A 57671-nucleotide genomic window follows, 5' to 3' on the forward strand; every position below is an offset into this window, starting at 1 on the left:
CAAAAGAAAGAAAGAAGCATTTTAGTTGCTGGAGGCGAAGATAAGATCAAAGCCATCCAGGCAGCATTAGTGGGAAAATATGCCAATACACTCATTACAGATCAATTCACGGCTAAAGCTCTATTAGAGTGTTAAAAGAAAGAATATATGGTTGGCGCCTAAAAAGCGCTGGCCTTATTTTTTTATGTCTATAAACATTTAGTTGAATAGGTTGTAAAAATATTTGAACAAAATTTCAAAATAAAATTTACATATGTTCCACACCGTGGTATTATTTGGTTGTGAAAGCGCTTTTCTTATTGAAAAATCAAAAAATATAAAAAATTAGAGTGAAAAATAATAGGATAAGGGGCCGTTAAAAATGAATAAGGCTAAATTAATTGACCATACACTACTGAAAGCTGATGCAACTGAAAAGGAGATTGTTAGATTAGCAGAAGAAGCCAAGGAATACGGTTTTGCTTCCGTTTGCGTGAATCCGCAATGGGTGTCACTTGCAGCGAAAGAATTAGAGGGAAGTGACGTAAAAGTTTGTACAGTCATTGGATTTCCTTTAGGCGCGTCTACTACAGCAGTAAAAGTATTCGAAACGCAAGACGCTATTTCAAACGGCGCAGAAGAAGTAGATATGGTAATCAACATTGGCCTCTTGAAAGCTGGCAATGATGATGCAGTTGAAGCTGATATGAAAGCGGTTGCTAATGCTGCACATGGAAAAGCTCTTCTGAAAGTGATTATTGAAACATGCTTATTGACAGAAGAGGAAAAGGTCCGTGCATGTCAACTGGTCGTTAATGCTGGAGCTGATTATGTTAAAACATCCACCGGATTTTCTACGGGAGGTGCCACTGTCGAAGATGTAATGTTAATGAGAAAGGTCGTTGGACCGAATTTAGGTGTAAAGGCATCTGGAGGAATTCGGGATAAAAACGATTTAGAAAAGATGGCTAAGGCGGGAGCTACTCGTATTGGCGCGAGCTCAGGTGTCAAAATCATGCAGGGGGAAGCCGTTAATGGAGGCTATTAATTTAGATAGCTAGTCCCTCGTTTGAAAACCGAATGCAATTGGACTCATTAGTGGGTAAATATCAGTAGGGGTTCTTACTTGAATAAGGAGATTACAAAAATGGCAAAGACAAAAATAATTCAACTGTCGGATGGATACCTTAATCGGACTCCTATTCTACAATTCATTCTCTTATCCACATTATTTTCCATGTGGGCAGTGGCAGCTAGTTTGAATGATATATTAATTACTCAGTTCAAAAGTGTGTTCGAATTAAGTGATTTCGCTAGTGCTTTAGTACAGAGTGCTTTTTATGGAGGCTATTTCTTGGTAGCCATTCCAGCTTCGATGGTTATTAAGAAGACGAACTATAAGTTTGCCATCATAACAGGATTATGCTTCTATATCATTGGATGTTCTTTATTCTTCCCAGCGTCACACTTGGCGACATATACTATGTTCTTGTTTGCACTTTTTGCTATTGCAATCGGTTTAGGTTTCCTCGAAACGGCAGCCAATACCTATAGTTCCATGATAGGTCCCAAGCAATATGCGACGCTCCGCCTGAATATTAGCCAAACGTTTTATCCCGTTGGATCTATTTTAGGGATTTTGCTAGGAAAATATCTAGTTTTCCAGGAAGGCGAAAGTCTTCATGTTCAAATGTCCAAAATGTCTCCTGCAGAAGCACAAGCTTTTGGAATCGAGATGTTACAGCATACACTAGAACCATATAAATATATGATTTTCATACTAATCGGAGTGCTGGTGATATTCCTCTTCACTAAATTTCCAACATGCAAACCGGAAAAAGTCGAACAAAATGGCACTAAACCGGCTCCAAATATCCTAAAAGCGTTGAAACACCTGGCTGGAAATAAACGATTCCGAAATGGAATCATCGCAGAATTTTTATATGTGGGAATGCAAACCACGGTTTGGGCTTTCACGATCAGGTTAGCCTTACATCTAAATCCACATATCAATGAAAGAACCGCTTCAAACTTTATGATTTATAGTTTTATAGGATTTTTCATTGGGAAATTCATTGCAAACTTTTTGATCGCTAGATTTTCGTCTTCTAAAATCTTGGTCATTTATGCAGTTTTCGGATCAGCTTTATTGGCTTACGTGGCAGTCGTGCCGAATATGACTGCTGTATATGCGGCAATCGTTGTTAGTATGCTTTTTGGACCATGTTGGGCCACGATTTATGCAGAAACTCTAGCTGTAGTTGATAAGCAATATACTGAAGTGGCGGGTGCCATCTTAGTAATGTCCATTGTGGGGGGAGCCGTTATACCGGCTGTTCAAGGGTTAGTGTCAGACACTTTGGGATCAATGCAATATGCGTTTGTCGTATCCATGCTATGTTTTGTATATATAGGCATTTACTTTTATCGAGAAATGAAAAGGTCTGCAAACATGAAAAAGGATGCAGAACAAACAAGCGAATTAATTTCTTAAATTTTGGGTTCGAGCTTTGCTTATGTCCTCAATTATATCGGCAATCATTTTTGACAAAACCAGTAAGCATAATAAGAAAAAAGGCAGGGGGCCCTGAAATGAACTCTGGATGTAACAGGGTTTCCTAAGGGGACCCTGTTAGCTGTTATTCGAAGGAAGGAAGGATAAGTATGGTAGGAACGATTGAACTACAAAGAGGATTCTTCAAAGAAAACCCTACAGTATTTTTTAAAAGTACCGAGTTTACTGTTACTTTATTTCGTTATCCATCTGGAGTTGAAGCGATAGAAGTGACAAATTCCCGTGGGAAAATGGTGGTTCTTCCTTATTTAGGTCAAATTGTTTGGGACTTAGTTTTTGATGGAATTGAACTGAAGATGAAAAATATGTTCACTCAACCGAAACAAGTAGATGAAATTGTCGATACATATGGATGTTTTGCTTTTCATTCCGGTTTGATTAGCAATGGCTGTCCAGGACCTGAGGATGATCATGTCTTACATGGTGAGATGGCCTGCGCGAATATGGACCATGCCTGGCTGGAGGTTACGGAAAATAGTGTGAAAATTGGTGGATTGACAGAATACATAAAAGGGTTTGGCCATCATTATATCGCTAAGCCAAGCGTCAAGATGATTGCTGGGGAAGCCAACATCGAAATGGGCATGTACGTGAAAAACTTATCTGGCATAGACATGCCTCTACAATACATGTGCCATACCAACTACGCCTACCTGGATCATGCAGTAATGAAGCAAAACATTCCTAATAGTGCGTTTGAGTTACGTGCCTCCATCCCTGACCATGTGAAACCTACTGAAAAGTGGTTGGACTTTAATAAAGAAATCCGTGAAGGCAAGGAACCTATATCGATTTTGGACCGTCCAGATATGTATGACCCGGAAATTGTTTTCTTTATGGATGGATTGAGTAAGCATCAGAAAGAAGCAAGTTTTGAAATGACTTCGCCGGAAGGAACTACTTTTTTCACCACGTTCTCTACGGATGAATTTAATTATGCGACAAGATGGTTACTGTTTAATGAGGACCAGCAGGTTGGAGCATTTGTATTGCCCGCTACATGCCGGCCTGAAGGGTTTTTGGCAGCCCAAGATTCAGGAAGCTTAATTAAGTTGGCCTCAGGTGAGGAAAGATCATTTACAATTGTAACTGGAAAGAAATAAGGAGGAAATAGAATATGGATATAGCAGTTATCGGATCCAATATGGTGGATTTAATTTCATACATTGACCAAATGCCAAAAGAAGGGGAAACCCTCGAGGCACCAAGTTTCGAAATTGGGTGTGGTGGAAAAGGAGCCAACCAGGCAGTGGCCGCAGCCAAAATGGGCTCTAAGGTCATGATGCTTACTAAAGTCGGAGATGATCTATTTGCAGATAATACGATTAGCAATCTAGAACGTTATGGAATAGATACTGAATTTACAAGTAAGATCCCGGGAACATCAAGTGGTGTGGCACCGATATTTGTGGACCCACAATCGAGGAACCGGATATTAATCATCAAAGGAGCAAATGAATATCTTGTACCCGAGGATATCGACAACGCGGGGGAAAAGCTGAAAAAGTGTTCCTTAATCATTCTTCAATTGGAGATCCCCTTACCAGCTGTTTATCGTGCCATTGACTTCGGTAAGGAGAATAATATACCGGTTATATTAAATCCTGCTCCTGCCTCAAAAGAGTTGAATTTTGATTACGTTTGCAAGTGCGATTTCTTCATTCCTAATGAAACGGAACTGGAAATTTTAACCCAGATGCCAGTAGAAACGGATCAACAAGTGCAGGAGGCAGCTTTAACCCTTATCGAGCAAGGGGTGAAAAATGTTATAGTGACACTTGGAAGCCGTGGGGTGATGTGGGTTACAAAAGAAAAAGTGGAACGGATCGATGCATATGAAGTCGCCGCCATTGACACTACTGGAGCCGGAGATTCATTCATTGGATGCTTCGCCCACTATTTTGTCAAAAATGGAGATATCCTTCACGCCATCAAGATGGCCACTGGATTTTCTGCCTTGAGCGTAACAAAACGCGGAACGCAATCCTCTTATCCAGATCAAGACCAGTTAAAGGGATTTTTTGAGAAACAGGTTTGAATATCATAGTATTAGGGGTGCTTCCACAATTGTTGGAACATCCCTTTTTACGTTCGTGTGGAACGAGATGGGTAGAGATAAGATAAGTATAAATGAATAGGTAGAGAAGGAGATTAATGTTCAATTATCGAAATTGTAGATATGTAAGTAAAAAGTACATAACTATCAATCTGTAAGTAGGAGGGCTATTTGTGAAACCTAAAGTGTATATAACGAGAAAAATGCCAGACCAAATCGTGAATGGCCTAAGTGAAAAGTTTGAGGTAACGATGTGGCAAGATGAAACGACTCCGGTTCCTAGGGAGGTCCTGGAAAAAGAGATAGTGGAGGTTGACGGTCTATTTTGCTTGTTGACGGAACAAATCGATGAATCCTTGATGGAGAAGGCGACCAACCTAAAAATCATTGCGAACATGGCTGTGGGGTATAACAATATTGATTTACAAAGCGCGACAGATAAAGGAATCATGGTGACGAATACACCGGGGGTTCTGACGGAAACGACAGCGGACTTAACTTTTGCCTTGCTGCTTGCAACGGCCAGAAGATTGGTAGAGGCGACAGGTTATCTCAAAAGTGGTCAATGGAAAACATGGTCCCCGATGCAGTTGACTGGACAGGATGTACATGGCGCAACGATAGGAATCATCGGATTGGGAAGGATCGGTAAAGCCCTGGCGAAAAGGGCAAAAGGATTTGATATGAATCTTGTATACTATAATCGTAGCCGTAAACTTGAAGAAGAAAAAGAGTTGGGAATCGAGTTTGTATCACTTGAAGAGCTCCTTAAGATTTCGGATTTTGTCTGTGTCTTGGTGCCACTCACTTCCCAAACTAGCTATATGATCGGTGCTGAACAATTAGCCTTAATGAAAAAGACGGCCGTACTCATCAACACGGCAAGGGGCGATATCGTCGATGAAAGGGCATTGTACCAGGCTTTGGTAAACCAAGAAATTTGGGCTGCTGGATTGGATGTATTTGAAGAAGAACCGGTTCCTTTAGATCACCCTCTCTTGACCCTACCTAATGTGGTGACACTCCCACATATCGGCAGCGCCAGCATCGCCACGAGAATGAAAATGGCAAGCCTGGCTGCAGAAAACTTGATGGCAGGCCTGACGGGCGCCCTTCCTGGCAATCTAGTGAATCCAGAACTAACAAGTGTGCAAAAAGGGAGAGGACATTCATAATGGAATTGAAAGAAACCATATATACTAGCAATAAAATGCCGACAACAAAAAAACTATGGATGGCACTTATGCTCGGTTCTTTTGCGGCAATTGGGCCTCTGTCACTTGATATGTATTTGCCTGGTCTACCAACACTTGCAGATGATCTGCAAAGCAGTACGTCTTTGGCTCAGCTCAGTTTGACCGCTTGTTTACTAGGATTGGCATTAGGACAAATATATTTAGGCCCCCTGAGTGATGCGAAGGGGAGACGGACCCCGTTAATCATCTCTTTGTCGATTTATAGTGTGTCTTCTCTGCTATGTGCCTTTGCTCCCTCCATTGAAATGCTTTTATTATTACGGTTCATCCAGGGAGCTGCAGGTGCTGGGGGAATTGTCATTTCCCGGGCCATTGTCCGCGATCTTTTTTCTGGTACGGATTTGACCAAATTCTTTTCCATGTTAATGCTTGTGAATGGGGCGGCACCGATTTTGGCACCGGTTTTAGGAGGGCAACTGCTACAATTTACATCTTGGCGGGGAGTTTTCATCGTCATTTTTGCTCTAAGTGTTATTATGGTTGCCGCTGCTTTTTGGGGGATAGAGGAAACGCTCTCATCAGACCTACGAAGTACAGGGGGCATAACCAATACAATACGTACATTCGGTGATTTACTGAAAAACCGTGTGTTTATGGGATATGCACTTTCTCAAGGGTTTGTAACGGCGGCTATGTTTGCTTATATCTCAGGTTCACCTTTTGTAATTCAAAATATCTATGGTATTTCTCCGCAAACATTCAGCCTGATCTTTGCGATGAATGGGATAGGGATCATTGTTGCATCCCAAACAACTGGCAGACTGGCTGGGAAGATAAAAGAAGAAAAACTCCTACAAATAGGGTTGGGTCTTGCGTTATTTGGCGGGATCATTCTGCTCATGTCCATCATTCTGGGAGTTGGAGTTGCGGGGATTTTAATTGCTTTATTTCTATCTGTCTCGAGTGTCGGGATCGTGGGAACGACAAGTTTCGCATTAGCTATGCAGGACCAGGGGAAAACGGCAGGGAGTGCCTCGGCTTTAATCGGTCTTCTGCCTTTCGTACTAGGTTCGCTCATGGCCCCTTTAGTAGGGATTGGTGGAGGTGATTCACCTCTGCCGATGGGAATCGTGATGGTAAGTTGTCATGTTATTGCCCTGTCCTCTTATCTATTTATCGCCCGAGGCGGTTTGAGAAAAGCTGTTGCATAAGGAAAGTGGCCAACCCATTATAGGAAAAGTTCAAAGTAAGAGGGGTGGCTCTTTAAGAAAACATGAAAAGCAATCCCACTCTCTTATGTATAATTTCTATTGGTAGGGAACAAAAAAGTTCAACTAAAAACTTTGCCCAATCTTTTTTAATTTAGTAAGAAGAGGCAGAAGTGTGGTCACATCATACACTTCTGCCTCTTCTCAAGTCTTTCGATTCTTATAAGAGCGATTCAGCTCCGTCAATATACACTTCAGTCCCGGTAACGTGGGAGGACATGTCCGATGCAAGGAACAAAACAAGGTCTCCTGCTTGTTCAATCGTTCCGGCTTTCTTTGCAAGTGGTTGAGAACCTTCGGGATACTCAATCGGTATTTTGATTTTTTCCAAGTTTTCATCTTCAGGATAGGTATTGTCGTCGATGTTGGTGTCGATGGAGCCTGGGCAGATGATATTCACGCGTATTTTGTACTTGGCCAATTCAAGTGCAGCCATCTTGCCGAAAGCGACCTGACCGGCTTTTGATGAGCTGTATGCGGAAAAACCAAAGTTCTTGAAAAAACGGTTTCCGTTAATGGAACTGTTAATGGTGATGCTGCCGCCTGTTTCCTTCATATAGGGAATGGCGTATTTTATGGTTAGGAAGGTTCCTTTCAAGTTGATGTTGAGTGTTTGGTCCCAATCTTCCGGCTTAATATCTTCAATGGGGGCAATTACCCCGTTAATACCAGCATTGGCAAACACAAAATCAATTTTTCCAAAATGCTCGAAGGCGGCCTGGAAAGCCTTCTCAACCTGTTCGGGTTGGGAAACATCCGTTTTGATGATTAAAGCTTCTCGTCCGAGGTTTTCGACTTCTTCCTTGACCTTTTCGGCATTTTCAACTGTGCGGTCAAAAAAAACGATGTTTGCACCGTTTTCCGCAAGTTTAATGGCGGCACCCCGGCCAATTCCGGATCCTCCGCCGGTAATGATGGCGACTTTATTCTTCATCAATTCTGTCATTGATTTCACACGCTCCTTTTTAATGTACTTCCCATGAGGGAGTATGTAGAAACATCAAGTCAGTAGTAATAGGAAAAGTATAAAGGAAAATAGATTGAAAAATCCAATATAAACCAAAATTTTTTTTGGCATTTTTCTTTATTTTTTTGCAAAGTCTGGTTATATTGAGGACAAAGTCTGTTTATTAAAAGGAGAATCTAGCGAATGATACGTTATGGGATTATCGGTACAAATTGGATTACAGAGCGTTTTTTGAATGCGGCAAAACACGTGGAAGGCTTTTCATTAAATGCGGTCTATTCGCGCACAGAAGAAAAGGCCAGGGATTTTGCAGATAAGTATGGAGTTAAACATACATTTACGGACTTGGAGGAGATGGCGAGCAGTTCCGAGATTGATGCGGTCTATATAGCCAGTCCCAATTCTCACCATAGTCGCCAGGCAGTCATGTTTTTACAGCAAAAGAAACATGTCTTATGTGAAAAACCATTGGCTTCGAACGCCGATGAAGTGAGGGAAGTGATACAGGCCGCACAGCAAAACGAAGTGCTGCTCATGGAAGCGATGAAATCAACGGTCATGCCAAGTTTTGAAAGCCTAAAGGAAAACATCCATAAAATTGGTGAGGTTCGCCGTTATCAAGGAAGCTACTGTCAATATTCTTCCCGGTATGATTCGTATAAATCAGGTACCATACTGAATGCATTCAACCCTGAGTTTTCAAGCGGCTCTTTAATGGATTTGGGTATCTATGCCGTTTATCCGCTTGTCGTTTTATTCGGTAAACCGAATAGGATCCAGGCATCTGGAACATTACTAGAGTCAGGAGTTGACGGTCAGGGTACCATCCTCCTTTCATACAACGACATGGAAGCCATCGTGATGTTTTCCAAGATCACTGAATCTACTCAACCTTCAGAAATACAGGGAGAAGCAGGTACCATCCTCATCGACAAAATTTCCAGTCCGAACGAAGTGGATATTTGCTACCGTGATGGAACAAGGGAGAGTCTCTCGGTTAAACAGGAGTTCCCTCCGATGTATTATGAAGCGAAGGAGTTTGTAGAATTGATCCAGCAGGGGAAAACGGAATCGGATAAGAATACATTTGCCCATTCGTTATGGTCGATGGAAATCATGGATGAAGCTAGAAAACAGATAGGTGTCATTTTTCCCTCAGACCGAAGATAAGCATTTTATTAGACATGATTCGGCAAAAAGCGTATAAATGGATGTTACAGAATGCCTATTTTTGGGTAGATTTTTAGTACATAGAAATTTCAGATGTTGGAGGAATTAATATGAAATGCAAGATTAATCGAAATGCAGCAAAGGTCTTACAAAAGATGTTGAGTAGCGAAGAAGCGGAAGGGAAAATGATTCGGGTGTATATCACGCATATGCACGGCGATCATGCCCACTATGAGATGAAGCTTGATGTTCCGACGGAGCATGATGAAATTGTCAAGACGGATAAGGATATCGATATACTGCTGGATTCACGTGAAAAATTCTTGGACGGAGTATGGATTAAATATTTTTATGTGCCAGAAGAAGGTTTCGAAATAACCAATCCTTCGAAAGAACCTCATGGCCATCACCATCATTAAAAATTAGGGGGAATTAGGCATGACAGAATTATACGAAAAGCTTTTTCAACCATATAAATTCTCTTCTGGGGTCGAAGTGAAAAACCGTATCATGCTGGCACCGATGACGCATTATTCTTCAGATGACCAAGGATACGTGACGGAAGAGGAATTAGCTTATTATGCAGAGCGTTCGGCAGGAGTGGGTACGGTAATCACAGCGTGTGCCTATGTAATTGCAGGTGGAAAAGGATTCCCTGGCCAATTCAGTGCTGATGATGATGCATTCATTCCATCACTCCGAAAAGTGGCAGAAACCATTCAAGGCAAAGGGGCCAAAGCCATTTTGCAAATTTATCATGGAGGTCGCCAAAGTCCGCCGGATTTATTACCAGATAATCAACCTGTTTCTGCAAGCAGCGTTGCTTCAAGCGAGGGTGCACCTGTTCCTCGTGAAATGACGGAAGATGAAATTCAAGAAGTGATTAAAGCGTTTGGAGAGGCAACGAGAAGAGCCATCGAAGCAGGATTTGATGGTGTCGAGATTCATGGGGCGAATACATATTTACTTCAGCAGTTCTTCTCTCCTCATTCCAACCGTCGCACAGATAAATGGGGGGGAACGCTTGGAAAACGTATGATTTTCCCACTTTCCATTGTTAATGAAGTAGAAAAGACTGTGGAAGAGCATGCGAAAAATCCGTTTGTCATCGGCTACCGCATTTCTCCGGAAGAGGGTAGCGAGCCTGGCATCACTTTGGATGATACGCTTCAATTCGTAGACCGGCTTGCGAATCAAAACCTGGACTACATCCATGTATCGGTAGGCCATTTCTGGAATGGCTCATTCCGTGAGAGTGATAGAACGGAATCGAGAATCGTTAAAATATATGAAAAAGTGGGCAATCGGATTCCAGTAATCGGAGTAGGGGCCCTTCATACACCTGAAGAAGTGGCAGAGGCCATGGAAACGGGCGTTCCTTTTATTGCACTTGGCAGGGAGCTGCTTATGGAACCGTACTGGATTGAAAAAATCAAGGCCGGTAAAGAAAAGGAAATACGCACGACACTTTCGAAGAAGGATCAAGATGAATTGGTCATTCCAGATCCCCTTTGGGAAAAATTAATCAATGTAAAAGGCTGGCTTCCAGTCGTGGATTGAGTATGAATAATAAATGAGCCCGTCCTTTGTTAAGGACGGGTATTTTTTTGGATGAAATTTATCTATCGATTGTAACCGATGAATGAGAATGAGAGCTTATCTTCTTTTTTCTAAACATAAGCAAACCAATGATATAAATGATGAGAAAAGCTATTAAAATAATATCCGTCATTCGTATCGTGGCAACATCTGATACAATTCGACCGGTATATTGCAAAAGGTTATGGAGGAAGTGAAAGATGATCGGAATGATGATCGATTGAGTTTGAATAACGAGTAAAGCTAAGACGAGACCTATTAGTAATGCATAGAACACTTGTATGAAAATAGAAAAGGATGGATTTTGAAATGCCTGGGCAAAGTGCCCAATCCCGAAGAATAAACTTGAAATGATGATGGCCTTGATCTCTCCCTTTGGTAGGAGGATCTTCAGCATCAAGCCACGAAATACGGATTCCTCGACAAAGGCATTTGTCATAATCCCCAAACTTAATAAGACTAGATAAGAAAAGGATTGAATGGACACTCCTTCGTTGAAGATGACAAGAAGGATTAAAAAGAAGAGCAAGGGCGTATATAAAACCCATTCCCGGACGGATAGCTTCCGGAGTGAATGAAAATAAAAGGTGCCCCATCGATTCTTTATAGTAAAATAAAAAATCAAGAGGAGTGCTAGCGGAATGAAGCCCATAAAAGGCGCAATGGGGTTACTCATCTTTGTTATTTCAGTGATGGCAGCCCCTGTTGAAACGAAAAGCAAAGTGATGATTTCAAGTCCGATAAGAGTTAAATAAGGTCGTTTGAACGTCATTTCATTTTTCATTATATAAGTCATCATCTCCCCTGGTTTGTGTTAAATATTCGTTGCTCGATTGGATTAATCCTGCTACCTTTCAGGCTGAAGATTAACATACAAGGCGCCGAAAGAAATCAGCTTATTTCTTTTGCGCCTCTTTTATTCGCATCTCTACCATCGTTACTCAATACGAAGACGACAAGCCCTTTCATTTGTCCAGTTTTTGTTTCAGGTATATGGACTCGCATTCTATCTTCCTAAAACTCATTAATAGGTCGGGCACCTAATTTACTAGTGTAGAGGGATGGTCCTATTTTGTAATCAAAACGTAATGAATTGTAAAGAATTGTTTACAATGTAAGTAATGTACAGTTTTACGTTTTACTATATAATATGGGAACATGGTTCGAAACCATGAATAAACCCGACAAAGGAGATTACATATGAGAGTTACTTCTTACAATCTATCAAATCCTCAAAGGGTTACCGTGAAAAGAAAACTCCCCTTACACTTTTTCTTTTTCTAAGATGTAAGGCGACTACGTCGCTACCCCAAAATATGTACACCTACTTTTTTTCAATAACCGTTTTCAATAGAGTGGACTAAAAAAATGAAGGATGTGAGGGTGAATTTATGATGAAGGATAGTAGATTCCAAGGATACAACATGAAAGGATTTCAAAAAGACCTGACGGCAGGCCTGGTAGTGGGAGTGGTAGCCATTCCCCTTGGACTAGCTTTTTCCATTGCATCCGGAGTGGAACCCATATATGGCTTGTATACGACGATCATTGCAGGAATTCTCATTTCGCTTTTGGGTGGGTCTAAGTACCAAATTGGTGGGCCGACTGGAGCCTTTGTTCCATTACTATTTGGAATCGTCATGCAATACGGTTACGAAAGTCTTCTCATTGCCGGGTTTTTAGCCGGGATTATGTTGGTGGTGATGGGACTGCTTAAATTAGGGAATATGATGAAATTCATTCCCCGCCCCGTTATCATTGGTTTTACGACAGGCATTGCGATCATCATCTTTTCCGGCCAAATTGCTAACTTCTTAGGCATGAAGGTGGAAAAGCATGAAACGTTTTTAGCTAATATGAAAGAATTGGTGGTTAAAGCAGATACGATAAATGTCTATAGCATAGGTGTGGCACTAATATGCTTTATTGTGATCCTGTTAGCACCGAAAGTACTTCCACGAGTACCAGGACCTCTTCTTGGATTACTTGTTTCCACAGTGGTAGCCTTCTATTTCTTCCCTAGTAAGGTGGCTACGATTGGATCTACATATGGAGCGATTCCAAGAGGTTTCCCTGAATTTAAAGTGCCAGAGCTTTCGGTGGAAATCATTATCAACCTTCTCCCAGTGGCGATTACAATCGCATTATTAGGTGGAATTGAATCATTGTTATCGGCAACCGTGGCAGATAACATGGGTGGATCAAAACACGATAGCAATAAGGAATTAGTCGGTCAAGGCATAGCCAACATCGCTACACCATTCTTTGGCGGAATCCCGGCTACAGGTGCTATTGCCAGAACGGCCACGAATATTAAGACTGGGGCCGTTTCACCAATGTCAGGGATTATCCATGGAATCGTGGTCTTGATGGTCCTGCTCGTCTTATCTCCTTATGCCACACATATTCCTTTAGCCAGCATGGCGCCAATCCTCATGTTTGTCGCTTGGAACATGAGTGAACGGAAGGAATTTGCCCATGTCTTAAAAACAAGGTCGGCTGATTCTGTTGTACTGTTTGTGACATTTCTTGTCACTGTTTTAACGGATTTAATCATGGGTGTCGGTATCGGTTTATTGATTGCCTTCATCACCTTTATCATTAAGATGAGCCACTCATTAAAGATCAGGGAAAGAAGTCACGAAGTTTATCCGGAAATTATTCCAACGACTGCAAGCTCGGATTCAAGAATCGATGTTTACAATTTGGAAGGTCCCTTATTCTTTGGATCCATTGATGTACTGGAATCTAATATTTTGGAAAATTTGGATAATAAGACGGGCGTTTTAGTATTGAGCATGCGAAGGGTATCCTATATGGATACGTCAGCCGAGGCCGCTCTGCTGGCCATTGTCAATCGAATAAGGAAATATAAAGGGAAATTAGTCATCTCCGGAATTCAGCAACAACCTAAGGAGTTGCTAATAAGTACCGGGTTATATCATAAAATAGAAAAACAGCATTTCTTTAAATCCAAGGAAGAAGCTTTATATTTTGCCAAGCAATATGTAAATGTCAAATCAGATCAAGTAGTCTTATAGATGTAACCCTAAAGTCATCCTTTCGGCTTTTTATGGTATAGTTACCGTAATGAGAGATTATAAAAGAAGGTGACTGTCTGGATGGATTTATATCGGATTGGCCAGCTTGCTGAACTAGCTAATGTATCAAGGAGAACCATAGACTATTATACACAATTGGGATTGCTCACCTATGAGAAGACTGGATCGAGGTATCGATATTATACGAAGGATGCGCTCAATCGACTTAGTATGATCGATCGATATAAAGAGCAAAACATGCCGTTGACCGAAATCAAGGAGCGGCTGCAGATCTGGTCTGACAAACCTGTGGATTCGGGAGAGGTACTAGCAAAAGTCGATAAGATTTCTTTAAACCTGAAAGAACTGGAGCGGGAAGTTCTTGAATTAAAGCCACTCTTGGAACAGCTGGATGAACAGCAACTGAAGTTTGCTGTTCATCAGCTCTCCCTAAGAGGCGGATCTTTGATTAGTATCATGAACGCGCTTACATGAACAAGAGTTTTTCCTCATTCAAAAAAGACCACTTTGGTCTTTTTTTATTTTTTCCGTAGCTTGTAAGAGTAATAAAAACTTTTTTTCGGCAAAGGGGAAGGAGATAGGGGAATGGGAAAAGAAGAACTATAATATATAGATTCAGAAAGGGTGAGTGGATGATTGGTTCAATTGTAACGACGGCAAAAGGGCATCTTCAAGGAACCGTAGAAAATGGTGTAGGCGTTTGGAAAGGCGTCAGGTATGCGAGAGCTCCAATCGACGAATTGCGTTTTCGCTCCCCGGAGCCTGTTGAAAGATGGAACGGTGTCCTGGATGCAGTCAATTTCGGCGCTGTGCCACCACAACCTTTGGAAAGGGCAGCCAGGATGGGGATGACAGGCAGTGAAGAAATGGATGAGGATTGTTTATTCCTGAATATCTGGTCTCCTAATGCTGATGATCGGAAGCGCCCGGTCATGGTTTGGATTCCAGGTGGAGCATATATTACGGGATCGGGTTCGATTGATATGTACAACGGTCATGTGTTAGCCAAAACAGGAGATGTAGTGGTTGTAAGCATCAATTATCGGTTAGGTGCTTTAGGATATTTGGATTTTACGGAGTGGAATCATGAGGAGGAACTCTTTGATTCCAACCTAGGTTTACGTGACCAAGTCGCTGCGTTGAAATGGATAAAAGAGAATATTGTAGCATTTGGAGGAGACCCGGAGAATGTTACGGTATTTGGTGAATCAGCTGGTGGAAATGCCGTTACGACTTTACTCACAGTACCTTCTGCAAGAGGGCTTTTTAAACAGGCCATTGCCCAAAGTCCTGCTCCTACTTCAGTTTACGGAAAAGGTTTTGCACGACAGTTCAGTAAGAAATTTCTCGATATTCTCGGGATTGAAGAGAATGAAGTCGATGTGTTAAAAACACTTCCCGTCCAGAAAATCGTTACAGCTTCATATGAATTATTACAGCAAAACTCTCAAGATCTCCCTGGTTCGCTTTCTTTTGGTCCAGTCGTTGATGGTGACTTTTTACCTGACTATCCATTGGAAGCCATTCGTTCAGGAGCCACTGCTGGAATTCCCCTTCTTATTGGTACAAATAAAGATGAAGCGACTTTATTTGACCAAATGGATCCCCCGTTAATTCCGACAACCGAAGAAATGATTCATAAGATGTTCGAAAATACAGATCCTGAAGCGGAGGAGCGAATCACCAACGCTTACCTAACCTTCCCTAATAAAGAGGCTACCCTAGGCTTGGGGCGTGATGCGACTTTTCATATGCCTTCGGTTTGGTATGCAGAGGCATACAGCCGTCAGGAGAAAACATGGATGTACCGCTTCGATTACCAAACCCCCTCTTTAAAGTTTAGCAAACTAGGGGCGACGCATGGGATGGAGATTTTATATGTTTTCCAGACTTTCGATTCTATAGTTGGAAAACGGATTACTGCCTTTGGCGCTAAGCGTGCTGCCTTGAAATTATCTCGACGGATGCAAGGTCACTGGATTAACTTTGCGAAATATGGGAATCCCAATCCGCCGGAAGGAGAAGTCTGGCCGAAGTATGACGAAACGAATCACTATACGATGATTTTTGATAAAAGGGATTATATAGAAAAGGATCCCAATAGGGTTCACCGGTTGGTTTGGGAGGGTGTAAGAATATATAAATGAAAGAAAAACAGCATGGAAGAAACGGAGGAAAATAAACATGGATACATATCATTTTCAGCCAACGAAAGAGTTTGCAGGAAAATTGGACCAATGTGATGCCTTAGCCATTTATCGGAAGGAATTTTACTTGACTCCCGGGACCATCTATATGGACGGAAATTCATTGGGACTATTATCGAAGCGGGCGGAAAAAAGTCTTTTGAATTCATTGGAAGACTGGAAGAGATATGGAATCGAGGGATGGACGGAAGGTGATAACCCTTGGTTTTATTTCTCTGAGAGATTGGGAGAGTTGAGTGCCCCTTTGGTGGGGGCGTCAGGTGATGAAGTAATTATGAGTGGCTCGACGACAGGGAACCTTCATCAGCTGGTGGCAACTTTCTTTGAACCGAAGGAAGGACGGAACAAGATATTGGCCGATGAGCTGACGTTTCCGAGTGATATTTATGCGCTTCAAAGCCAGCTTTTGCTACACGGGCTTGATCCGGAAACACATTTAGTGCAGGTGAAAAGCCGTGATGGTAAACTTCTTATGGAAGACGATATCATTGCCGCGATGTCAGAGGAAGTAGCCTTGGTCGTGTTGCCAACGGTTTTGTACCGCAGCGGACAGATTCTGGATATGAAACGATTAACAAAGGAAGCGCACACTAGAGGAATCATCATTGGGTTTGATGGGTGTCATTCAGTGGGTGCTGTTCCACACCAATTTGACGAGTGGGAGGTCGACTTTGCATTTTGGTGTAATTATAAACATTTGAATGGAGGACCGGGAAGTGTTGCAGGCTTATATGTCAATCGAAAACATTTCGATAAAAGGCCAGGGTTGACTGGATGGTTCGGGTCAAAAAAGGATGAACAGTTCGACATGAAACACTCATTCTCCAAGGCTGATTCAGCAGGGGCCTTTCAGATCGGAACGCCACATATATTAAGTATGGCTCCACTAGTCGGTTCGCTTGAAATGTTTGCCGAAGTGGGTATCGAACAGATTCGTACAAAATCTTTGCTTTTGACACAATATTTTATGGACTTGATTGACTCTGAACTTATGGAGTATGGGTTTTCATTCGGGAACCCTCGAGATGATTTTCGAAGGGGGGCTCATATTATCCTTGAGCACCCAGAAGCAGCACGGATATGTAAAGCGTTGAAGAATGAGGGCGTCATTCCGGATTACCGCGAACCGGATATGATCCGGCTTGCACCTGTCTCCCTCTATACCTCCTATCAGGAAGTATGGGAAACGGTCCAGGCACTAAAAAAAATCATGCAAGGGAAGTTATATGAGAGTTATGAAAATATACGGGGAATCATTGCCTAGTTTGGAAAATAAACATGGAAAATAATAAATTGAAAAGAGAGTTATCAACCAATCAAATCACGATGATCGCAATGGGATGTGCGATTGGGACCGGCTTGTTTTTAGGGAGCGGTCTAGCGATATCGATAGCCGGTCCAAGCGTATTGATTAGCTATGCTGTCGGTGCGTTCGTTGTTTTGTTATTAATGGGATGCTTGGCGGAAATAACGGTCGCTTATCCAACTTCCGGATCCTTTGGGACGATTGCCGAGAAGTACATCAGTCCACTTGCAGGCTTTCTTGTCCGATATTCCTACTGGATAGCCAATGTCCTTGCCATTGGGGTCGAAGTCAGTGCAATCGCTGTTTATATGAAATACTGGTTTCCTGATGTACCAGGGAGTGTGTGGATTTTTCTTTTTGCCGCCTTACTCATCTATGTAAATGCAACCAGTGTCAATACTTTCGGGAATTTTGAATATGTATTTTCCTTGATTAAAGTCAGCGCCATCGTCATTTTCATCTTACTGGGAGCTTATGTTTTGATTGGTGCCGAACCAGCCTCGGGAATGGGGATGGAGAACTATGTGAATGCAGGGGGGTTCATGCCTTTTGGTTTTTGGGGATTATGGGTGGCTGTTTTCATTTCTCTCTTCAGCTTTTTAGGGACAGAAATGATTGCAGTGACTGCAGGAGAAGCCAAAGATCCTGATATCGCTGTACCACGAGCCTTGAAGGCAACCGTTTTCAGGCTGTCGACTTTTTACGTACTGACAATCGGCATCATGTTGATGATCGTTCCATGGCAGGAAGCGGGCGTTGAAGTGAGCCCATTCGTGAAGGTCATGGAAATATTAAATATCCCGGGAGCCTCCGGAATCATGAATTTTATCATTTTGACGGCAGCTTTATCAGCAATGAATAGTCAGCTGTATGCTTCCACAAGAATGATCTTTTCACTATCCGAACAAAGGCAGGCACCGCCTTTCTTTAAGAAAGTGAGTCGAAAAGGAGTACCGGTCCGCGCCTTGCTCATCTCCACATTGGGTATTTTTCTGGCTGCGGGGATAAAGGTCATTCTTCCCGATACATCTTATGCATTCATGATGGGGATATCGATGTTCGGGGCCATTTTCACTTGGTTCATGGTGTTCATCTCCCATCTGTTTTTCAGGCGAAACTGGGAAAGAACAGGGGGGCGGAAATTACCTGTCAAAATGTACGGTTATCCTTATTTAACGATACTTGGAGCGGTTTTTCTATTGGCCTTAACGGTAACAACCTGGTTTACCGAACCCTTTAAAATCGTTTTGCAGTTCGGTATTCCTTGGTTGATCTTTCTATGGCTCACATACATGTTGATGATGAGAGTAAAAAGAAGATAAAGGGAGTGACGCATGCATGGATAAGGAATCAATCGAAGAAAGTCGCTTGGAAGAAGGAATGGTAACGAATTTTGAAAAAGAGATGTCCTACGGTGACTATCTGAATTTGGACCAAGTATTATCGAGTCAGAGGTTGCTTTCCGGTCATCATGACGAAATGCTATTTATCGTTATCCATCAAACCAGCGAGTTATGGATGAAATTGATTCTTCATGAATTGACTGCGGCTACGGAGCATATCACGGAAGGAAGATTGGAACCTTCCTTCAAGATGCTATCACGGATTTCGAGAATTCAACAGCAGCTCGTTCAGTCATGGAATGTGCTCTCGACCTTGACCCCATCCGACTATATGGAGTTCCGGGATAAACTCGGAAACTCATCGGGCTTCCAATCCTTTCAAAACCGAATGATTGAAAGTGCAATGGGACAAAAAAACAAGCCAATCTTGGCCGTGTTTCGTCATCAGCCTGACCTTTATGAATCCCTGGTGTCCGAGTTGAATAAGCCCAGTATTTACGATGCGGCAATTGGAGCCTTGGCCGCGAGGGGGTTTTCTATTGAAGAATCGATGTTGAACAGAGATTGGTCAGAACCTTATGTGGAAAACGAGAGTGTCGAGAAAGCCTGGCTCGCGGTGTACAGGGATGTACATCAATATTGGGATCTATATGAATTGGCTGAAAAACTGGTGGATATCGGCAGTCAACAGCAGTTCTGGAGATTCAATCATATGAGCACGGTGGAGCGGATTATAGGACAGAGAATGGGAACTGGAGGTTCTACTGGCGTGAACTATTTAAAGAAGGTAGTGAATCAGCCATTTTTCCCCGAACTCTGGACACTTCGGACAAAATTGTGAACGGAATGATTGGAGAGGTAACGATGCATAAATGGAAAGATATTTCTCAGCCGCTTAATGAAAATACGCCATATTGGCCAGGAGATACACCATATTCCTATCGCTTGAATGCTGAGATAGCCAAGGGATCTTCCGTAAATGTTGGCGAAATTCGCATGAGCACACATTTAGGTACACATATTGACGCACCTTTTCATTTTGATGAAGAAGGAAAGAAAATCCTGGAGCTGGACTTGGATTTATATATCGGGGAAGCACTTGTCGTCCAGGTCGATGTCGATAGAAGTATTGGGATAGAAGCTTTAGTTGACATCGAATTGAATGGGATCGAGAGATTATTGCTGGCAACGGGGAAGTGGAAGGACCTCAGCCAATTCCCTGATGCAATTCCGGCAATCGAACCGGGCTTAGCCTCCTTCTTAGCTGAAAAAGGGGTGAAATTGCTCGGATTGGATTTGCCTTCCGTCGATTATCTCGACAGTAAAGAATTACCTGCTCACCATGCCCTGGCAAGTTGCGGGATTCACATTCTTGAAGGCCTTGTTCTTCAAGGCGTAGAACCGGGTCTGTATGATTTGGCCGCACTGCCACTCGCTTTGGAGAAGGGGGATGGCAGTCCGGTCAGAGCGGTGTTGAAACGAAAGGATTAGGTGAGGAGAGATAAGGATGAGCAAAATCGGTATTTATGGATCTTCCTTCGATCCTATTACGAATGTACACTTATGGACGGCATCGACCATTGCGCATCGAGCCAAGCTTGATAAAGTCATTTTTTTACCATGTGCCAATAATCGGATTGATAAACAGATGAAAACAAGCAATGAGCACCGCTGTAATATGCTAAGTCTTGCCATCAAGGATAATCCGTTGTTTGAAGTGAGTGATTATGAGATATATGAACGAGCAGGAATCAGCAAACAGTATACATGGTATACGATGGAGTACTTTAAAGCGCAGTATCCGAAGGATGAGGTATATTTCATCATGGGGGCCGATTTGCTTCAAGATATGGATAATCAGGAATTACCGGTGCATCTTCGCTGGAAATTCAGAGAAAAATTGATTGCGAATCATAAATTCATTATCATGGCCCGAGAAGGAATAGATATGCTCAAGGTCATCTCCAAAAGCCCTTTACTGAGAAATTATGATAATGGCAATACATTTCACCTAATTGATAAAGGTCTTTCCATGGAGATCAGTTCAACATATATAAGAGACGAGTTCAGCATGGGCGGAGAGCCAAGATATTTACTGCCAGATGTTTGTTATCAGTATATTGTAGATCATGGACTCTATAAAACAACTCAAAATGTTTAAGGAAGGGGCCCAATCACTTAGGTGATGTGGGCTCTTTCCTTTTTTATTTAACTCGTGTGATTTAGATTGAAAATGAAATTTAATCACAATATTATAAAAAGTTGAAGCGGTGCTAAACGTAATAGTATAGGGCTTTTGGAAGGGAGCATTCTTAACGGGAATGCTTAAAACGGTCTGGAAGACAAATAACACAGTTGACAACTTGGGATACTTTGCTTTAAGGTAGGGATACGTAAAAAAGAAAACAGAATATTTGCTGATCAGAAAACTGAAGGCATACTATTTCCTAACTTTAAATGAGGAAGTAGTATGCCTATTTTGTTTAAAGAAAGTTAAAAACAGGGGGAAAGATTATGAAAAGGTTATTGGCGTTTTCAAGTTTGGTTTTAGCATTTGGGGTGCTAGCCGGTTGTAGTTCCGAAAAGACTGAAGGAAAAGAAGGAAAGCCTAAATCCGTAGAATTACTGAACGTGTCCTATGACCCGACCCGTGAGTTGTACCAAGAATATAATAAAGCATTCGCGAAACATTGGAAGGAAGAATCAGGTCAAGATGTTACGATTCAGCAATCGCACGGAGGCTCTGGTAAGCAAGGAAGAGCGGTCATTGACGGATTGGAAGCGGATGTCGTGACGCTTGCATTGGCTTATGACATCGATGCCATCAATGAAGCCAGTAAACTTTTGGAAAAAGATTGGCAAACGCGCCTGCCGGAAAATTCAACACCTTACACGTCAACCATTGTATTTCTAGTAAAAAAGGATAATCCGAAAGGCATCAAAGATTGGGATGACTTAATCAAAAAGGATGTTTCCGTCATTACTCCAAACCCAAAAACAAGCGGGGGGGCAAGGTGGAATTATTTGGCTGCATGGGCATTTGCCGAGAAGAAGTTCAATGATGATGAAGCGAAAGTAAAAGAGTTCATGAAAAAACTTTATCAAAATGTGGAAGTGTTGGACTCCGGTGCTAGGGGTGCCACGACTACATTTGTGGAAAGAGAAATCGGTGACGTACTAATTGCTTGGGAAAACGAAGCGTATTTAACGCTTGAGGAATTCGGCGATGATAAATATGAAATCGTCAATCCTTCCATAAGTATTTTAGCCGAACCTCCAGTGGCGGTAGTCGACAAAGTGGTTGAGAAAAAGGGAACGAAGGAAGTGGCGGAAGCATATCTAGAGTATTTGTATACGGATGAGGGGCAAGAAATTGCGGCTAAGAACTTCTATCGACCAAGGGATGAAAAGGTTCTGGCAGACCATAAAGAACAGTTTGCCGACATTGACATGGTAACGGTTGATGAGAAGTTCGGCGGCTGGAATGAAGCCCAGAAGACCCATTTCAATGATGGTGGTACATTCGACGAAATATATCAACCAAAATAAGTGTAGAGGGGAAGAGGGATGTTTGATTCTTCTTCTCCTTCACTAATTAAGTAGAAAGAGCTGGGGAGATACCATGAATATTGTGACTGAAGTCAAGCGGAAGAGAAAAAGGACGATACCTGGTTTTGGGTTGGCGATGGGATTGACATTACTGTATTTATCCATCATCGTCTTGATTCCCCTATCCATGGTTTTTTTAAATACATTTTCAATGGGAATGAAGGATTTTTGGGAGACCATCACTGAACCAAGAGTTGTTGCCTCCTATAGATTAAGTTTTCTGACGGCTTTAACTGCGGCATTTGTGAACGCAGTTTTTGGCGTTTTAATTGCCTGGGTTCTGACACGTTATGAGTTTCCAGGGAAACGGATCATCGATGGCCTGGTCGACTTGCCTTTTGCCCTTCCAACGGCAGTTGCCGGCATTACGTTAACCACTTTATACTCACCGAACGGGTGGATTGGACAGTTTTTTGGATTCAAGATTGCCTTTACCCCTATCGGGATTATCATTGCCCTCATTTTTATTGGTCTTCCCTTCGTTGTACGAATGGTTCAACCCGTGCTTGAAAATATAGAAAAGGGGATGGAAGAAGCATCTGCTTCACTAGGGGCAAACCGAATGCAGACATTTATTAAAATTATTTTTCCTGAATTGATTCCCGCAATCTTGACGGGGTTTGCCCTATCATTTGCGAGGGCACTTGGCGAATACGGATCTGTCGTGTTCATTGCCGGCAATATGCCTTTTAAGACAGAAATTTCCCCTCTTATCATCATGACGAAGCTTGAACAGTATGATTACCAAGGGGCAACCGCCGTGGCGACGGTTATGCTTGTCATTACATTTCTGATTTTGCTCACCATTAATATCTTGCAATGGTGGACTAGTAGAAGATATTCCGCAAAATAGGAGGGGACCGTGTTGGCCAATCATCATCCTGTGGCTACAGAGCCAAATAAACCAGTCATCTTAACAAGAAACGCTACGAAGGAGCCAAAACTTATCCAATGGACCCTTATTTCCATTGTATTGCTATTCTTGACGCTTTTTTTGGTCGTTCCGTTGATTGCTATCTTTGTAAAAGCCTTTGAAAAGGGAGCGGAAGCGTATGTTGCGGCGATTGCTCACCCAGATTCTTTGGCTGCCATTAAATTAACGTTGATCGTTGTCCTGATCACTTTACCTTTGAATGCCATATTCGGGGTAGTGGCGGCATGGACGATTACAAAATATGAATTTAAAGGGAAGAACTTTTTAGTTACGTTGATCGATCTTCCATTTTCCGTGTCACCGGTCATTGCCGGTTTGATATTCGTCCTATTATTTGGTCTGAATGGAGCGCTTGGTCCATTTTTGCAGGCGTACGATATAAAAGTGATATTTTCCATACCGGGCATTGTCATTGCTTCCCTATTCATTACCTTCCCTTTTATAGCACGGGAATTGATTCCACTTATGCAAAGCCAGGGAACCTCTGAAGAAGAAGCCTCCCTTACCCTTGGTGCTGGCGGGTTCAAGACTTTTTGGTATGTAACGTTGCCCAATATTAAATGGGGCTTATTATACGGAATCATTTTGTGCAATGCGAGGACGATCGGGGAATTTGGAGCCGTATCGGTTGTATCAGGCCATATACGCGGCATGACGAACACGATGCCACTTCATATTGAAATCCTATACAATGAATATCAATTTTCAGCGGCATTCGCCGTGGCATCGTTAATGTCCATTTTTGCAATTATAACGTTGGTTTTAAAGAGTCTAATAGAATGGAAAACGGACCTGAAATCTACAAAAGCTAGGTAGGGGGATGTACAATGAGCATCATCATTGAAAACGTTACAAAATATTATGGGTCGTTTCAGGCCCTACAAGATATCAATCTAGAAATAAAAAGTGGGGAGCTTGTTGCGTTACTGGGTCCCTCGGGTTCGGGGAAAACTTCGTTGCTCCGCATCATAGCTGGTCTTGAACAGTCAGAAAACGGACATATATTATTTAATGAAGAGGATTACACAAACAAGCACGTGAAGGATAGGAACGTCGGTTTTGTCTTCCAGCATTATGCCCTTTTCCGAAACATGACCATTTTTGATAATGTTGCATATGGTTTAAAGGTACGGCCCAGAAAAACAAGACCTAGCAAAAAAGCAATTGAAGAAAAAGTTACGGAACTGCTCCAACTGGTTAAACTGGAAGGATATAAAGATCGCTATCCCTCTCAATTATCCGGGGGCCAGCGTCAGCGCGTGGCTTTAGCCAGGGCACTGGCCGTAGAGCCAAATATTTTGTTGCTCGATGAACCATTTGGGGCACTGGACGCCAAAGTCCGTAAAGAACTTAGGCGTTGGTTAAGAAAGCTGCATGACGAGTTCAATGTCACGAGTGTCTTTGTAACACATGATCAGGAAGAAGCGATGGATGTTGCCGATCGGGTCGTCATCATGAATGAGGGGAAAATCGAACAGATTGGAACACCAGATGAAGTATACGAACATCCAAAGAATCCATTTGTTTATGACTTTCTCGGCAGTGTTAACCTATTCAAGGGAAAGGTCCATCAAGGAAAGCTTGCAACGGGGAATGTGGAAATTCACGTACCGGATAGTGAGGACGGAGATAGCACAGGATATGTAAGATCTCATAACTTCATTATCGAAAAAGGTCCATCCAATGTCGATTCGATTGAATCCGTCATCGATCATATTCATGCAATCGGACCGATTGTCCGTATTGAAGTGATTCGTCAGGACATTCAGGAACCGCTCGAAATCGAACTTACAAAAGACCAATTTAATCAGCTTTCTTTAAAAAAGGGAGATATTGTGTTTGTTCGTCCAAAAGAGTTGAAAGTTTTTGTTGACTATATGGCCGGAATCTGAAAATGTAAATGAATCATGCCGATAAGAACTCCCTTTGTGAAACAGAAAAAATGTAAAAAAAATATGGTCCGGAACCTAATCAAGGTTTCGGGCCATATTTTTTTAAAAGTGATAAGTTCCTTTTTTTGACAATGTCGAATCTATTGACTATCATAAGTTGTGGTTCTTCTATACTAATAATTGGATAGATTATCATGTGGGAGTTTGTCGTTTTACTAGAAGGGATTTGTCAAAAATTGGTCTATATATCTCGTATAAATGTCGAAAAAATATGTTTACTGTTAAAAATGAAATATAAATGTAATATTGCTATTACGTATTTGACAAAAAGCGGTGATATACTACGTATTAGGTAATGAGCTCAAAGAAATTCTGTATTTTATGTAATATGAAATCAATCCTAGAAAAGTACATAATGCTTTTAAAAAATAGAGAAGAGATTCCTGTGGTTCAATTTGATTGCTATTTTCTTAGATAGAAAGAAGTGGGTCAATTGAATTGCTAGGGAAGAAAGTAGGGGAAATGAGTTTGAAGAAAAAGTTAATCGTATTAAATACCACTATTATGCTCGGTTTAGGAAGCATTTTTGCCGCACCGATGGTCAATGCGGAATCTGTTTCAGATATTCAATCAGAACGTGCCGGAATTCAATCCGATATTTCAGATGCTGAAAAAGTCATTCAGGACTTACAGAAAGAGCAAGCGAAAATGGATTCCCGGATTAAAGAAATCGTTAATGCAATGGAAGAAAACGATAAAAAAATCAAGAAAACCAATATAGAAGTAACTGAAACGGAAAAAGATATTGATTCATTGAAAAAAGAAATTACTGCTTTAGAGGAAAGAATTGCAAAACGCGAAGAAATCCTAAAGGAGCGTGCCCTTTCTTTCCAAGAGAGCGGCGGTGACGTTAATTACCTTGAAGTAGTTTTAGGATCTACTAGTTTCCGTGATCTTGTTGACCGTGTAGGAGCAGTTGCGGCTATCGTTGAAGCAGATCAGGAGATTCTTACTCAGCAAGAAGCGGATAAAGCTGAGCTAGAAGCAAAACATGAAGAAGTAGAGAAGAAATTACAAAGCCTTAAAGAGATGCAAGTTGACCTAAAAGGTATGAAATCTCAAATTAAGGAACAAAAAGCAGCTAGTGTAAAAATGAAATCTAAACTTGAAAAGAAACAGTCTGAAACAGAAGCTCTTAAAAAGGCCCTACAAAATGAAGATGCAGATTTAGCGGGCAAATTAGCAACGATTCGTGAAAACATTAAAAAAGAAGAAGAACGTAAAGCGGCTGAAAAGGCCGAACTAAACCGTGTGGCGGAAGAAGTTCAGAAATCTTCTACTAACCATGTAGATGATCATGTAGATAGCAATGTAGCGCCTTCTACTAGTTCTTCTAAAAATGAATCATCATCAAGTGCACCAAAAAGTGCACCAAAAAGTGCACCGAAAAATAATGTTTCAACAACTCCAAAGAGTGAAAGCAAGGCTACAGCAGCGCCAAGCACAGCTAACGTAGGTTCTGCAATCACAGCAGGTTATAAATACATCGGTAATTCAACATATGTTTTCGGTGGCGGAAGAACGGCATCCGACATTGCTAACGGCCGATTCGATTGTTCAGCATTTGTTGCATGGGCTTACAAACAAGCAGGTGTTAGCCTACCAGCAAGCACAGGTGCCTTGACAAGTGCAGGAAAGCAAGTTTCAAAAAGCCAGATGCAACCGGGAGATTTAGTATTCTTCAACACGTATAAAACTGATGGACACGTTGGTATTTACGTTGGAGGAGGCAAGTTCATTGGCTCTCAAAGTTCAACAGGAGTGGCTGTTGCTAACATGAGTAGCGGATATTGGGCAAGTAAATTCAATGGCCGTGTAGTTCGGGTGAAATAATAGTGTCTTAATGGGCAGGGTGATCATCACCCTGCCCATTTTTTATAAAAAATACGGATAAAAACAAAAAAAGTGAAACTTATTTTGATTAATATCGTAAATACTATTAAGATGAAATAAGGATAGGTGATGTGGATTTAACTTGTAAACTTACTGACATTTAATGAAACAACATTCCTACTACTAAAAAATGGAGGCAAAAAACACATGATGAAAAAAATTATGGCTGCTTTACTAACTATCACATTAGCTTTCTCGCCAGTTGGTGCGTATGTATTCCAGGACCATACACAATCCGCCGATGCAAGGGGTTATAAATCCGGGAAAAGAAGCTTCAACAATAATAACTCGAATAACAATACGAATAACAACTCGAATTTCCAAAATAAACAAACGAATAAATCCGATGCAAATACAAACAAAGCGAAAACCGATACAAAAAGCGGCAACTCATTTACTAAGGGCGGCTTAATGAAAGGAATCATGCTTGGAGGGCTTGCAGGTTTACTTTTTGGTAGCCTATTTGCCAATATGGGAGCTCTTGGTTCCATTCTTGGACTATTAGTCAACGTTATTGCGATCGTTGCCATCGTGGTCATTATCCGCAAGATTTTCGTTTACTTCCAAGATAAGAAGAAAAAAGAGGATCCAAACCCATGGAGAGGCTAAGAATTTCCGAACAAGATATCATTAATGCAGTATGTGTATACATTGCTCGTAAAAAGCAGGTCGAGCCCAATGAAGTGGAAGTTGAATTGATGTATGATGATGATTATGGCTTCTCAGCTGAAACGTTCGTTGATGGCAGGAAGCAAGTATTGATCACGATCAACTTGATCGAAGCGCTTCGATTATGGCTGGATGAATACTTAAATATCGACCCATATTCAGGCATTGAGCTTGTCTTGGATGACGAAGAAGGCATAGTCGCCTTAATAAGCGAAAGCAATAACTAAGCAAAAAAAGGATGTTCCTAGGGGAGCATCCTTTTTTTATCTATTTTAGAGGCCAAGTGGCCAAGTTATATTGGAAAGAATCAGATTATGGAAAAGTGGTGAGCGCCAGTTGTCAAAAGGGTACTAGACTAGTAGGATGAGTGTAAGTATATGGAATCTAAGGGGAGGAAAGAAGATGGAATCCTATATAAAAGACCAGATGTTTTTAAATGAAGAGGCTATAATCTTTGGCAATGAAATCATTGAAGCAATGATCGTTCTAGCTTTGGGAAGTAATCTACTATCGCTAAAATCCAAGAAAAAAGATGTAGATATATTGAGGACTCCAAAGTCGTTGGATGACTACAAAAAAGTGCCGATCCTATACGGCATGCCAATCCTGTTCCCGCCTAACCGCATAGAAGATGGGACCTTTACATATAAGGAAACAACCTATACATTTCCGGTAAATGAATGGGAGAAGCACAATCACATTCATGGTTTTTTGCATGATAAGCCTTGGAAGGTCCTAAAAAGAGAGGCAGGCAAGGAGGGAGTCGTAATCGTTACGGAATTTTTGAGCAGTGATTTTCCTTCCATGTATCCGCATTTTCCTCACGAGTTCAAAGTGAACATGACGTATATAGTAAAGGAAGAGAGACTGGATATCCAAATGAACATTCACAATATCGGTCGCGAGTCATTTCCGTGGGGTGCAGGGTATCATACGATCTTCAATTTTCCGTTTATATCAAGAAATGACTATTCGGATTGCGAGATTTCCTTGCCCGTAAATAAACAGTGGGAGCTGAATGGAAGGTCATTGCCGACTGGAAAATACATCACGTTGCCAAATAAGGATGAAATTCAAAGGAGGATAATAGGAGAGGGACGGGAATATGATGACATTTTTAGCTATGATGAGGAAAAAAACCGAACAAATGAAGCTGTCTTAACCGATCCGAAAGCTGGTATACAAGTGCGTTATCAAGCGGATCGCCGTTTTAAATATTGGGTAGTGTTCAATGAGGACGGGTTCTTGTGTCCCGAGCCTTACACATGGATCACGAATGCCCCCAATCTGAAATTACCAGTGGAAGTAACGGGTTTGCAGGAGTTGCAACCAGGAGAATCCATACATCTGGATACAAAAATAATTCTGGATGAAATATAGAAAACGCCCTGGCATATTAATTAATGCCAGGGCGTTTTCCTGTTAAGCTCTCTTCCGCATCCAAAGCGGGTATAGAACAAAGCCTAGAACATATAAATAGATACCTAACATGAACGTTTCCATGTCGGCTGTGCCTGTCTTGATGACCCATATGGAGTATATCAATGCCAGGAAGGTGATGATGCCGTCGCGAGTCCTGGATCCCTTCATGATATCGTACGTTTCTCCAGTCAAAACTAACTTTAATTGATACAAAGTTGATACGAGATAAGGGACCAAATAAGCAAGAGTTGCAACGATCATGGAAAATTTGTATGCGACTAAGATGGTTCCTGAAATAGTGGAAAACAAGAACAGCTGCGTCATTAAATTCGTTATCGTCATGGAGCGTACCGGCGTTCCATTTTTATTTGCCTTTGCAAAGTAAGCTGGGAATATATCCGATTTCGCTGCTTGATAAGGAACTTCCGATGCAACGACGACCCACCCTATCGTTGAACCTAATAAGCAAATGACAGCTAGTGCTCCCATAAGATATGTGCCGCTGGAACCGGCCACAGTCTGTAAAGCATCGACTAGTGGTTTCTGAGATGCCCTCAATTCCTCTTGCGATAAAGCACCCATCGTCAAGATGGTAATCCCTATATAAATGGCAACAGCGATAAGCAAGCCAATGATCGTCGCCTTTTTGACATCATTCTGTGATTTCGCACGGTTTGAAAGCATAACGGCTGCCTCGATGCCGATGAATGCCCATAAGGTAGAAATCGCTGCATTGTTAATTTGGGAACCTAAGGAAAATGATGTACCCGCTTCGTTATAAAATTTAGCGCCGTCTCCCAGGTTAGAAGAATCAAAGATGAAAATAGTAACGATGATGAAAAATAAGAAGCCAATCACTTTTGTGACTGTTGCGACAAGGTTAAGTTTACCAGCACCATTAAAACTTCTGACTAAAATGAAGTGTATGCCCCAAAGTGCCAAGCTACAAACACCAAATGTTAGTGCCTTACCAAGTTCAAGGTCAAATGATCCTGCTGTATAGAGCACTTTCGTACTGTGCATGACTGGGAAAAACGTCGATAAATAACCTGCGAATGATATGATGACGGAGGCCGTAGCCGCCCAGTTAGCCGCCCAATAACCCCAGGCCATGCTATATCCAGCAAATCTGCCTTTTACAGGTGATTTAAATAATGATTGTGCATAACTTTGTGGTCCGGCTTTCAAATCTGGTTTTCTCACAGCCAAGTTACCGAAAACGAGTGCTATTAAAAATACTCCCAAGCCCGTGACAACCCACGCCATCGTGGCTCCCAACGGACTTGATACTTGCGCCAATTGGGCAGGAAGCATGAAGATACCGCCGCCCACCATATTGCCAACTACAAATGTGGTTAGGATCAACAATCCCCATTTATTATTTTTCATATTTATAATCGAACCTTTCTATAGGACAATGATTGTAATGTTCAATGAAAAACTTATTTTAAAATAGTATATCGTAAATAGTTTAGTTTGGTAAAGTGCTAAATAGGCAGAATAAAATATACGAATTAGTCGGAATATTATAAAACGTCATTGACAAATAATGAAAGACGGATTATAGTAATAATACCAAGTTTATAGGTAAGGATAATAAAGTATAGTTTAGTGTGTATTAAGCCATCGTCTTTTCCTTAGTATGTTCGATTACCAGCCATAATGACAAGCAACTCTCATAATGCCGATTAGTCAACTAAAGGCACCTTTCCATCTAATAATAGATAAAAGGTGCCTTTATCTTTTGGAAAAGAAGAGAAGGATGGAATGATTTGACCGCTAGTATAGAAAGCGTTAGAGGTAGATCGATCGTTCCTTTATCATGGGTTTTCTTCATAAACATTATTCAAGGGGGCCACTATGGAAAAAAAAGAGGAGTTAAAAATCAAACATATCATTTCCAGTTTGGAAGAACTGCAATATGGGTCAGTTATCATAACCGTGCATGATGGGGAAATCACCCAGGTAGATACCACCGAAAAGAAGCGGTTTCCAATAGTGAAAGGAAGACCGATGAAAGCAAGATAAGATTATAATGTACCTGAAAAGGAGCTTTCTCATCGAATGCTCTTTTTTGTTTGGGAATTTTAATGCCTTTTTACGTTCTATCTTGAAAATAAATCAATAAAGCATATATAGAAGATAGTGATGCTTTTACATGGTAGAATTAGTAAGGTGTTACATAATTAATGAATCGTTAGAAGGGAAGGGTTAACCATGTCTTTACAAACCATTGAACACAAGATTTTGGATGCAGTGGGATCATTTAATGGACGCATTGCTTATAAAATTGAAAATAGTGATGGGGAATCCATCGCATATCATGAGGATGAATCTTTCCAATCAGCCAGTTTGATTAAAATTCCGATGATTATTGAAGGATATCGTCAGAGCGAAGAAAAGAAGATTTATTTGAATCAGCCGGTGACGATCCCGCCTGAAGAAGTGACGGGTGGATCAGGGGTTCTGCATGTTCTATCGAATAAAGTCTTTTTAACGGTTGAAGATCTTTTGTCATTGATGATTACAGTGTCCGATAACACGTCCACCAATATGATGATGACCTTGCTTGGCCAAGATGAAATTAATCAGTGTATAAAGGATCTTGGACTTAAACAGACTATTCTTCAACGGAAAATGCAGGATTTTAAAGCGTTGAAAGAAGGCCGGGATAATACCATCTCCGCAGCGGATACCATTACCTGTCTAAAGGCGATACATACTGGAGACTTTTTAAAGAAAGAGAACCAGGAAAAAATATTGCGTATAATGGATAATCAACAGTTAAGGGATAAGCTTCCGTCACAAATGGGTAAGGGTGTGAAAGTGGCAAGTAAAACGGGGGGGATTCGTGGTGTCGCCCATGATTGTGCGATCATCCGTTCAGACAAACAAACCGTCTACGCCGCAGTCCTGACTGAGGACATGAAAACCGAGGAAGAAAGCCGTCAAGTCATTAGTCTAATAGGAAAGTGGATTTACGAAGACATGATGGGGGAAGCTTAAAACTTCTAGTACACTTTTAATTTCACCTTTTTGTCAGATTAATAATTTATTGATTGCTCCACTTTTGTAATGTAGTTTGGAATAAAAAGGGAAAATGGTAAGCGAAAAAGAAACGGAGCGGTACTATGAAAAAGGGGATAAAGCTTGGCGGTATGGGTATGGTCGTGCTGCTCGTATACTTTGGAATCTTACATATGAAGATCATGGAAAGCAGCCATCAGCCAATCCCTGAAGATGCGGGATACCTTATCGTTTTAGGAGCAAGAGTAAAAGGGAATGTTCCATCTTTATCATTACAATACCGGATTGATAAGGCAGCAGACTATTTAAAATCGAATGGAAGTACGGTGGCCATCGTCTCTGGTGGCAGAGGTCCTGGAGAAGACATTTCAGAAGCCGAGGCAATGAAACAAGGGCTTATCAACCAGGGAATTGAAGAAGGAAGAATCATCATGGAGGACGAATCAACATCAACCAGTGAAAATATTGCTTTCTCGAAAGAGTTCATTCCGGATCCTTCATCGATTGGATTGATTGTGTCGAATGATTTTCATCTTTATCGAGCCGTGAAAATGGCTGAAAGAGAAGGATTGAAAGTGACAGGGGTTCCTGCAAAGACGCCGCGAATCGTTTTAGTGAAATCATATATCCGTGAATACTTGGCCATAACAAAGTACTATTTGACCCAACTGTTTTGAGACGTTCATTCAATATTTATGAAATGCCCCCTCGTGAAAAGGTGGGCATTTCAAATTCACTCGACTTCCACTACTATATTAGGCACCTCCCAGAACTCATTCTCTTGATAGATTTGCTCAATCGTCTTATAAACAGGGTATCCAATATAGGAAACCTCAACTTTTTCTTCAGCATCGACTTCTTCTATATCTATATCATCAACAAAACCAAGTTGATCATCGATCTCCATTAAATAAAAGCCAAGCGCTTCATAATCGCTACTGGCGGCAATGACCTTACTATCGAATCCTCTATTCGAGACCTTATAATATTTCATTAATAAACCTCCTATGTTGTTTAATCTGTACGAAAGTAAAAGAACGGTTTCTTATACTCTGATATACCCCTAATTAAAAATCTAAATCATATAATTGGAAAAATTATGAAAAGCAAAAGAGCGGGCAATCTCTTCATAATTATTTGCTAGTGGCCTTTTATGAAATAACAAATTTAATTCTCTGCAGCGTAGTTGCTATTTTTATCGTTTCGTGTTATTCTAATAAAGAATTGTTTTTGGTAATGAAAAAAGGTATTAGTATCTTCTTGAAAAATCAAAAATAGTAATACAATGTGTGTTATGCACTAGGAGGCAACAAAAATGGAACAAGGTACAGTTAAATGGTTTAATGCAGAAAAAGGTTTTGGATTTATCGAACGTGAAAACGGAGACGACGTATTCGTACATTTCTCAGCTATCCAAAGCGAAGGTTTCAAATCTTTAGACGAAGGTCAAAAAGTAACTTTTGACGTTGAGCAAGGTGCTCGTGGAGCTCAAGCAGCTAACGTTCAAAAAGCTTAATTTTAAAACTAAATCGTAACCTATATGAACAGACTCCCCTAGGGGAGTCTGTTCTTTGTCGTCGTCGTTTATACATAAAAAAAACCTTACTCCGTTGAAGAGTAAGGAAATCATTGCATACAAAAAAAGTGAAAGCTTATGCTTTCTCCAGTTCTTCTTCAAAGAAGAATGTTGTTGGATGTTCTTTGACTGTATAAGAATATCTTTTCATGTTTTTTACATATGCCCATTTACTAATTGTAACTAATTCATCAGTTTCAAGGATCGTTACGGTTTCGCCACTATTGTATTTATTACTTTTCAATTTATGCACCCTCTTTACTAATAGTATAACATATTTCACGATAAAAAATGTGTCCAAGATATTCCAAAGGGGCCATTAATGGAAAGAATCCTTATATTCATGTAGATTATGAAGAACTTTATTATTTTATTCGAAGTAATTCATTCTTCCAAAAGTCATATAATTATGCTGTAATAATAGATCTTCGCCGCGATGATGAAGGGAATGAGATGTGAGAAGAATCCCTCTTGTATAGTCTAAATATTTAAATAATGATTGACCTATAAGAATTATCGTACTATAATCTTGTTAATTAACATATCGAGCGAGCGACGAAAAGAAACCCATTAAGCCGGTCTCCCTGTTATATAGAGAATCAGTGGTTGGTGAAAACTGATACAAAGACTAGGTGAATTTCATTCTTGGAGCTTTTTTATACTGCAAAAGAGAAAGTGGTATAAGACGGGTTAAACCGTTATTTTAACAAGTGGGAAACAGTATTGTTTCCAATTAGGGTGGTACCGCGTGAAGCCACGTCCCTATCGTTACAGATAGAGACGTGGCTTTTTTGTCTTTGATTTGTTTTTAGGGAACCATAATAAAAAGGGATAAGGAAGGGTTAGCATGCAAACAACAGAGCAATGGTCATCGAAGATTGGTTTTATTTTATCCGCAGCTGGATCAGCGATAGGGGTAGGTGCCATATGGAAGCTCCCATATGTTACTGGGATGAGTGGGGGAGGGGCATTCTTTCTTCTTTTTATTTTATTTTCTTTGTTTATGGGTTTTCCCTTATTATTGGCGGAATTTATCATAGGCAGGAGCACACAAAAGGAAGCCATCAGTGCATATCGTAGTTTAGCTCCCAACAGCAACTGGCATTGGATTGGAAGATTAGGGGTATTCACCTGTTTTCTTCTACTATCTTTCTATAGCGTAATTGGTGGATGGATTGTCATCTATTTCGCCAAAGGTCTGTTTGGTGGAATAATTAGTGAGGGTGCAGATTATGGCTCTGTCTTTAACGGGACAATCGGCAATCCGTTGTTGGTCCTTGCAGCTCAATTTATCTTCCTAGCCTTTACCGTTTTGGTTGTAGCGAAAGGAATTCAAAATGGGATCGAAAAAGTGAGTAAAATATTGATGCCTGCTTTATTTCTGCTTTTTATTGTTTTGATCATTCGCTCACTTACATTAGATAACGCTCTGGAAGGTGTCAAATTCTTTCTAGCACCTGATTTTTCTAGCATGACTTCTCAAAGTGTCCTGTTTGCGATGGGCCAGGCTTTCTTCTCCTTAAGTGTTGGAGTGTCGGTCATGGTGACTTATAGTTCATACCTTTCAAAAAAGGAAAGCTTAATCCAACCAGCCATATCCATCGTCGCGATGAATTTATTGATTGCCTTATTAGCAGGATTGGCCATTTTCCCAGCTGTATTTTCACTAGGATTAGAGCCAGCTGAAGGGCCGGGTTTACTGTTCGTTGTATTGCCTGCGGTGTTTGACCAAATCGTGTTTGGAGAAGTTTTCTTATTAGGGTTTTTAGCATTATTCCTATTCGCCACTTTAACGTCGGCCTTCTCCATGTTGGAAATTATCGTGGCAGCCATCGTTAAAGGAAAAGAGGAGATGAGAACCAAATATGCCTATATCATTGGCATCTTAATCTTTGCAGTAGGCATTCCCTCTGCATTATCCTATAGTACTTTTTCTGATATCTTAATCTTCTCGAAGAACTTGTTTGATTCAGCCGATTATTTAGTCAGCAACATATTAATGCCACTAGGCGTGCTATTAATCTCGATCTTCGTTTCATATAAGATTAAGAAAAGCACGTTGAGAGAGGAACTATTACAGCATTCACGCCTAGGCGCCCAAGCATTTAATATATGGTTCTTTATCATGAGGTTCATCATTCCTCTGGTTATTATCATCGTGTTTCTTGATGTTACTGGGATACTTGATAGGGTAGTGGGGCTCTTCTAATGGGATTGAGGTTATAGAAAGCCACCTATTGGACAGTAAATGGATTTGCGTAAATGATTAAGGTAGTAATTTTACGTATAAAATAATAGCCACGTGCATCTTAGCACGTGGCTATTAAGCTTGATGTTTAAAATTTATTTATAGGCAATAAATTTTTGTTATCATAGCTAAACGCAAAATAAAAGTACTATTAAGCCGATTAGATCAGCCGATTAGACTTTTAAAACTCTAAAAATTATCCTTGCCTTTCTAGCGATTAAATTACATGCTCTAGGTACTTATGTTGTATATCCAAAATTCTTAATACAAGATTCTATTCAAATTTAACATATAGTCACTTTTTCTAAGATGAGAGATACATATATTTTTTTACAGATTAGTATAATATGGTTTTATATAAGCATATTATATTAAAAATGCGGGTACGAATATAGAAACCTTTTATAAATGGGGGGTAGGAATATGGAAACCTTTATACAACAAATTAAAGCGCTATCAACTAGGATAGAACGAATAAAGGATAACATTCAAACTGAGGAAGCAACTAAAACCTCGTTAATTATGCCGTTAATACAAGCATTAGGATATGATATTTTTAACCCCGAGGAATTAGTACCAGAATTCATAGCTGATGTTGGAATAAAAAAAGGTGAAAAAATTGATTATGCCATAATGGAAAACGGACACCCTGTTATTTTAATTGAAGCAAAATGTGTGCATGAAAAACTACATAAACATGATTCGCAATTATTTAGGTATTTTGGAACTACCAAAGCTAAGTTTGCAATCTTGACCAATGGTATTGAATATAAGTTCTTCACCGATTTAGAAGAACCTAATAAAATGGATGATAAACCATTCTTTATATTTAATTTACATGAAATAAGAGAAAATCACCTTCTGGAGTTAGCCAAATTTAGAAAAAACTTTTTCAATGTAGAAAATGTATTAACTACTGCCTCCGAATTAAAATATACAAATGAAATTAAGAATTTTTTAACTCAACAATGGGAGGAACCAAATGAAGAGTTTATCAAATTCGTATTAAATGATGTTTATCAAGGTGTAAAGACAAAAAAAGTAATCGATAATTTTCGGGAAATAGTAAAAAAATCCCTTAATCAATTCGTCAATGATAAAGTAAATGATAAGCTTCAAAAAGCTTTAAGTTCAACTGATGGAAATGAGTTGAATACGACGGAAAAAATAAATGACGATATAGCACCAACAAACGAAGAAGAGCTAATTGATGAACTGGAAAAAGTAGTAGATGGACCTGTGATTGTGACAACCGAAGAAGAAATAGAGGGATATGTTTTAATAAAACTTATGCTTAAGGAAAACCTAGATGCAAATAGAGTTTACTATAGAGATAATAAAAGTTATTTTAATGTTTTACTGGATGATAATATCCGTAAATGGATTTGTAGATTAGGTTTTAATACTAGTAATAAGTATATCCAATTAAATGATGAATTAAAAACTACCCATAAATTAGATAGTGTAAACGATATTTTATTATATAAAAATGAAATATTAAGGGTTACCGAACAATTTAACTAATAGGTAAAAATAGTTAGTCATTGGATAAATTTATAATATAACAAATATAGCCACGTGACTATAAACACGTGGCTAATGTATTTTTCTAAAAAATGTGAAATCCAAAGTTTTGAAACCTTTAAAATCCTCTATATCAACACTATTATTAAAACGCCCAATCCCCATTACGGAAGACAGCTTCTGAAGTGCCGTCAGGAAGGATGCCGTCGATGTTCATTTTATCCGAACCAATCATGAAATCAACATGGGTTAGACTTTCGTTCAGACCATGTTCCGCCAGTTCCTCGGGGCTCATGTTTTTTCCACCTTCAAGACAGAATGCATAAGAGCTTCCGATTGCTAAGTGGTTGGATGCATTTTCATCGAATAATGTATTGAAAAATAATACGTTTGATTGGGAAATGGGCGAATTGAATGGGACTAGTGCCACTTCTCCTAGATAGTGTGATCCTTCATCTGTATCGACCAATTGTTTCAAGATTTCTTCGCCTTTTTCAGCCTTCACTTCTGTGATCCGGCCTTCCTTGAATGTCACGGAGAAATTATCGATAATATTGCCGCCGTAACTAAGTGGCTTTGTGCTTGAAACCGTTCCATTGACACCATTTTTCAGTGGAACCGTGAACACTTCTTCCGTTGGCATGTTAGCCATGAATTCATGTCCTTGCTCATTGATGCTGCCAGCTCCGCACCAAAGGTGTTTTTCAGGCAATTCGATGGTTAAATCCGTACCTGGTGCCGTGTAGTGCAATTTCTGGTAATGTTTTTCATTTAAATAATCCACTTTTTCATGAAGCGTGTCGTCGTGTTTCTTCCAAGCCTCGACAGGTTCTTTTACATCAACCCGGACTGCTTTAAAGATCGCTTCCCAGAGTGCATCGATGCGTTTCTCTTCAGCAACTTCAGGGAAGACTTTATCAGCCCAAGCTTGTGAAGGGACTGCGACAATGGACCAACTCACTTTATCGGACTGCATATATTGACGCCACTTTTTCAGTGCGGTACCCGATGCCTTTTGGAAATTGGCGATCCGTTCAGGTTGAACATTCTTCAAAAGGTCAGGACTTGAGGAGATGACCGATAGAAAAGCTGCGCCATTTTCAGCAAGCTCGATCGTTTCTTTTGCCCGCCATTCTGGATATTCGTTAAATACTTCAGCGGGGGCCATTTCATATTTTGTACGACCGACAATATCATCATTCCAGTTAACGATGACATTACGTGCTCCGTTTTCATAAGCCTTTTTAACGATGAGCCGAACAAGTTCAGCTCCTTCTAAGGTTGTGTTTACAACGAGGGTTTGTCCCTTCTGGATATTGACGCCGACTTTAACGGCCAGTTCTGCGTATTTTTCTAAATTGGTTTGAAATTCATTCATCTTTTAAAACTTCCTTTCTCTTATCTCCAGTTTAATTGTATCGATAGTTTCTGAAAAAAGAAACTTTTTACACATATGTATCATAAAACGTGGGGGTTCAAATAAATCCGATAAAAAAATAGAGGAGGATGGAAAAGCTGAGTGCAGGGACTCAGCTTCTGTGAACACTCTCATTATTTTTTCAGTACATCATGGTCTACATAACGTTCCCCGTTGATTTCACTTAGCAGGTTAATGGCCACTCTGGCTCCGTCACCGGCCGTAACGATGGTATGTACGCTCACGCCTGCACCAGCGCCAGCAGCCCAAATTCCCTCTACGGATGTTTTCCCTAGTGAATCCACGTCATACACTTTTTTAGTGCGCGGCTCTATGCCGTCTTTTGTTGTGACTCCCGCTTCTTCGGCTAGATTAGTGATCATTCCCGTCGCCAGGATGATGTAAGTAGCATCAATAGGGCCGTTTTCCGTTTCGATTGTAAATCCTTGTTCCGTTTTTTCGATGCCTGTAACTTTTGTTTCGATATGTTCAGCACCGAATTTCTTTGCCTGTTGAATTCCGATATGGACTAAGTCAGGTCCAGAGATTTCATCCACACCATAATGGTTTTCCATCCAGGCTTTTTTTGTGATACTTGCATTACTGTCGAGAATGACTGTCTTTTTTCCTGCCTTAGCCGTGAAGATGGCGGCACTTCCGCCAGCAGGTCCGGCACCGATAATGGCAATTTCATACATAGGAATAATCCTCCTTTTTCTCTACCTTGATTCTATCAAACGTACATAGGAAAAGGCTATTGAAATGATTTGAGAATAATCACAATAGTAAAATATATTAAAAGGGTGCAAAAAGCATGGAAGAGAGGGTCCCGGAAGACCCTCTCTTTTAAAAATTATTTGTCTAGGTTAATCCAGACGCTTTTAACTTCTGTATAATTTTCAAGTGCATAGGAACCCATTTCCCGTCCGATTCCGGATTGCTTATAACCACCGAATGGGGAGGCGGCATCAAATGCATTATAGCAGTTTACCCAGACAGTACCGGCACGTAACTTTCCTGCTACATAATGGGCGTTAGCTAGATCGCTTGTCCATAAACCGGCAGCCAACCCATATTCACTTGCATTTGCCCGGTTGATTACATCGTCTATATTCTCATACGGCATGGCAGCAATGACTGGACCAAATATTTCTTCTTTGGCAATGGTCATTTCCTCTTCTACACCGGCAAAGATCGTTGGTGAAACAAAGTAGCCTTCATCGCTAGGATTGTTTCCTCCTACCAATATTTCTGCACCTTCTTTTTTTCCTTTTTCAATGTAACCAAGAACTCGATTCTGCTGTTCCTGGGAAACGAGTGGTCCAATTTGTGTATTCGGATCCAATCCGGCTCCTTGTTTGATCTTTTTAGCGTGACTAGTCATATCAGCCACGACATTATCATAGTGTTTCTTTTGTATATAAACCCGGGAGCCGGCACAGCATACCTGACCCTGGTTAAACATGACACCATTTAAAGCTCCAGGAATGGCTTTGGAGAAGTCGGCATCTGGAAGGATGATGTTAGGCGATTTCCCTCCGAGTTCCAGTGTCACGCGCTTCAATGAATAGGAAGCAGAACGCATGATCATTTTCCCTACTTCAGTAGAACCGGTGAAGGCAATCTTATCGACTTCAGGATGGTCGACAAGGGCTTGACCAGCCGTTTCACCGAATCCAGGGACGATATTGACGACACCGTCAGGGAAACCGGCTTCCGCGATTAGCTCTGCTAAATAAAGGGCGGATAATGGTGTTTGCTCGGCAGGTTTCAAAATGACCGTGCAGCCAGTCGCAAGAGCGGCTCCCAGTTTCCACATCGCCATAAGAAGCGGGAAGTTCCAAGGGATGATTTGACCGACGACGCCTACAGCCTCATGTTTTGTATAGTTGAAGTAATTTCCATTTACCGGAATGGTCTGTCCGACGATTTTAGTCGACCAGCCAGCAAAATATCTCATATGCTCAATGGCTAGAGGGATATCCGCATTTGTTGTTTCACTGATGGGCTTTCCATTGTCCAGTGTTTCTAATTGCGCTAATTCTGTTTTATTTTCTTCCATTAAATCTGCTAGTTTATACATCAACCTGCTACGGTTTGCGGCGCTCATCTTGGACCATGGGCCTTCATCGAATGCTTTTCTTGCGGCTTTAACAGCTAAATTGATATCTTCTTTATCCGCTTCATATACATCTGCGAGTTTCTTGCCTGTTGCGGGGTTGGGAGTGGTAAAGGTCTTCTTCGAGGCACTTTCTACGAATTTTCCATTAATATAGAGCTTTTTAGGACCTTTTAAAAACTTGTCCAGCTTTCCACTTACTTCTAACGTTAGATTGGTCATTGTTTCCCTCCTGAATATAATGATTATATTGGGCAAAACATGATGACTTAATTGATAACGCTTTCATATTCCAATATTTATCATAAAATAAATAGATGAAATATTCAATCATTACTATTCGACATTTTATTCTTAAATGGAAAAAGGCTTGAAATCAACGTTTTTTCTATTTGAGTAAAGAAAAGTGTCAAGACAGTTGTAAATACTATGGCGAAAAGGAAAATTAATAGGTAATATTAAATAGGAGAATATATTGGTAAGCGATCAGATTTTAGGAGGTTTATATGGAAAACAATGCGAAAGTGATATCGCAGCGTAAACTGCTGGGTGTCGCTGGTTTTGGATGGATGTTTGATGCACTGGATGTGGGGATGCTTTCTTTTATCATCGTTGCATTGAAACAGGATTGGAATTTAACGAGCCAACAAGTCGGTTGGATCGGAAGTATCAATTCTATCGGGATGGCTGTAGGGGCGATTCTCTTTGGAGCAATGGCAGACCGGGTTGGCAGAAAGAATGTCTTTATCATAACCTTATTATTATTTTCGATTGCGAGCGGTCTGTCTGCAGCCGTCAGTACGCTTAGTTTATTCCTGATTTTGCGTTTCTTGATAGGGATGGGGCTCGGGGGAGAGCTACCCGTTGCTTCAACACTCGTTTCTGAAAGCGTCGAGGCAAGTAAAAGGGGACGTGTTGTGGTACTCCTTGAAAGTTTCTGGGCGGTCGGCTGGTTGTTGGCGGCGCTCATCTCTTATTTCATCATTCCTGTATACGGATGGCGTGTGGCTTTGTTATTAAGTGCGGTTCCGGCATTATATGCTCTATATCTACGTTTGAAATTACCCGATTCTCCTAAATATACGGAGCTTGAAAAGAAACAGAGACCGTCTGTGCTGAACAACATGAAAATGGTCTGGCAAAAAGGGCACGCACGTCAGACACTTGTTTTATGGATTCTTTGGTTTTGTGTGGTCTTTTCCTATTACGGCATGTTTTTATGGTTACCAAGTGTCATGGTCATGAAGGGCTTCAGCATGATTCAGAGTTTTGAATATGTATTGATCATGACGTTAGCCCAATTGCCTGGTTATTTCTCTGCTGCGTGGTTGATAGAGAAGATGGGGCGTAAGTTCGTATTGATTACATATTTAATAGGAACGGCAGGTAGTGCATTTTTCTTTGGCTCCGCTGAAGGCTTATCACTCTTGATCGTATCCGGCATGTTCCTATCGTTTTTCAACTTAGGTGCATGGGGGGCGCTTTATGCGTATACACCTGAACAGTATCCAACCGTCATTCGTGGAACCGGGACGGGGTTAGCAGCTGGAGTCGGACGCGTCGGGGGCATTTTGGGGCCGTTGCTTGTCGGGTATCTAGTTGCTGGAGATACACCGATATCGACCATCTTCACGATTTTCACAATCGCGATTTTAATTGGTGCTGTTGCTGTGGCATTTGGAAAAGAAACGAAGAATACCATTCTTTCATAAAGGAAGGAGGATGACTCGAAATGAGCATCCTCCTTCTATTAATTAGTGAATCTTTTTATAGTGTATGAAAGGTGTGTAGCCACGTCCATTGGATTTTTTGCCTGTGTAATGGCAGAGACGACCGCAGCACCGGCAATTCCACTTTTAGAAAGCCTGTTGATATTATCCGCTGTAATCCCACCAATCGCAACGGCAGGAATCGAGGTACTGTGACAAATTCTCTCCAGTTCCCCTTTTTTCAAAGCAGTTGCGTCTTGTTTCGTTTTTGTCGGGAATACAGAGCCAACACCAATATAGTCAGCGCCATTGTTTTCAGCTTCAAGGGCCTCCTCCAAGGTAGAGACGGATACTCCAATGATCATATTGTCAGGAACAAGGGTCTTGATGATGGGAAGAGGAAGGTCATCCTGCCCAACATGAATTCCATCCGCTCCTACAGCAAGCGCAATATCCACGCGGTCATTAATGATTAACGGAATCGAAAGTTCATCAAGGACCCCTTTTAATAGAGAAGCTTTTTGATAAAAAGTAAGGGAAGATGCCTGCTTTTCTCTAAGTTGGACGGCCGTAACTCCGCCTGAAACCGCCTCGGTGATGATAGTGGTCATGTCCTCGACGGCTAATGATTCTTCCGTGACTAAGTAAAGGCTCAAATCAAATGGCACTTTCTTCATGCATTTTCACCTCGTATTTCCATATGGAATCATTCATTCCTGAGATGGCATCGATAATCCGTGTCCGGTATGTCCCTGTGCCATCATTTTTTTCAAGGGTTCTGGCAGCAAGCTCACCAGAGATGCTCATGGTTGAAATTCCTGCGATAGCAGCTGAATAGTAATCCTCCGTAATTCCGCAGAAGACCCCAATCAAGGCCGTCGACATACAGCCGGTGCCGGTCACCTTTGTTAAAAGAGGGTTTCCATTATCGATGATGGACGTACGTGAAGAGTCACTAACGGCATCCTTGGCTCCACTCACGACGACAACACTCTTCAGTTTTCTAGCAGCACGTAGGGATAGTTCTGCATTACTCATGGAAAGCGGTCCTGAATCGACCCCTCGCGTTACGATATCGCCTCCCATTAGCCGATGGACTTCACTTGCATTGCCGCGAATAATCTGGACAGTCATTGAATCGAGCAGTTCCATCGCTTTCTCTGTTCGGTAAGGGGTGGAACCGACGCCCACAGGATCTAAAATTACGGGTATATGGCAATCGTTCGCTGTTTTCCCGGCAATCGCCATCGCCTCCAAGGAAACATCATCCAGTGTACCTAAGTTAATCACCAGTGCTTGTGCCAGTTTGACCATGTCCGCCACTTCTTTTGGATTGGAAGTCATAACGGGAGAACCACCAATTGCCAGGGTAGCATTGGCACAATCATTTGCAGTAACAAAGTTGGTGATTTGGTGGACGAGTGGTTGTTTCTTTCTCACTCTGCCAAATAAGTCTGCAACGGATGTATTCATGTGAAATCACTCCGTTCCTTTTTATAAAATTGATGGAAATGGTGAACGGGTCCGTGTCCCTTACCGAGTTCTAAGCTATTTCGTATCGCTTCTGAAATATAGATTTTCGCTTGTTCAATGGACGTCGCTAAAGGAAGTCCATTAGCAAGATTAGATGCAATGGCAGAGGAAAGGGTACAGCCAGTTCCATGCGTATTTTTCGTATGAATGCGTTCACCCTTGATCCAAGAGAACTCCTTGCCATCATAAAAGAGGTCATTTGGATTTCCTGCTGCATGTCCTCCTTTCAGTAAAACAGCCTTCGGACCCAGTTCCAGAATAGCGGTACATGCCTTATAAAAGTCCTGCTTCGTCCGGATCGGGAATCCGGTAAGGACCTCTGCTTCAGGTATATTGGGCGTGACAAGTGTAGCAAGTGGAAGTAAATCAGTTTTTACCGACGAAACGGCCCTCTCATCTAACAGATGGTGTCCACTTTTGGAAATCATGACAGGATCAAGGACGACGATAGCCGGTTTAAATAATTTTAGCGAATGGGCGACGGTTTCGACCGTCTCCTTTGATCCAAGCATCCCTATTTTTACTGCGTCGACACGAATGTCTTCAAATACGGCCGCAATTTGATCGGTGATCACAGGGAGATCGATGGGCTGTATAGATCGAACTTCCAAGGTATTCTGTGCCGTAACGGCTGTGATAACAGACATGCCATAAACCCGATGGGCCGAAAATGTTTTTAAATCAGCTTGGATGCCGGCTCCGCCCCCAGAGTCAGATCCGGCGATCGTTAGTGCCCTTTTCATAAAAAAACCCCTTCATATAATGATTTTTTAAGAGAACTTTCAATAAAAGAAAGCCTATAATTGCGCCCGTTAAAGAACTAAGAAGAAAAGCTGGCAGAAAACCAAAAAGTGCCGCTTTTTTTCCCAATAATAAAAGCGCGATCGGATAACAGGCGATGGATCCGAGAATGCCTGTCCCCACTATTTCTCCCAAGCAGGCGTGTCCCATCCTTTTTGTTTTTTGGTAGAGGAAGGCCGCCAGCAGGGCACCAATCATGCTGCCCGGAAATGCAAAAATGGAACCTGTACCTGTCATGTTCCTGATAAGGGATACTAAAAAGGCCTGGGTCACAGCAAAAAGCGGCCCCAACATAACGGCTGTCATGACGTTGGTTACATGTTGAATAGGAAACACCTTCGCAAAACCAACAGGGATGTAAACGAATGAGCTAGTCAGGGTAGTGATGGCCGTGAACAAGCTAGTCAACGTCATTTTCCGTAATAAGTTACCCGTGTCTAGCATTTAAAGCGGCCAATCCTGTTCGTTGTGAACCATGTCCCAAAATAAATATTCATATCGGGAGGTCATTAAAAAGTGTTTCTCTAATCTTTTCAATTCCTTTTCAGGCATATCTTCCGTCAGTTCGTCTAACAGCTTGGCCAACCATTTGTGCGCATCTGCGAATTCGGGGGATGCATACGATTGAATCCAAGCGATATAGCGATTTGTTTCTAGTGCTGGACCATTTTGTTCTTTTAATAACGAGCCAATTTCATAGTAATCCCAGGCACAAGGAAGTAAGCAGGCAATAAGGTCGGCTAAAGTTCCATGATGGGCAGCATTGAGCATATAACCTGTATAGGCAAGGGTAATCGGAGTTGGTTCGGTATTTTCCAATTCCTCAGAACTAATTCCGAACTCCTTGCAGTAGCTCCTATGCAAATCCATTTCTACCTGTAGAGTCTCATTTAAAATACTCGCAAATTTGGTCATGATCTCAAGGTTAGTGGCCTTGATGGTCCCTAAGGCAAAAAGCTTGGCATAATCCATAAGATAGATATAGTCCTGCTTTAAGTAATAGGCGAATTTCTTTTCTGATAGTGTCCCGTCTCCAATTGCTTGAACGAAAGGATGAGTATGATTCTTTTTCCAAATTTCTTTTGAACGTTCGTGAAGTCTAGCACTGAAAGTTTTCATTTGGGTTTTCGCCATGATTTTTCCCCCTTATAATTCATTCACATACAAAGGAGGGGAGTGTCCAAAAATGAAGAACAGCCGCTTTCATATAGAAAGCGGCTGTTCTAGGAATGTACGAATCCCTTTTTCAACCTGCTTTCCTCCGCTGGTATGACCAGATCAGGTACAAAGGGTTTGATTCTCAGCCTATTAATGGCTCCCCTAGCAGCTTATTATTCAATTAAACGAAAACCCCGTTCCTGAAAACGGAACGGGGCAGATGGATGAAGTCAAATATACGACGACGATATCATCCACTTTCCTCCGCCGGCATCACCCGGATCAGGTTCAAAGGGTCCGGAACATCATTCCATCTCAGTCTTATAGAAGACTCCCCTAGTGGTATTTCGTATGTGATTATTGTCATCATATCAGATAAAAAGGAAAATGCAACCTTTGAATCCAATAGAATTTTATGAGTATCTTGTGGCGTGAAAGGGGTAGTAGGATAAAATCCCCATTGGCAAATGGAGCATACCTAACCCACGGTCAATTGGAGGAAAATATAGTTATTAGCAAAATAGGGATATGGTCTTACCTTGTGCTAAAAGGGCACACGGAAAAATAATATAAAAATTAAAAATTATTTGAATGCAATTGACTTATCCTTGCAAGTGGGATAAAATCATGTCAAAATCATTTATATTCTGTATTCTTATCCAGAGAGGTGGAGGGACTTGGCCCTATGAAACCTCGGCAACAGACCCATCGGGGAACTGTGCTTCTTCCAACAAGCAATCGCTTGGAAGATAAGAAGAGACGAACGGACCTCTGTCGACCTCTTCTTGGATTAGAAGGGGTTTTTATTTTTGTCAAATAGGGTTTAAGGATCCCGTACAACAGGTATATATATTTTGGCTTTAGCAAAGCCTATAAGATTAGGGGCATTATATGTGGAAAATATGAATAAAAGGAAAGGGGCCATTCATATGGCAGAGTTTTTCGAGAAAAAAGAACAGAGGAGAGCATTGTTGATAGAAGAACTATTATCAAATGGTGTATACAAAACCTCTGATGAAAAGCATCTCTATGATGCTCCATTAAAAGCTCTTGAAGATGAATATAAGATTGTTATAGATAAATCAGGTAATGAGTCACCTCCAGAGTGCATGACTTAGTTAACCTATAGTGAACAATCAAAGAGAAAAAGCATTTGCTGTGTAAAGGCAAATGCTTTTTCCCTTTTAAATCGACATAAAAAGTACAAAAGATAAAAGATTAATAGGTATTTTGTCACATTCATCTAGTAAAATAACATATTTAAATCACGTGAAATGGTTGATTTAACCTAGTGTTTTGGTTATGATGAAAATGTAAAATAATTGAAAAATAGGAAGTGGTTATATTGCAGCCTCCTCACATAACAGCAGTTGAAAAAATTGAAGAAAAACGAAAAGAAATGATCATGTTAGCAAAAAATTATGGTTTGACAAGCAGGGTGACCATTCAAGCAAGTCAAGAGTTGGATTCTTTATTGAATGCGGTCACACATATAAAATTCCTGGGAGTTTGTAGCGAATAATCAGTACATCCCAGACCATTCAAATCCAGGCAATCGCCTTTTGCAATGGAAGTCATGTAGTGACACGTTTACCAAGAATGACCAAATCGCGTTCCACTCCATCGAGTTCTGCTATTTTCGGTAAATGAGCCCATTTTTCAAAACCGAATTTTGAAAAAAGCTTAATACTTGGTACATTGTGTGCGAAAATAAATCCAAGAAGTGTCTTAATCCCTATCTTCGGACTCACCTCTATAGCCTTTTGGATTGAAAGTTGTCCAATTCCTTTCCCACGGAACTCCTCATCTATATAGATGCTAATTTCAGCGGTAAAATCATATGCGGGTCTACCATAAAAAGATTGAAAACTCATCCATCCAGCTGTTTTTCCATCATGTATGATCATATATAATGGCCGTTTGAGAATATGATGTTCTTCAAACCATTTGAGCCGTGATTCTACTGTAACTGGTTCTGTATCCGCAGTGACCATCCTCGAAGGTACTGTAGAATTGTAAATTTCGATAATTTTAGGCAAATCCTCAAATACTGCTTCCCTGAATTCTGTAAACTCCTTCATCATTAAGCTCCAATCCATTTATTATGGCATTCCAATCACCAGTACAGGTGCGTCATGCAATTTAATTTTTATTAAGTTATTCAAATGTTAGGCTTGTCCTCTTTTTGGGTATTTAAAAATAAAATACTTCCTAGTGAATACAAAAGGAGAAGCAAAACAAATGAAGAAAATCGTTGGCTTATTTTTTATTGTACTTGTTATTTGTTTAGTTGCCTATGCGTTTCAGGCAGTAGATGCGAAAAACGATCAAAGAGTCATGGCATTTGGAGATTCTTTGACTTACGGAAAGGGCGATAAAGAAGGGGAAGGATATATTGATGACTTGAAACATAAAACGAATGATTCCGATTCAGAAAAAGTCCAATTCTGGAATTATGGTATTAAAGGTCAGGAAACGGACGGTGTCATTAAACAGCTCGAAGATCTTGAGATTAACACAAAATTGGATAAGGCTGACACATTTATCGTCTATATCGGAATCAATGATTTAATTAACAGTAATGGTGGAAACTTAAAAAAAATCAATGATCAAAAGATAAATGATGAAAAGAAAGAGTATGTACAACATTTAGATAAAATTCTTTCTGAGCTTCTAAAGAAAAATAATAAAGCTGATATCTTGGTGATAGGGTTATATAACCCCAATAAAGACGACTTGAAATTAGAAAACCATATTAGTGATTATAATCATTCGATTCAAAAGATGGTGGACAAGGATAGTAGACTAAAGTATATCCCTACAAACGATTTATTCGAAAACAAAGATAAAAAAGCATACTTCAGTGATGAAATTCATCCAAATGAAGAAGGCTATCAGCTTATAACCAATCGAATCTTAGATAAATATGATTTTAAATAAGAACGATAAAAGGGGCTGTCTAATAAGTCCCTAAAATAAAACAGGTGGAGAAAAACGAGTTGTTTTTCTCCACCTGTTTTTCTATTTCTATAATAATTTACTGAAAGTAGCTGACGTAACCCAGCTATCTTCAGTAAATTATGTGCCATGGCTACGATGCCAAACTCCGTTTGGACTTTCGCTAAGCCCCGAAGCGAAAAGCGACGGAACGACCTATTGCCCTTGATATGACCAAAAACACTCTCTACCTCGATTTTTCGTCGAGCGTAAAGTTGTGCATTCGATTCAGACCAAAGGTTCAATTTTGCTTTCGCTTTTAATTCTTCATAAACTGGATTAACATGCACTTGGCGATTTCCTGTCGCCTTTGTACATTGAGATTTTAATGGGCAATCCGTACAATCCTCACATTCATAAATTTTAAAGTCACGTGTGAATCCATTTTTATCCGTACGGGTCGAGTAACGCTTAAATAAAACCTTACGGTTATTTGGACAGGTGTATTCATCCTTTTGTTCATCATATGCCCAGTTACTCGCATGACGAATATCTTTTTTATAGCTCCGTTTTTGTTCCGTTAAAAAAGTATTGTAAGGAATCAAAGCTTCAAATTCTTTTTCCAAAGAGTAGAGATAGTTTTCTTCACTGCCATAGCCGGCATCTGCGATGACGTTTTTCGGGAATGGTAGCGATGTATTCTTCAGTGCCTCTAAATGCGGCTTGAAACAACGCGTATCAGTTGGGCGTTGATGTATCGTATAAAAAAGAATGAATTGATTTTCCGTTGCCATTTGAATATTATAACCAGGTTTTAGTTGTCCGTTATTCATATGATCATCTTTCATTCGCATAAATGTCGCATCCGTATCGGTTTTAGAATAACTATTTCGATCGCCAAATAGAGCATTTTGTTGTTTATATTTAACTAATCGTGGACCTAAGTCCTCGCGCACTAATTTCAATAGTTTCTTAACCGGACTGAGTTCCCGTCGTTTTTCTTTTCGTACCTGGACATCTTCTTCAAGTTGGATACCGTTCGTTTCTTTTTCAACTTTTTCCACTAATGCTTTTTCTATTTGAGTTAGTTTTTCCTCTATCGTTAATGAGGAGGTTTCATCTTGAGTAGACAGTTCAAGACCCTCTTCATTTGCAATGGTCTGAATCTGTTGGTACGTTTCTTCGATTTTTTCTTGCAGCTTCGCCTCAAATTTGGTCGTCGCCTTTTTCCACACAAATGAATACTTGTTTGCGCTTGCTTCAATCTTTGTTCCGTCTAGAAAATAGTTCTCCATTGTGACGTGCTTTTCTTCTATTAGTTGATGGATCATTTCTTCAAATAGCTTCGGAAGGAGCTTATCCATTTGTTGTGTGCGAAATCGATTAATCGTTCGATAATCCGGTTTTTGCAAGGCAGCCAGCCACATTGTTGGGATATTTTCTTTAACCAGTTTGGCGATTTCACGACAGGAATAGACTTTTTGAGAATAGGCATACAAAATGACTTTCGTCATCATTTTAGGATGGTAAGAGCTACGTCCGCCACCATTATAGTGCTCAAAAAAGACATTATCTTCTACTGATTCAATCATTTGATCAATCACACGCGCCACGTGGTGAACCGGAATGAGATCCTGAATGTCAAAAATAACAGTGGTTTGTTGGTTATCATAGGGAATAAAAGTAGGTGTAGAATTTCGTTTTTGAGGAACGGTAGTTTCCTCTTGAATGGTGAGTGGTAGTATAGTTTGTTCCATGTTATAATTTTCTGTAGTGATCTTTGGATTGCTCATAAAAAATCGTCCTTTCGTAAATGGTGTGTGGTAACTTCATTTTACTAAAAAGGGCGATTTTTTTGTGCATAAATTTCATAAAAAAAGGGTTGCCCTAAAAGTCATTTTCCTGACTTTTGGGACAGCCCCTTTTAGGTTTATTTATCGGGGGCGGATTTCTGGTTGGTTATGTTTCTGATGGTGCCTCCGCCTGTGGAAACTGTAAGTCATGGAGCTGCCGATAGCGACCATTATTTAGTAGCAGTTGTTCGTGCGTTCCATTTTCTTGAATTACCCCTTTTTCAAGAACGACAATTTGATCTGCCTTTTGAACGGTTGATAACCGATGGGCAATGACGATTGAAGTCCGGTTCTCTAATAGGTTGGATAACGCTTCCTGAATCAGATGTTCGGATTCCGTATCGAGCGATGCCGTCGCCTCATCGAGAATGATGATTTGGGGATTCTTCAAAAGGGCCCTGGCGATGGCAATCCGTTGCTTTTGGCCACCAGAAAGTTTGACCCCACGTTCTCCGATTTGTGAGTCATATCCTTTTGGGAACGTCTTGATGAAATCATGAGCATATGCCGCCTTAGCCACTTCGATAATTTCCTCGTCCGTTGCGTCGAGTTTACCATAGGTTATATTATCGCGGATGGTCCCGGTAAACAAAATGATGTCTTGCGAAACAACCCCCATTTGGCTCCGTAAAGATTTGAGGGTGAGATCACGAATATCATGGCCATCCATTTTTATTGTCCCTTGTTGGGGGTCATAGAAACGAATTAAAAGGCTGGTAATCGTTGATTTCCCTGCCCCGGATGAGCCGACAAGAGCGGTTACCTGTCCTGCTTTTATCATCAGGTTAAGATTTCGGAGTACTGGTACCCCCTCGACATAAGCGAAATCAATTCCTTGAAATTCGATTTGTTTCGTGATTTTGGGAACATTAATTGCTGTCTTTTTGTCCTGGATTCCAGGTTGTGTCTCCATTATTTCGGTGATCCGTTCAAAAGCTGCAGCCGATTGTTGCACGATACTGATTACACGGCTGAAATTACGGATTGGACTTTGCAGAAGCCTGAGATAAGCCAGGAATGCCACGATTAATCCAATCGTAAATTCTCCCTGCATCACTTGCCAGGCACCAAATACAATCACGGCGATCAGACCTAAATTATTCATTAAATCTATGAGCGGGCCAAACATGGACCTCAGTCGAACTGATTTGATGTTTGCTACCGTATTCTCATGATTTCGGTCCGCGAATCGTCTTGATTCAAATTCTTCATTTGTGAAGGATTGGATGAGCCGTATGCCGGAAAGGGAATCCTGCAGCTGATTGCTGACATCGCCGGCCGAACTTTGCACGCTTCTGAATGAGAGGCGGATTCGTTTGCCAAATACACGTGTCAGATAGAACATGAACGGAAAGGTAATGAGAAGGACCACGGTCAGTTTCCAATTGATGAACAGCATATAGATTGCGATGGCAAAGAAGGTGACCGTATCTGTAATAACTTGTAGCATGCTTGATGAGATGAGTTGTTGAAGCAGGTTCACATCATTCGTGAGCCGGGACATTAAGTCACCCGTTCTATTTTTATCAAAAAATTTCATATCCAATTTTTGAATATGGTCATACATTTCATTTCGTAAATTCATGATCGCTTTTTGCCCCACTTTAGATACGATATAGCCGTTCACATAATTAAGCAAAGCTAACAATATGGCCGCAAAGAGGATACCTATGCCTACCCAAATCAATGAGTCATATTCTTTCCCAGGTATGACATCATCAATCGTATATTGCGTAAGTTGTGGAATGGAAAACTCAAGCATGGAAATGAAAATCATTATGCATATGATCATACTTGAAAATTTCCATCTGGATGGGATACGATTGAATATTTGTTTCAACATTGACCGAATGCTTCCTTTTGATGGTGCAGCTGTCAGGGTGCTACGGCCCTTGTGGCTGAAAGGGATATGTCCCCCGCTCATATTTAATCACTCCTATGGTAAATTGAAAGTTGTCTTTAAAAGCAAAAAAACCTTTATGATTATCATAGAGGTTTTAAAAAAATAGACAACTTTTGAGCGGTTTTTCTTTAATAAAGAACCTTATATTTTACAACTTATCCCTTCGGTGGAATAATTATAAAAAGTGAATAAGGAGCTGGTAGAGTGGAAGAAAACACAAAAATCAGGGAAGAACTTCTCCAGGCAGCGAACGGGTTATCGGATGAACAGGTAAATGCACATCCCGAAGATGGACGTTGGAGCATCATTCAGGTATTGGAGCATCTATTTCTAATGGAGAGGGCGGTAACAAAAGGAATTGCCGATACACTGGCAAGTGGCGAGAGCAATCGAGTAGATGATAAACCGATCCAATATACATTAAATCGTGACGTAAAAGTGGACGCGCCTCCATTTGTCATTCCGTCAGAGAAGTTCCAAACATTAGCTGAAGTAAAAGCTAAGCTCGCCTCTTCACGTAAGGCATTGGAAAAGGTAATCTCCCAAGCGAAGGCGAATGATTTGGAAGAGAAGTCATTCCCACACCCCTTGTTTAAAGATTTAAGTTTGAAGCAGTGGATTCCGTTTGTCGGTTTGCATGAGAAACGGCATTTATTGCAAATTGAAGAGTTGAAGGCCAAACTAAAAAAACTCAGCCAATAGGTTGAGTTTTTTTTATATATGTATTGATTTAGGAAAGACTATATAAGCAGTACTTACCTATTGAGAGATGAGAAAAATGTGGGTAATAATCATGATTATTGCTTTAACGCGCAAAATTCGTTAAAGTGAACTAGTGAGAAAATGGACATAAAGGAGTGCAGTCACCATGGAAGAAATAAAACATTGCTCGGACTCTTTGGTTATAAAAACGAGTCTAGTTCTACCACCTGATACAAATAATATCGGTACAATGTTTGGTGGGAAATTAATGGCTTACATTGATGACGTTGCGGCCATTTCTGCCATGCGCCATGCTAGAAGTAATGTCGTTACGGCATCGACCGATTCTGTCGATTTCCTACATCCCATTCATGAAGGAAATGCAGTATGCCTAGAAAGCTTCGTTACGTATACGGGTAGGACATCTATGGAAATTATCGTAAAAGTGGTTGCCGAGGACTTACTTACTGGAGAACGGAATCTATGCGTTATTTCCTTTTTGACCTTTGTTGCCATCGATGAGAACGGAAAACCTGTTCCAGTTCCCCGCTTGGTTCCGGAGACTGAGATGGAGAAGAACTTGAATGAATCTGCCAAACACCGGGCAGACGTTAGGAAAAAAAGAAGAGATGATACACAATTCATCGCAAGCACATTTGGTGTGAAATTGCCTTGGACTGAAAAATCAGAACCAGGGTTATATAAATAAGTACGAAAAAACGGGCATTTGCCCGTTTTTTTTAATCATTGCTTGATAATATACCGAAAAAGCGAAGGATGTTTATAAACAGGTTGATGAAATCAAGGTACAGATTCAATGCCATGAGCGGGACTTCTTCTGCCGTTACCCCATAGTGCTTCATGCGGTTGAAATCATATAGAACATATCCGCTGAAGACAAGAATGCCAATAAAGGAAAAAACAAGCATTGCCGTGGAACTTAACGGTGAGAATATATTAAAGATGCTGATGGCGATTAGCGCTAGCAAGGCAGCAAAGAGGATTCCACTTAGAAAAGAAAGATCTCTCTTAGTGGTTGTTGCATATAGAGCTAACCCCCCAAAGACGACGGTTGTCGTCACTCCAGCCAAAATCACGACGTTAGCGCCTGCCAAAGCGAGATAGTGAGCGATGATGGGATAGGTGGTCATTCCCGATATGAAAGTAAATGCATAAAGAAATGTATATCCAATTGCTTTTTTCCTTCTCAAGATAAAGGCTCCAATCAGCATGGCGATTTCCAAAATCGCCAAGGGAAGAAATAAGGCCGTGGGTATAAATATTCCAGCAGCCATTCCTAAAACGGAAATCGCGAGTGATAGAGTAAATGTGCGCATAACAGAGGGCATATACGCATTAACGGTATGTGAATACATTCGGTCAACCTCCATATAATTATTACTACCCATTCTTACGAAAGATAAGGGGAAAGGTTTCACTTTATTACCCAAACCCTGCTAGAAAAAGCTACGCACCGTCCATTCATAAGGTAAGTCTTATCAGAATATAAAATTTCTGAAATATCAAAATATTTAGATTGGTTGGTTGAGTGGAACTAATACATAAAAAATTTCAGTTTGAAGATAAGATAATTATTCATTATTTTTAAATACAAAAAAATCTTCATTCTTTGTGATGAGCAAAAGCTATTAGAATCCTTATCTGAGTAAATAAAAAGAAATAAAGTTAATTTTTAGAAATAAAATTATAGGAAAAAATTATTCCTCAAGTTATAATATATTAAAAAAATGTTATAATTTGATATAAATATATTGAATTAATATTAAAAATTGATTACACTTTTATTTAATTATCAGAAAATTTTTATTTTATCGGTAAAACAGTTTAGGGGGGATCAGGTTGGAAAAGACAATATTACAAATAGAGAACCTCACTACGTCATTTCGTATTAAGAATAAATATCACGCAGCGGTGGACGATGTCTCGTTCACGGTGAATGAAAATGAAATTGTAGCCGTGGTTGGTGAGTCAGGTTGTGGTAAGAGTGCACTAGCCCTCTCTATCATCCAATTACATAATATGCAAAGAACGAAATCTGAAGGTGTCATAAATTATAAGGGTCAGAATCTACTTGACCTTAATGAGTCACAAATGAATAAAGTTCGAGGTAAGGAATTGGGGATGATATTCCAAGAACCTCTGACGGCATTGAATCCCCTAATGACTGTCGGAAAACAGATTGAGGAAAATCTTGATTATCATACGAATCTATCAACCAATGAAAAAAAGAAAAGAACAATTGAACTGCTAACCCAGGTTGGCATCCCTTATCCGGAAAGGACCTACAAGCAGTTCCCTCATGAACTTTCAGGTGGCATGCGCCAAAGGGCCATGATATCGATTGCGATAGCTTGTAATCCTGCATTGGTCATTGCGGACGAACCAACGACGGCTCTCGATGTGACGATCCAAGCTCAAATCCTGGATTTGTTGAAGGAAATACAGAGCAAGACAAAAATGGGAATCATCTTGATTACTCATGACTTAAGCGTAGTGGCCGAAGTGGCTGACCGGATTGTCGTGATGTATGCCGGACAAGTGGTCGAGACTGGCAGTGTTAAAGATATATTCAAAAAACCACTGCATCCTTATACACGATCTTTGCTAAATTCCATCCCTTCGGCTACCACTGAAAAAAAACGTTTGCACGTTATAGAAGGAATCGTGCCCTCCATAGCGAAAATGGATAGGAATGGGTGCCGATTCCAAGAACGGATTCCTTGGATCCCCAAACAGGCCCATGAGGAGTCACCTGTCCTGCATGAAGTTGGCCAAGGTCATTATGTTAGGTGCACGTGTTATAAGGATTTTTATTTTCAATCTGAAGGAGAGGCAACGCCTTATGACATTACTCAAGGTAGATAATTTAAAAGTGCATTTCCCTATAAGGGGCGGTTTTTTTCGTAGAGTAGTAGATCATGTCAGAGCTGTCGATGGTGTGTCATTCGAATTGCAGCAAGGTGAGACCTACGGTTTGGTTGGAGAATCAGGAAGTGGGAAGTCCACGACGGGTAAAGCAGTGGTCAAGCTGAATGAGGTGACATCAGGAAAAATCATGTTCGAAGGCAGGGATTTAGCTTCGTTGAGCAGAAAAGAAATCAAGCCATTCCGAAAAGATATCCAAATGATTTTTCAAGATCCATATTCTTCTTTAAATCCTAAAAAGCGGGTTCTCGATATCATTGCCGAGCCGTTAAGGAATTTTGAAAAGTTGTCGCCTGGAGAAGAAAAGAAAATTGTTCAGGACTTCTTGGATAAAGTCGGTCTAAGTCCCGAATCCATTTATAAGTATCCACATGAGTTTTCAGGCGGACAGCGTCAGCGTATAGGAATTGCGAGATCTTTGACGTTAAAGCCAAAACTGATCATTGCCGATGAACCTGTGTCTGCGCTGGATGTATCGGTCCAAGCACAGGTATTGAACTTCCTTCAAGATTTACAGGAGGAGTTTAACTTGACCTATTTATTTGTCGGCCATGATCTTGGAGTAATCAGGCATATGTGTGACAGGATGGGCGTGATGTATCGAGGAAGAATCGTAGAAGAGGGCACAAGCCAGGAAATCTATGAAAACCCTCAGCACATCTATACCAAACGTCTGATAGCGGCCATTCCGGACCTAGAACCGGAAGTGCGTGAGCAAAAAATACTACTCAGGAAGAAATTGACAGCGGAGTATGAAACGTCTTATTCCCAATACTTTGATGAAAACGGACGGGCCTACGATTTAAAGCCAATTTCGTCCACTCATAGAGTCGCAATACAATAAGGAGGTGGAAAGTAATGTGGAAATTTATCCTTAGGCGCCTATTAGTCATGATTCCGCAGCTCTTTCTGTTGAGCATCATCGTTTTCATGATGGCAAAAGCCATGCCAGGTGATGCCTTGTCAGGTCAGGAAATAAGCAACCCAAGGGCGGATCCGGCTGAGCTTGAA

58 protein-coding genes, 3 riboswitches and 1 other annotated feature (2 of these 62 cut by a window edge) are annotated in these 57671 nt (G+C 40.8%); of the genes, 41 read left to right on the forward strand and 17 right to left on the reverse strand.

Annotation, left to right across the window (positions count from 1 at the left end; all coding sequences use genetic code 11):
* The 7 genes from deoR to AC503W_RS05740 all read left to right on the forward strand — a co-directional run.
* Positions 1 to 135, forward strand: the end of a protein-coding gene (deoR, locus tag AC503W_RS05710; RefSeq protein ID WP_427688475.1) for a DNA-binding transcriptional repressor DeoR. 804 nt of this gene lie to the left of the window's left edge; the window shows 135 of its 939 coding nt (coding positions 805–939); the start codon falls outside the window, past its left edge; it ends in the stop codon at positions 133 to 135.
* Between the two features lie 226 nt (positions 136 to 361).
* Complete coding sequence (deoC, locus tag AC503W_RS05715; RefSeq protein WP_427688473.1) at positions 362 to 1027, forward strand: deoxyribose-phosphate aldolase; 666 nt, start codon at positions 362 to 364, stop codon at positions 1025 to 1027.
* Positions 1028 to 1126: 99 nt separating this feature from the next.
* On the forward strand, positions 1127 to 2473 hold the full coding sequence (gene fucP / locus AC503W_RS05720) for an L-fucose:H+ symporter permease (protein ID WP_403123655.1): 1347 nt from the start codon (positions 1127 to 1129) through the stop codon (positions 2471 to 2473).
* Between the two features lie 170 nt (positions 2474 to 2643).
* A complete protein-coding gene (locus AC503W_RS05725) occupies positions 2644 to 3657 on the forward strand; it encodes an aldose 1-epimerase family protein (protein ID WP_427688471.1) in 1014 nt (337 codons plus the stop codon).
* Positions 3658 to 3671: 14 nt separating this feature from the next.
* Positions 3672 to 4592: a ribokinase gene (rbsK, locus tag AC503W_RS05730; RefSeq protein WP_427688469.1), complete on the forward strand. Its 921-nt coding sequence runs from the start codon at positions 3672 to 3674 to the stop codon at positions 4590 to 4592.
* Positions 4593 to 4783: 191 nt separating this feature from the next.
* Entirely contained in the window at positions 4784 to 5785 is a 1002-nt protein-coding gene (locus AC503W_RS05735) for a 2-hydroxyacid dehydrogenase (RefSeq protein WP_402987524.1), read from the forward strand.
* Positions 5782 to 7017, forward strand: a complete 1236-nt coding sequence (locus AC503W_RS05740) for a multidrug effflux MFS transporter (protein ID WP_427688573.1) — start codon at positions 5782 to 5784, stop codon at positions 7015 to 7017. Before AC503W_RS05735 ends, AC503W_RS05740 begins: the two co-directional genes overlap by 4 nt.
* A gap of 217 nt (positions 7018 to 7234) precedes the next feature.
* On the opposite strand, the gene AC503W_RS05745 is transcribed toward AC503W_RS05740, so the two are convergent.
* Complete coding sequence (locus AC503W_RS05745) at positions 7235 to 8020, reverse strand: SDR family oxidoreductase (RefSeq protein WP_402867862.1); 786 nt, start codon at positions 8018 to 8020, stop codon at positions 7235 to 7237.
* A gap of 204 nt (positions 8021 to 8224) precedes the next feature.
* On the opposite strand from AC503W_RS05745, the gene AC503W_RS05750 reads away from it, so the two are divergent.
* The 3 genes from AC503W_RS05750 (at position 8225) to AC503W_RS05760 (ending at position 10771) form a co-directional block, all read left to right on the forward strand.
* Positions 8225 to 9211 (forward strand): Gfo/Idh/MocA family protein, encoded by a 987-nt coding sequence (locus tag AC503W_RS05750; protein WP_427688467.1) that lies wholly within the window; start codon positions 8225 to 8227, stop codon positions 9209 to 9211.
* Between the two features lie 110 nt (positions 9212 to 9321).
* Positions 9322 to 9630 (forward strand): iron-sulfur cluster assembly accessory protein, encoded by a 309-nt coding sequence (locus tag AC503W_RS05755; protein WP_427688465.1) that lies wholly within the window; start codon positions 9322 to 9324, stop codon positions 9628 to 9630.
* Between the two features lie 19 nt (positions 9631 to 9649).
* Positions 9650 to 10771 (forward strand): NADH-dependent flavin oxidoreductase, encoded by a 1122-nt coding sequence (locus tag AC503W_RS05760; protein WP_403123671.1) that lies wholly within the window; start codon positions 9650 to 9652, stop codon positions 10769 to 10771.
* A gap of 58 nt (positions 10772 to 10829) precedes the next feature.
* Here the strand turns inward: AC503W_RS05760 and AC503W_RS05765 are convergent, their stop codons facing one another.
* The gene (locus AC503W_RS05765; protein ID WP_427688463.1) at positions 10830 to 11609 is read right to left on the reverse strand and encodes a CPBP family intramembrane glutamic endopeptidase; all 780 of its coding nucleotides are present in this window, start codon (positions 11607 to 11609) and stop codon (positions 10830 to 10832) included.
* Positions 11610 to 12201: 592 nt separating this feature from the next.
* On the opposite strand from AC503W_RS05765, the gene AC503W_RS05770 reads away from it, so the two are divergent.
* The 16 genes from AC503W_RS05770 to AC503W_RS05845 all read left to right on the forward strand — a co-directional run bounded on the left by AC503W_RS05770 (position 12202) and on the right by AC503W_RS05845 (position 29165).
* Positions 12202 to 13851, forward strand: coding sequence for a SulP family inorganic anion transporter (locus tag AC503W_RS05770; RefSeq protein WP_402955938.1), 1650 nt, complete (start codon positions 12202 to 12204; stop codon positions 13849 to 13851).
* 81 nt (positions 13852 to 13932) lie between these two features.
* A complete protein-coding gene (locus AC503W_RS05775) occupies positions 13933 to 14346 on the forward strand; it encodes a MerR family transcriptional regulator (protein WP_402987537.1) in 414 nt (137 codons plus the stop codon).
* A gap of 158 nt (positions 14347 to 14504) precedes the next feature.
* Complete coding sequence (locus tag AC503W_RS05780) at positions 14505 to 16019, forward strand: carboxylesterase/lipase family protein (RefSeq protein ID WP_402987540.1); 1515 nt, start codon at positions 14505 to 14507, stop codon at positions 16017 to 16019.
* Between the two features lie 37 nt (positions 16020 to 16056).
* Positions 16057 to 17343: a kynureninase gene (kynU, locus tag AC503W_RS05785; RefSeq protein ID WP_427688461.1), complete on the forward strand. Its 1287-nt coding sequence runs from the start codon at positions 16057 to 16059 to the stop codon at positions 17341 to 17343.
* 14 nt (positions 17344 to 17357) lie between these two features.
* The gene (locus AC503W_RS05790; protein ID WP_402867871.1) at positions 17358 to 18707 is read left to right on the forward strand and encodes an amino acid permease; all 1350 of its coding nucleotides are present in this window, start codon (positions 17358 to 17360) and stop codon (positions 18705 to 18707) included.
* Between the two features lie 16 nt (positions 18708 to 18723).
* Positions 18724 to 19569 (forward strand): tryptophan 2,3-dioxygenase, encoded by an 846-nt coding sequence (kynA, locus tag AC503W_RS05795; RefSeq protein WP_402867872.1) that lies wholly within the window; start codon positions 18724 to 18726, stop codon positions 19567 to 19569.
* 23 nt (positions 19570 to 19592) lie between these two features.
* Positions 19593 to 20219: an arylformamidase gene (gene kynB / locus AC503W_RS05800; protein WP_427688459.1), complete on the forward strand. Its 627-nt coding sequence runs from the start codon at positions 19593 to 19595 to the stop codon at positions 20217 to 20219.
* Positions 20220 to 20235: 16 nt separating this feature from the next.
* Entirely contained in the window at positions 20236 to 20889 is a 654-nt protein-coding gene (gene nadD / locus AC503W_RS05805; protein WP_407407143.1) for a nicotinate (nicotinamide) nucleotide adenylyltransferase, read from the forward strand.
* Between the two features lie 353 nt (positions 20890 to 21242).
* Positions 21243 to 22277 (forward strand): sulfate ABC transporter substrate-binding protein, encoded by a 1035-nt coding sequence (locus tag AC503W_RS05810; RefSeq protein ID WP_494916385.1) that lies wholly within the window; start codon positions 21243 to 21245, stop codon positions 22275 to 22277.
* Positions 22278 to 22350: 73 nt separating this feature from the next.
* Positions 22351 to 23190 carry a sulfate ABC transporter permease subunit CysT gene (gene cysT, locus AC503W_RS05815; RefSeq protein ID WP_402867876.1) on the forward strand — a complete coding sequence of 280 codons (840 nt, stop codon included), beginning with the start codon at positions 22351 to 22353 and terminating at the stop codon, positions 23188 to 23190.
* A 57-nt stretch (positions 23191 to 23247) separates the two neighbouring features.
* The gene (gene cysW / locus AC503W_RS05820) at positions 23248 to 24087 is read left to right on the forward strand and encodes a sulfate ABC transporter permease subunit CysW (RefSeq protein WP_402868547.1); all 840 of its coding nucleotides are present in this window, start codon (positions 23248 to 23250) and stop codon (positions 24085 to 24087) included.
* A gap of 11 nt (positions 24088 to 24098) precedes the next feature.
* Complete coding sequence (locus AC503W_RS05825) at positions 24099 to 25163, forward strand: sulfate/molybdate ABC transporter ATP-binding protein (RefSeq protein ID WP_402867877.1); 1065 nt, start codon at positions 24099 to 24101, stop codon at positions 25161 to 25163.
* Positions 25164 to 25685: 522 nt separating this feature from the next.
* The gene (locus AC503W_RS05830; RefSeq protein ID WP_427688454.1) at positions 25686 to 27056 is read left to right on the forward strand and encodes a C40 family peptidase; all 1371 of its coding nucleotides are present in this window, start codon (positions 25686 to 25688) and stop codon (positions 27054 to 27056) included.
* Between the two features lie 210 nt (positions 27057 to 27266).
* Positions 27267 to 27725, forward strand: a complete 459-nt coding sequence (locus AC503W_RS05835; protein WP_427688571.1) for a hypothetical protein — start codon at positions 27267 to 27269, stop codon at positions 27723 to 27725.
* Positions 27713 to 28012: a YxcD family protein gene (locus AC503W_RS05840; protein ID WP_402867878.1), complete on the forward strand. Its 300-nt coding sequence runs from the start codon at positions 27713 to 27715 to the stop codon at positions 28010 to 28012. The genes AC503W_RS05835 and AC503W_RS05840 overlap by 13 nt, the downstream gene beginning before the upstream one ends.
* 175 nt (positions 28013 to 28187) lie before the next feature.
* Positions 28188 to 29165: an aldose 1-epimerase gene (locus AC503W_RS05845; protein ID WP_427688452.1), complete on the forward strand. Its 978-nt coding sequence runs from the start codon at positions 28188 to 28190 to the stop codon at positions 29163 to 29165.
* Positions 29166 to 29207: 42 nt separating this feature from the next.
* On the opposite strand, the gene AC503W_RS05850 is transcribed toward AC503W_RS05845, so the two are convergent.
* A complete protein-coding gene (locus tag AC503W_RS05850) occupies positions 29208 to 30596 on the reverse strand; it encodes an amino acid permease (protein ID WP_407407150.1) in 1389 nt (462 codons plus the stop codon).
* A 471-nt stretch (positions 30597 to 31067) separates the two neighbouring features.
* Between AC503W_RS05850 and AC503W_RS05855 the strand changes: the two genes are divergently transcribed.
* The 3 genes from AC503W_RS05855 (at position 31068) to AC503W_RS05865 (ending at position 32911) form a co-directional block, all read left to right on the forward strand.
* Entirely contained in the window at positions 31068 to 31235 is a 168-nt protein-coding gene (locus AC503W_RS05855) for a DUF2292 domain-containing protein (protein WP_402867881.1), read from the forward strand.
* A 189-nt stretch (positions 31236 to 31424) separates the two neighbouring features.
* Complete coding sequence (locus AC503W_RS05860) at positions 31425 to 32213, forward strand: serine hydrolase (RefSeq protein WP_427688450.1); 789 nt, start codon at positions 31425 to 31427, stop codon at positions 32211 to 32213.
* 125 nt (positions 32214 to 32338) lie between these two features.
* Positions 32339 to 32911 carry a YdcF family protein gene (locus AC503W_RS05865; protein ID WP_427688448.1) on the forward strand — a complete coding sequence of 191 codons (573 nt, stop codon included), beginning with the start codon at positions 32339 to 32341 and terminating at the stop codon, positions 32909 to 32911.
* A gap of 56 nt (positions 32912 to 32967) precedes the next feature.
* Here the strand turns inward: AC503W_RS05865 and AC503W_RS05870 are convergent, their stop codons facing one another.
* Entirely contained in the window at positions 32968 to 33228 is a 261-nt protein-coding gene (locus AC503W_RS05870; RefSeq protein ID WP_402867884.1) for a hypothetical protein, read from the reverse strand.
* Between the two features lie 321 nt (positions 33229 to 33549).
* On the opposite strand from AC503W_RS05870, the gene cspC reads away from it, so the two are divergent.
* Positions 33550 to 33750: a cold shock protein CspC gene (gene cspC, locus AC503W_RS05875; RefSeq protein WP_010331195.1), complete on the forward strand. Its 201-nt coding sequence runs from the start codon at positions 33550 to 33552 to the stop codon at positions 33748 to 33750.
* 136 nt (positions 33751 to 33886) lie between these two features.
* On the opposite strand, the gene AC503W_RS05880 is transcribed toward cspC, so the two are convergent.
* Positions 33887 to 34054, reverse strand: coding sequence for a hypothetical protein (locus AC503W_RS05880; protein WP_402955962.1), 168 nt, complete (start codon positions 34052 to 34054; stop codon positions 33887 to 33889).
* A gap of 302 nt (positions 34055 to 34356) precedes the next feature.
* Positions 34357 to 34577, forward strand: a binding site (T-box leader).
* Between the two features lie 80 nt (positions 34578 to 34657).
* Between AC503W_RS05880 and AC503W_RS05885 the strand changes: the two genes are divergently transcribed.
* Positions 34658 to 36019, forward strand: coding sequence for a sodium-dependent transporter (locus AC503W_RS05885; protein WP_427688446.1), 1362 nt, complete (start codon positions 34658 to 34660; stop codon positions 36017 to 36019).
* A gap of 462 nt (positions 36020 to 36481) precedes the next feature.
* A complete protein-coding gene (locus tag AC503W_RS05890) occupies positions 36482 to 37582 on the forward strand; it encodes a type I restriction endonuclease (RefSeq protein WP_427688444.1) in 1101 nt (366 codons plus the stop codon).
* A 145-nt stretch (positions 37583 to 37727) separates the two neighbouring features.
* Here the strand turns inward: AC503W_RS05890 and AC503W_RS05895 are convergent, their stop codons facing one another.
* The 3 genes from AC503W_RS05895 to AC503W_RS05905 all read right to left on the reverse strand — a co-directional run bounded on the left by AC503W_RS05895 (position 37728) and on the right by AC503W_RS05905 (position 41340).
* The gene (locus tag AC503W_RS05895) at positions 37728 to 38960 is read right to left on the reverse strand and encodes an aminopeptidase (protein WP_427688443.1); all 1233 of its coding nucleotides are present in this window, start codon (positions 38958 to 38960) and stop codon (positions 37728 to 37730) included.
* A 173-nt stretch (positions 38961 to 39133) separates the two neighbouring features.
* A complete protein-coding gene (locus tag AC503W_RS05900; RefSeq protein ID WP_402867888.1) occupies positions 39134 to 39697 on the reverse strand; it encodes an FAD-dependent oxidoreductase in 564 nt (187 codons plus the stop codon).
* A 155-nt stretch (positions 39698 to 39852) separates the two neighbouring features.
* Positions 39853 to 41340 (reverse strand): aldehyde dehydrogenase family protein, encoded by a 1488-nt coding sequence (locus AC503W_RS05905; RefSeq protein WP_407406317.1) that lies wholly within the window; start codon positions 41338 to 41340, stop codon positions 39853 to 39855.
* A 284-nt stretch (positions 41341 to 41624) separates the two neighbouring features.
* Here AC503W_RS05905 and AC503W_RS05910 point away from each other — a divergent pair, with 284 nt between their 5' ends.
* On the forward strand, positions 41625 to 42830 hold the full coding sequence (locus AC503W_RS05910) for an MFS transporter (RefSeq protein WP_402867890.1): 1206 nt from the start codon (positions 41625 to 41627) through the stop codon (positions 42828 to 42830).
* 38 nt (positions 42831 to 42868) lie between these two features.
* Here the strand turns inward: AC503W_RS05910 and thiE are convergent, their stop codons facing one another.
* The 5 genes from thiE to tenA are packed head-to-tail and all read right to left on the reverse strand — an operon-like array spanning position 42869 to position 46295.
* Positions 42869 to 43504, reverse strand: a complete 636-nt coding sequence (thiE, locus tag AC503W_RS05915) for a thiamine phosphate synthase (protein WP_427688440.1) — start codon at positions 43502 to 43504, stop codon at positions 42869 to 42871.
* The gene (gene thiM, locus AC503W_RS05920; RefSeq protein WP_402955992.1) at positions 43485 to 44300 is read right to left on the reverse strand and encodes a hydroxyethylthiazole kinase; all 816 of its coding nucleotides are present in this window, start codon (positions 44298 to 44300) and stop codon (positions 43485 to 43487) included. Before thiM ends, thiE begins: the two co-directional genes overlap by 20 nt.
* On the reverse strand, positions 44297 to 45103 hold the full coding sequence (gene thiD / locus AC503W_RS05925) for a bifunctional hydroxymethylpyrimidine kinase/phosphomethylpyrimidine kinase (RefSeq protein WP_427688438.1): 807 nt from the start codon (positions 45101 to 45103) through the stop codon (positions 44297 to 44299). Before thiD ends, thiM begins: the two co-directional genes overlap by 4 nt.
* Positions 45072 to 45605, reverse strand: a complete 534-nt coding sequence (gene thiW, locus AC503W_RS05930) for an energy coupling factor transporter S component ThiW (protein ID WP_427688436.1) — start codon at positions 45603 to 45605, stop codon at positions 45072 to 45074. Before thiW ends, thiD begins: the two co-directional genes overlap by 32 nt.
* Positions 45606 to 46295, reverse strand: coding sequence for a thiaminase II (gene tenA, locus AC503W_RS05935; protein WP_427688434.1), 690 nt, complete (start codon positions 46293 to 46295; stop codon positions 45606 to 45608).
* Positions 46296 to 46400: 105 nt separating this feature from the next.
* Positions 46401 to 46493, reverse strand: a riboswitch (TPP riboswitch).
* A 68-nt stretch (positions 46494 to 46561) separates the two neighbouring features.
* Positions 46562 to 46667, reverse strand: a riboswitch (TPP riboswitch).
* A gap of 304 nt (positions 46668 to 46971) precedes the next feature.
* Positions 46972 to 47075: riboswitch (SAM riboswitch) on the forward strand.
* Between the two features lie 98 nt (positions 47076 to 47173).
* Between tenA and AC503W_RS05940 the strand changes: the two genes are divergently transcribed.
* Positions 47174 to 47437 (forward strand): Fur-regulated basic protein FbpA, encoded by a 264-nt coding sequence (locus tag AC503W_RS05940; RefSeq protein WP_402987593.1) that lies wholly within the window; start codon positions 47174 to 47176, stop codon positions 47435 to 47437.
* A 227-nt stretch (positions 47438 to 47664) separates the two neighbouring features.
* A complete protein-coding gene (locus tag AC503W_RS05945) occupies positions 47665 to 47841 on the forward strand; it encodes an aspartyl-phosphate phosphatase Spo0E family protein (protein WP_427688432.1) in 177 nt (58 codons plus the stop codon).
* 52 nt (positions 47842 to 47893) lie between these two features.
* Here AC503W_RS05945 and AC503W_RS05950 read toward each other — a convergent pair whose 3' ends face one another.
* Positions 47894 to 48400 carry a GNAT family N-acetyltransferase gene (locus AC503W_RS05950; protein ID WP_407406559.1) on the reverse strand — a complete coding sequence of 169 codons (507 nt, stop codon included), beginning with the start codon at positions 48398 to 48400 and terminating at the stop codon, positions 47894 to 47896.
* Positions 48401 to 48560: 160 nt separating this feature from the next.
* On the opposite strand from AC503W_RS05950, the gene AC503W_RS05955 reads away from it, so the two are divergent.
* On the forward strand, positions 48561 to 49259 hold the full coding sequence (locus AC503W_RS05955) for a DUF459 domain-containing protein (protein WP_402867898.1): 699 nt from the start codon (positions 48561 to 48563) through the stop codon (positions 49257 to 49259).
* On the opposite strand, the gene AC503W_RS05960 is transcribed toward AC503W_RS05955, so the two are convergent.
* Together AC503W_RS05960 and AC503W_RS05965 are read right to left on the reverse strand one after the other, a co-directional pair.
* Positions 49214 to 51013 carry an IS1182 family transposase gene (locus tag AC503W_RS05960; RefSeq protein ID WP_494917279.1) on the reverse strand — a complete coding sequence of 600 codons (1800 nt, stop codon included), beginning with the start codon at positions 51011 to 51013 and terminating at the stop codon, positions 49214 to 49216. The genes AC503W_RS05955 and AC503W_RS05960 overlap by 46 nt on opposite strands.
* A 202-nt stretch (positions 51014 to 51215) precedes the next feature.
* A complete protein-coding gene (locus AC503W_RS05965) occupies positions 51216 to 53033 on the reverse strand; it encodes an ABC transporter ATP-binding protein (RefSeq protein WP_494916403.1) in 1818 nt (605 codons plus the stop codon).
* Between the two features lie 183 nt (positions 53034 to 53216).
* On the opposite strand from AC503W_RS05965, the gene AC503W_RS05970 reads away from it, so the two are divergent.
* Together AC503W_RS05970 and AC503W_RS05975 are read left to right on the forward strand one after the other, a co-directional pair.
* Positions 53217 to 53714, forward strand: a complete 498-nt coding sequence (locus tag AC503W_RS05970; RefSeq protein ID WP_494916405.1) for a DinB family protein — start codon at positions 53217 to 53219, stop codon at positions 53712 to 53714.
* Positions 53715 to 53880: 166 nt separating this feature from the next.
* Positions 53881 to 54423, forward strand: coding sequence for an acyl-CoA thioesterase (locus AC503W_RS05975; protein WP_402867901.1), 543 nt, complete (start codon positions 53881 to 53883; stop codon positions 54421 to 54423).
* A 31-nt stretch (positions 54424 to 54454) separates the two neighbouring features.
* On the opposite strand, the gene AC503W_RS05980 is transcribed toward AC503W_RS05975, so the two are convergent.
* Positions 54455 to 55090 (reverse strand): Bax inhibitor-1/YccA family protein, encoded by a 636-nt coding sequence (locus tag AC503W_RS05980; RefSeq protein WP_494916411.1) that lies wholly within the window; start codon positions 55088 to 55090, stop codon positions 54455 to 54457.
* 484 nt (positions 55091 to 55574) lie between these two features.
* On the opposite strand from AC503W_RS05980, the gene AC503W_RS05985 reads away from it, so the two are divergent.
* The 3 genes in view from AC503W_RS05985 to opp4B are tightly spaced (at most 14 nt apart) and all read left to right on the forward strand, a layout consistent with a single transcriptional unit that may run on beyond the window.
* On the forward strand, positions 55575 to 56600 hold the full coding sequence (locus AC503W_RS05985; protein WP_402867903.1) for an ABC transporter ATP-binding protein: 1026 nt from the start codon (positions 55575 to 55577) through the stop codon (positions 56598 to 56600).
* Positions 56578 to 57504, forward strand: a complete 927-nt coding sequence (locus AC503W_RS05990) for an ABC transporter ATP-binding protein (protein ID WP_402956014.1) — start codon at positions 56578 to 56580, stop codon at positions 57502 to 57504. Before AC503W_RS05985 ends, AC503W_RS05990 begins: the two co-directional genes overlap by 23 nt.
* A gap of 14 nt (positions 57505 to 57518) precedes the next feature.
* Positions 57519 to 57671, forward strand: the 5' end (the start) of a protein-coding gene (gene opp4B / locus AC503W_RS05995; protein ID WP_402867905.1) for an oligopeptide ABC transporter permease. Its footprint extends 816 nt past the window's final position; 153 of the gene's 969 nt are visible here — the first part of the coding sequence; the start codon lies at positions 57519 to 57521; the stop codon falls past the right edge of the window.

Source organism: Peribacillus suis (assembly GCF_059384845.1).

Excerpts from the sequence above, each read along its gene's own strand:
- deoC (WP_427688473.1), top strand. The coding sequence starts at position 362 with ATGAATAAGGCTAAATTAATTGACCATACACTACTGAAAGCTGATGCA.
- fucP (WP_403123655.1), top strand. The coding sequence starts at position 1,127 with ATGGCAAAGACAAAAATAATTCAACTGTCGGATGGATACCTTAATCGG.
- AC503W_RS05725 (WP_427688471.1), top strand. The coding sequence starts at position 2,644 with ATGGTAGGAACGATTGAACTACAAAGAGGATTCTTCAAAGAAAACCCT.
- rbsK (WP_427688469.1), top strand. The coding sequence starts at position 3,672 with ATGGATATAGCAGTTATCGGATCCAATATGGTGGATTTAATTTCATAC.
- AC503W_RS05745 (WP_402867862.1), bottom strand. The coding sequence starts at position 8,020 with ATGACAGAATTGATGAAGAATAAAGTCGCCATCATTACCGGCGGAGGA.
- AC503W_RS05750 (WP_427688467.1), top strand. The coding sequence starts at position 8,225 with ATGATACGTTATGGGATTATCGGTACAAATTGGATTACAGAGCGTTTT.
- AC503W_RS05755 (WP_427688465.1), top strand. The coding sequence starts at position 9,322 with ATGAAATGCAAGATTAATCGAAATGCAGCAAAGGTCTTACAAAAGATG.
- AC503W_RS05760 (WP_403123671.1), top strand. The coding sequence starts at position 9,650 with ATGACAGAATTATACGAAAAGCTTTTTCAACCATATAAATTCTCTTCT.
- AC503W_RS05765 (WP_427688463.1), bottom strand. The coding sequence starts at position 11,609 with ATGATGACTTATATAATGAAAAATGAAATGACGTTCAAACGACCTTAT.
- AC503W_RS05770 (WP_402955938.1), top strand. The coding sequence starts at position 12,202 with ATGATGAAGGATAGTAGATTCCAAGGATACAACATGAAAGGATTTCAA.
- AC503W_RS05775 (WP_402987537.1), top strand. The coding sequence starts at position 13,933 with ATGGATTTATATCGGATTGGCCAGCTTGCTGAACTAGCTAATGTATCA.
- AC503W_RS05780 (WP_402987540.1), top strand. The coding sequence starts at position 14,505 with ATGATTGGTTCAATTGTAACGACGGCAAAAGGGCATCTTCAAGGAACC.
- kynU (WP_427688461.1), top strand. The coding sequence starts at position 16,057 with ATGGATACATATCATTTTCAGCCAACGAAAGAGTTTGCAGGAAAATTG.
- AC503W_RS05790 (WP_402867871.1), top strand. The coding sequence starts at position 17,358 with ATGGAAAATAATAAATTGAAAAGAGAGTTATCAACCAATCAAATCACG.
- kynA (WP_402867872.1), top strand. The coding sequence starts at position 18,724 with ATGGATAAGGAATCAATCGAAGAAAGTCGCTTGGAAGAAGGAATGGTA.
- kynB (WP_427688459.1), top strand. The coding sequence starts at position 19,593 with ATGCATAAATGGAAAGATATTTCTCAGCCGCTTAATGAAAATACGCCA.
- nadD (WP_407407143.1), top strand. The coding sequence starts at position 20,236 with ATGAGCAAAATCGGTATTTATGGATCTTCCTTCGATCCTATTACGAAT.
- AC503W_RS05810 (WP_494916385.1), top strand. The coding sequence starts at position 21,243 with ATGAAAAGGTTATTGGCGTTTTCAAGTTTGGTTTTAGCATTTGGGGTG.
- cysT (WP_402867876.1), top strand. The coding sequence starts at position 22,351 with ATGAATATTGTGACTGAAGTCAAGCGGAAGAGAAAAAGGACGATACCT.
- AC503W_RS05825 (WP_402867877.1), top strand. The coding sequence starts at position 24,099 with ATGAGCATCATCATTGAAAACGTTACAAAATATTATGGGTCGTTTCAG.
- AC503W_RS05830 (WP_427688454.1), top strand. The coding sequence starts at position 25,686 with ATGAGTTTGAAGAAAAAGTTAATCGTATTAAATACCACTATTATGCTC.
- AC503W_RS05835 (WP_427688571.1), top strand. The coding sequence starts at position 27,267 with ATGAAAAAAATTATGGCTGCTTTACTAACTATCACATTAGCTTTCTCG.
- AC503W_RS05840 (WP_402867878.1), top strand. The coding sequence starts at position 27,713 with ATGGAGAGGCTAAGAATTTCCGAACAAGATATCATTAATGCAGTATGT.
- AC503W_RS05845 (WP_427688452.1), top strand. The coding sequence starts at position 28,188 with ATGGAATCCTATATAAAAGACCAGATGTTTTTAAATGAAGAGGCTATA.
- AC503W_RS05850 (WP_407407150.1), bottom strand. The coding sequence starts at position 30,596 with ATGAAAAATAATAAATGGGGATTGTTGATCCTAACCACATTTGTAGTT.
- AC503W_RS05855 (WP_402867881.1), top strand. The coding sequence starts at position 31,068 with ATGGAAAAAAAAGAGGAGTTAAAAATCAAACATATCATTTCCAGTTTG.
- AC503W_RS05860 (WP_427688450.1), top strand. The coding sequence starts at position 31,425 with ATGTCTTTACAAACCATTGAACACAAGATTTTGGATGCAGTGGGATCA.
- AC503W_RS05865 (WP_427688448.1), top strand. The coding sequence starts at position 32,339 with ATGAAAAAGGGGATAAAGCTTGGCGGTATGGGTATGGTCGTGCTGCTC.
- AC503W_RS05870 (WP_402867884.1), bottom strand. The coding sequence starts at position 33,228 with ATGAAATATTATAAGGTCTCGAATAGAGGATTCGATAGTAAGGTCATT.
- cspC (WP_010331195.1), top strand. The coding sequence starts at position 33,550 with ATGGAACAAGGTACAGTTAAATGGTTTAATGCAGAAAAAGGTTTTGGA.
- AC503W_RS05885 (WP_427688446.1), top strand. The coding sequence starts at position 34,658 with ATGCAAACAACAGAGCAATGGTCATCGAAGATTGGTTTTATTTTATCC.
- AC503W_RS05890 (WP_427688444.1), top strand. The coding sequence starts at position 36,482 with ATGGAAACCTTTATACAACAAATTAAAGCGCTATCAACTAGGATAGAA.
- AC503W_RS05895 (WP_427688443.1), bottom strand. The coding sequence starts at position 38,960 with ATGAATGAATTTCAAACCAATTTAGAAAAATACGCAGAACTGGCCGTT.
- AC503W_RS05900 (WP_402867888.1), bottom strand. The coding sequence starts at position 39,697 with ATGTATGAAATTGCCATTATCGGTGCCGGACCTGCTGGCGGAAGTGCC.
- AC503W_RS05905 (WP_407406317.1), bottom strand. The coding sequence starts at position 41,340 with ATGACCAATCTAACGTTAGAAGTAAGTGGAAAGCTGGACAAGTTTTTA.
- AC503W_RS05910 (WP_402867890.1), top strand. The coding sequence starts at position 41,625 with ATGGAAAACAATGCGAAAGTGATATCGCAGCGTAAACTGCTGGGTGTC.
- thiE (WP_427688440.1), bottom strand. The coding sequence starts at position 43,504 with ATGAAGAAAGTGCCATTTGATTTGAGCCTTTACTTAGTCACGGAAGAA.
- thiM (WP_402955992.1), bottom strand. The coding sequence starts at position 44,300 with ATGAATACATCCGTTGCAGACTTATTTGGCAGAGTGAGAAAGAAACAA.
- thiD (WP_427688438.1), bottom strand. The coding sequence starts at position 45,103 with ATGAAAAGGGCACTAACGATCGCCGGATCTGACTCTGGGGGCGGAGCC.
- thiW (WP_427688436.1), bottom strand. The coding sequence starts at position 45,605 with ATGCTAGACACGGGTAACTTATTACGGAAAATGACGTTGACTAGCTTG.
- tenA (WP_427688434.1), bottom strand. The coding sequence starts at position 46,295 with ATGGCGAAAACCCAAATGAAAACTTTCAGTGCTAGACTTCACGAACGT.
- AC503W_RS05950 (WP_407406559.1), bottom strand. The coding sequence starts at position 48,400 with ATGAAGGAGTTTACAGAATTCAGGGAAGCAGTATTTGAGGATTTGCCT.
- AC503W_RS05955 (WP_402867898.1), top strand. The coding sequence starts at position 48,561 with ATGAAGAAAATCGTTGGCTTATTTTTTATTGTACTTGTTATTTGTTTA.
- AC503W_RS05960 (WP_494917279.1), bottom strand. The coding sequence starts at position 51,013 with ATGGAACAAACTATACTACCACTCACCATTCAAGAGGAAACTACCGTT.
- AC503W_RS05965 (WP_494916403.1), bottom strand. The coding sequence starts at position 53,033 with ATGAGCGGGGGACATATCCCTTTCAGCCACAAGGGCCGTAGCACCCTG.
- AC503W_RS05975 (WP_402867901.1), top strand. The coding sequence starts at position 53,881 with ATGGAAGAAATAAAACATTGCTCGGACTCTTTGGTTATAAAAACGAGT.
- AC503W_RS05980 (WP_494916411.1), bottom strand. The coding sequence starts at position 55,090 with ATGTATTCACATACCGTTAATGCGTATATGCCCTCTGTTATGCGCACA.
- AC503W_RS05990 (WP_402956014.1), top strand. The coding sequence starts at position 56,578 with ATGACATTACTCAAGGTAGATAATTTAAAAGTGCATTTCCCTATAAGG.